This window comes from Kribbella sp. NPDC026596 (assembly GCF_040638415.1).
GTDB lineage: Bacteria > Actinomycetota > Actinomycetes > Propionibacteriales > Kribbellaceae > Kribbella.
Map to the genome: position 1 here is coordinate 166191 of NZ_JBEZYF010000004.1, position 55233 is coordinate 221423.

Annotated in this window: 56 protein-coding genes and 1 tRNA gene (2 of these 57 running past the window's edge); 36 read left to right on the top strand and 21 right to left on the bottom strand. The window is 68.3% G+C overall.

Annotated elements, in window-relative coordinates; translation table 11 throughout:
- A protein-coding gene (locus AB0E63_RS04855) for a histidine phosphatase family protein (protein ID WP_360361452.1) crosses the window boundary here: on the top strand, window positions 1-228 show its 3' end. It extends 291 nt beyond the left edge of the window; the window shows 228 of its 519 coding nt (coding positions 292-519); its start codon lies beyond the left edge, outside the window; its stop codon occupies window positions 226-228.
- Here AB0E63_RS04855 and AB0E63_RS04860 read toward each other — a convergent pair.
- The gene (locus AB0E63_RS04860) at window positions 225-1139 is read right to left on the bottom strand and encodes an endo-beta-N-acetylglucosaminidase H (RefSeq protein WP_360361455.1); all 915 of its coding nucleotides are present in this window, start codon (window positions 1137-1139) and stop codon (window positions 225-227) included. The two genes, AB0E63_RS04855 and AB0E63_RS04860, sit on opposite strands and share 4 nt — an antisense overlap.
- Window positions 1140-1478: 339 nt before the next feature.
- On the opposite strand from AB0E63_RS04860, the gene AB0E63_RS04865 reads away from it, so the two are divergent.
- The 8 genes from AB0E63_RS04865 (at window position 1479) to AB0E63_RS04900 (ending at window position 6323) form a co-directional block, all read left to right on the top strand.
- Entirely contained in the window at window positions 1479-1667 is a 189-nt protein-coding gene (locus AB0E63_RS04865) for a hypothetical protein (protein WP_360361458.1), read from the top strand.
- Between the two features lies 1 nt (window position 1668).
- Window positions 1669-2820, top strand: coding sequence for an anhydro-N-acetylmuramic acid kinase (locus AB0E63_RS04870; RefSeq protein ID WP_360361461.1), 1152 nt, complete (start codon window positions 1669-1671; stop codon window positions 2818-2820).
- Between the two features lie 15 nt (window positions 2821-2835).
- Window positions 2836-3354 carry an AAA family ATPase gene (locus AB0E63_RS04875; protein ID WP_360361464.1) on the top strand — a complete coding sequence of 173 codons (519 nt, stop codon included), beginning with the start codon at window positions 2836-2838 and terminating at the stop codon, window positions 3352-3354.
- A gap of 33 nt (window positions 3355-3387) precedes the next feature.
- Window positions 3388-4431, top strand: coding sequence for a MerR family transcriptional regulator (locus AB0E63_RS04880; protein ID WP_360361467.1), 1044 nt, complete (start codon window positions 3388-3390; stop codon window positions 4429-4431).
- Window positions 4432-4532: 101 nt separating this feature from the next.
- Window positions 4533-4766, top strand: a complete 234-nt coding sequence (locus AB0E63_RS04885; protein WP_360361470.1) for a hypothetical protein — start codon at window positions 4533-4535, stop codon at window positions 4764-4766.
- Window positions 4766-5158, top strand: coding sequence for a type II toxin-antitoxin system VapC family toxin (locus AB0E63_RS04890; RefSeq protein ID WP_360361473.1), 393 nt, complete (start codon window positions 4766-4768; stop codon window positions 5156-5158). The genes AB0E63_RS04885 and AB0E63_RS04890 overlap by 1 nt, the downstream gene beginning before the upstream one ends.
- A gap of 92 nt (window positions 5159-5250) precedes the next feature.
- Window positions 5251-5850, top strand: coding sequence for a DJ-1/PfpI family protein (locus AB0E63_RS04895; RefSeq protein WP_360361476.1), 600 nt, complete (start codon window positions 5251-5253; stop codon window positions 5848-5850).
- A complete protein-coding gene (locus AB0E63_RS04900) occupies window positions 5847-6323 on the top strand; it encodes a MarR family transcriptional regulator (protein WP_360361477.1) in 477 nt (158 codons plus the stop codon). The genes AB0E63_RS04895 and AB0E63_RS04900 overlap by 4 nt, the downstream gene beginning before the upstream one ends.
- On the opposite strand, the gene AB0E63_RS04905 is transcribed toward AB0E63_RS04900, so the two are convergent.
- Window positions 6301-8811 (bottom strand): polysaccharide lyase family 8 super-sandwich domain-containing protein, encoded by a 2511-nt coding sequence (locus AB0E63_RS04905; RefSeq protein WP_360361480.1) that lies wholly within the window; start codon window positions 8809-8811, stop codon window positions 6301-6303. The two genes, AB0E63_RS04900 and AB0E63_RS04905, sit on opposite strands and share 23 nt — an antisense overlap.
- Window positions 8812-8924: 113 nt before the next feature.
- On the opposite strand from AB0E63_RS04905, the gene AB0E63_RS04910 reads away from it, so the two are divergent.
- Window positions 8925-9296 (top strand): hypothetical protein, encoded by a 372-nt coding sequence (locus AB0E63_RS04910; RefSeq protein ID WP_360361483.1) that lies wholly within the window; start codon window positions 8925-8927, stop codon window positions 9294-9296.
- On the opposite strand, the gene AB0E63_RS04915 is transcribed toward AB0E63_RS04910, so the two are convergent.
- Window positions 9273-11426, bottom strand: a complete 2154-nt coding sequence (locus AB0E63_RS04915) for a hypothetical protein (RefSeq protein WP_360361486.1) — start codon at window positions 11424-11426, stop codon at window positions 9273-9275. The two genes, AB0E63_RS04910 and AB0E63_RS04915, sit on opposite strands and share 24 nt — an antisense overlap.
- Window positions 11427-11576: 150 nt before the next feature.
- Between AB0E63_RS04915 and AB0E63_RS04920 the strand changes: the two genes are divergently transcribed.
- Window positions 11577-12176, top strand: coding sequence for a helix-turn-helix domain-containing protein (locus tag AB0E63_RS04920; protein ID WP_360361489.1), 600 nt, complete (start codon window positions 11577-11579; stop codon window positions 12174-12176).
- A gap of 75 nt (window positions 12177-12251) precedes the next feature.
- Here AB0E63_RS04920 and AB0E63_RS04925 read toward each other — a convergent pair.
- Window positions 12252-12325, bottom strand: a tRNA-Gly gene (locus tag AB0E63_RS04925).
- A 400-nt stretch (window positions 12326-12725) separates the two neighbouring features.
- Between AB0E63_RS04925 and AB0E63_RS04930 the strand changes: the two genes are divergently transcribed.
- Window positions 12726-13166 (top strand): MarR family transcriptional regulator, encoded by a 441-nt coding sequence (locus tag AB0E63_RS04930; protein WP_360361492.1) that lies wholly within the window; start codon window positions 12726-12728, stop codon window positions 13164-13166.
- A 293-nt stretch (window positions 13167-13459) separates the two neighbouring features.
- Window positions 13460-14035 (top strand): dCTP deaminase, encoded by a 576-nt coding sequence (gene dcd / locus AB0E63_RS04935; RefSeq protein ID WP_360361495.1) that lies wholly within the window; start codon window positions 13460-13462, stop codon window positions 14033-14035.
- Between the two features lie 55 nt (window positions 14036-14090).
- On the opposite strand, the gene AB0E63_RS04940 is transcribed toward dcd, so the two are convergent.
- The 5 genes from AB0E63_RS04940 to AB0E63_RS04960 form a co-directional block, all read right to left on the bottom strand.
- A complete protein-coding gene (locus tag AB0E63_RS04940; protein WP_360361497.1) occupies window positions 14091-15611 on the bottom strand; it encodes a hypothetical protein in 1521 nt (506 codons plus the stop codon).
- 131 nt (window positions 15612-15742) lie between these two features.
- Entirely contained in the window at window positions 15743-15898 is a 156-nt protein-coding gene (locus AB0E63_RS04945) for a hypothetical protein (RefSeq protein WP_360361500.1), read from the bottom strand.
- The gene (locus tag AB0E63_RS04950; RefSeq protein WP_360361503.1) at window positions 15895-16119 is read right to left on the bottom strand and encodes a hypothetical protein; all 225 of its coding nucleotides are present in this window, start codon (window positions 16117-16119) and stop codon (window positions 15895-15897) included. Before AB0E63_RS04950 ends, AB0E63_RS04945 begins: the two co-directional genes overlap by 4 nt.
- A gap of 116 nt (window positions 16120-16235) precedes the next feature.
- Entirely contained in the window at window positions 16236-17078 is an 843-nt protein-coding gene (locus AB0E63_RS04955) for a DUF4097 family beta strand repeat-containing protein (protein ID WP_360361505.1), read from the bottom strand.
- Window positions 17066-17845: a hypothetical protein gene (locus AB0E63_RS04960; protein WP_360361507.1), complete on the bottom strand. Its 780-nt coding sequence runs from the start codon at window positions 17843-17845 to the stop codon at window positions 17066-17068. The genes AB0E63_RS04955 and AB0E63_RS04960 overlap by 13 nt, the downstream gene beginning before the upstream one ends.
- A 111-nt stretch (window positions 17846-17956) precedes the next feature.
- Here AB0E63_RS04960 and AB0E63_RS04965 point away from each other — a divergent pair, with 111 nt between their 5' ends.
- Entirely contained in the window at window positions 17957-18751 is a 795-nt protein-coding gene (locus tag AB0E63_RS04965) for an SDR family oxidoreductase (RefSeq protein ID WP_360361510.1), read from the top strand.
- Here AB0E63_RS04965 and AB0E63_RS04970 read toward each other — a convergent pair.
- The 4 genes from AB0E63_RS04970 to AB0E63_RS04985 form a co-directional block, all read right to left on the bottom strand.
- Window positions 18748-19602 (bottom strand): NEW3 domain-containing protein, encoded by an 855-nt coding sequence (locus tag AB0E63_RS04970; RefSeq protein ID WP_360361513.1) that lies wholly within the window; start codon window positions 19600-19602, stop codon window positions 18748-18750. The genes AB0E63_RS04965 and AB0E63_RS04970 overlap by 4 nt on opposite strands.
- Before the next feature lie 10 nt (window positions 19603-19612).
- Window positions 19613-21178, bottom strand: coding sequence for an alkaline phosphatase D family protein (locus AB0E63_RS04975; protein WP_360361516.1), 1566 nt, complete (start codon window positions 21176-21178; stop codon window positions 19613-19615).
- A 97-nt stretch (window positions 21179-21275) separates the two neighbouring features.
- Window positions 21276-22064 (bottom strand): hypothetical protein, encoded by a 789-nt coding sequence (locus AB0E63_RS04980; RefSeq protein ID WP_360361519.1) that lies wholly within the window; start codon window positions 22062-22064, stop codon window positions 21276-21278.
- Window positions 22065-22151: 87 nt separating this feature from the next.
- On the bottom strand, window positions 22152-24317 hold the full coding sequence (locus tag AB0E63_RS04985; protein ID WP_360361522.1) for a (Fe-S)-binding protein: 2166 nt from the start codon (window positions 24315-24317) through the stop codon (window positions 22152-22154).
- A gap of 189 nt (window positions 24318-24506) precedes the next feature.
- Here AB0E63_RS04985 and AB0E63_RS04990 point away from each other — a divergent pair, with 189 nt between their 5' ends.
- Window positions 24507-25046 (top strand): hypothetical protein, encoded by a 540-nt coding sequence (locus AB0E63_RS04990; RefSeq protein WP_360361524.1) that lies wholly within the window; start codon window positions 24507-24509, stop codon window positions 25044-25046.
- Window positions 25047-25049: 3 nt separating this feature from the next.
- Here the strand turns inward: AB0E63_RS04990 and AB0E63_RS04995 are convergent, their stop codons facing one another.
- Entirely contained in the window at window positions 25050-26501 is a 1452-nt protein-coding gene (locus AB0E63_RS04995; protein ID WP_360361527.1) for a GAF domain-containing protein, read from the bottom strand.
- An 85-nt stretch (window positions 26502-26586) separates the two neighbouring features.
- On the opposite strand from AB0E63_RS04995, the gene adh reads away from it, so the two are divergent.
- From adh to AB0E63_RS05010, 3 genes are all read left to right on the top strand, one after another.
- On the top strand, window positions 26587-28110 hold the full coding sequence (gene adh, locus AB0E63_RS05000; RefSeq protein WP_360361530.1) for an aldehyde dehydrogenase: 1524 nt from the start codon (window positions 26587-26589) through the stop codon (window positions 28108-28110).
- A gap of 5 nt (window positions 28111-28115) precedes the next feature.
- Window positions 28116-28493, top strand: coding sequence for a DUF779 domain-containing protein (locus AB0E63_RS05005; protein ID WP_360361656.1), 378 nt, complete (start codon window positions 28116-28118; stop codon window positions 28491-28493).
- A gap of 149 nt (window positions 28494-28642) precedes the next feature.
- Entirely contained in the window at window positions 28643-29212 is a 570-nt protein-coding gene (locus AB0E63_RS05010; RefSeq protein ID WP_360361533.1) for an NYN domain-containing protein, read from the top strand.
- 8 nt (window positions 29213-29220) lie between these two features.
- Here the strand turns inward: AB0E63_RS05010 and AB0E63_RS05015 are convergent, their stop codons facing one another.
- The gene (locus tag AB0E63_RS05015; protein ID WP_360361535.1) at window positions 29221-29754 is read right to left on the bottom strand and encodes a hypothetical protein; all 534 of its coding nucleotides are present in this window, start codon (window positions 29752-29754) and stop codon (window positions 29221-29223) included.
- Window positions 29755-30323: 569 nt separating this feature from the next.
- Here AB0E63_RS05015 and AB0E63_RS05020 point away from each other — a divergent pair.
- Both AB0E63_RS05020 and AB0E63_RS05025 read left to right on the top strand, forming a co-directional pair.
- Window positions 30324-31520 carry a hypothetical protein gene (locus tag AB0E63_RS05020; protein WP_360361538.1) on the top strand — a complete coding sequence of 399 codons (1197 nt, stop codon included), beginning with the start codon at window positions 30324-30326 and terminating at the stop codon, window positions 31518-31520.
- Window positions 31521-31771: 251 nt separating this feature from the next.
- On the top strand, window positions 31772-34702 hold the full coding sequence (locus AB0E63_RS05025) for a M36 family metallopeptidase (RefSeq protein WP_360361541.1): 2931 nt from the start codon (window positions 31772-31774) through the stop codon (window positions 34700-34702).
- A gap of 162 nt (window positions 34703-34864) precedes the next feature.
- Here the strand turns inward: AB0E63_RS05025 and AB0E63_RS05030 are convergent, their stop codons facing one another.
- On the bottom strand, window positions 34865-35875 hold the full coding sequence (locus AB0E63_RS05030; protein ID WP_360361544.1) for a LacI family DNA-binding transcriptional regulator: 1011 nt from the start codon (window positions 35873-35875) through the stop codon (window positions 34865-34867).
- A gap of 116 nt (window positions 35876-35991) precedes the next feature.
- Between AB0E63_RS05030 and AB0E63_RS05035 the strand changes: the two genes are divergently transcribed.
- The 6 genes from AB0E63_RS05035 to AB0E63_RS05060 all read left to right on the top strand — a co-directional run bounded on the left by AB0E63_RS05035 (window position 35992) and on the right by AB0E63_RS05060 (window position 40520).
- On the top strand, window positions 35992-36897 hold the full coding sequence (locus AB0E63_RS05035) for an amidohydrolase family protein (protein WP_360361547.1): 906 nt from the start codon (window positions 35992-35994) through the stop codon (window positions 36895-36897).
- A complete protein-coding gene (locus AB0E63_RS05040) occupies window positions 36894-37457 on the top strand; it encodes a cysteine dioxygenase family protein (RefSeq protein ID WP_360361550.1) in 564 nt (187 codons plus the stop codon). The genes AB0E63_RS05035 and AB0E63_RS05040 overlap by 4 nt, the downstream gene beginning before the upstream one ends.
- Before the next feature lie 70 nt (window positions 37458-37527).
- Window positions 37528-38340: a methyltransferase domain-containing protein gene (locus tag AB0E63_RS05045; RefSeq protein ID WP_360361553.1), complete on the top strand. Its 813-nt coding sequence runs from the start codon at window positions 37528-37530 to the stop codon at window positions 38338-38340.
- A 47-nt stretch (window positions 38341-38387) separates the two neighbouring features.
- A complete protein-coding gene (locus AB0E63_RS05050; RefSeq protein ID WP_360361556.1) occupies window positions 38388-38876 on the top strand; it encodes a MarR family transcriptional regulator in 489 nt (162 codons plus the stop codon).
- Between the two features lie 56 nt (window positions 38877-38932).
- Window positions 38933-39619: an NAD(P)H-binding protein gene (locus AB0E63_RS05055; protein WP_360361559.1), complete on the top strand. Its 687-nt coding sequence runs from the start codon at window positions 38933-38935 to the stop codon at window positions 39617-39619.
- Between the two features lie 25 nt (window positions 39620-39644).
- A complete protein-coding gene (locus AB0E63_RS05060) occupies window positions 39645-40520 on the top strand; it encodes a bifunctional helix-turn-helix transcriptional regulator/GNAT family N-acetyltransferase (protein WP_360361562.1) in 876 nt (291 codons plus the stop codon).
- A gap of 1 nt (window position 40521) precedes the next feature.
- Here AB0E63_RS05060 and AB0E63_RS05065 read toward each other — a convergent pair whose 3' ends face one another.
- A complete protein-coding gene (locus tag AB0E63_RS05065; protein WP_360361564.1) occupies window positions 40522-41619 on the bottom strand; it encodes a TIGR03118 family protein in 1098 nt (365 codons plus the stop codon).
- Between the two features lie 135 nt (window positions 41620-41754).
- On the opposite strand from AB0E63_RS05065, the gene AB0E63_RS05070 reads away from it, so the two are divergent.
- Both AB0E63_RS05070 and AB0E63_RS05075 read left to right on the top strand, forming a co-directional pair.
- Window positions 41755-42150, top strand: coding sequence for a RidA family protein (locus tag AB0E63_RS05070; protein ID WP_360361567.1), 396 nt, complete (start codon window positions 41755-41757; stop codon window positions 42148-42150).
- Window positions 42151-42213: 63 nt separating this feature from the next.
- On the top strand, window positions 42214-43020 hold the full coding sequence (locus tag AB0E63_RS05075) for a PhzF family phenazine biosynthesis protein (protein ID WP_360361570.1): 807 nt from the start codon (window positions 42214-42216) through the stop codon (window positions 43018-43020).
- Here AB0E63_RS05075 and AB0E63_RS05080 read toward each other — a convergent pair.
- Window positions 43017-43640 carry a hypothetical protein gene (locus AB0E63_RS05080; RefSeq protein WP_360361572.1) on the bottom strand — a complete coding sequence of 208 codons (624 nt, stop codon included), beginning with the start codon at window positions 43638-43640 and terminating at the stop codon, window positions 43017-43019. The genes AB0E63_RS05075 and AB0E63_RS05080 overlap by 4 nt on opposite strands.
- Before the next feature lie 247 nt (window positions 43641-43887).
- Between AB0E63_RS05080 and kdpF the strand changes: the two genes are divergently transcribed.
- The 6 genes from kdpF to AB0E63_RS05110 all read left to right on the top strand — a co-directional run bounded on the left by kdpF (window position 43888) and on the right by AB0E63_RS05110 (window position 51623).
- Window positions 43888-43977, top strand: a complete 90-nt coding sequence (gene kdpF / locus AB0E63_RS05085; protein ID WP_131363646.1) for a K(+)-transporting ATPase subunit F — start codon at window positions 43888-43890, stop codon at window positions 43975-43977.
- A complete protein-coding gene (kdpA, locus tag AB0E63_RS05090; RefSeq protein WP_360361575.1) occupies window positions 43977-45638 on the top strand; it encodes a potassium-transporting ATPase subunit KdpA in 1662 nt (553 codons plus the stop codon). The genes kdpF and kdpA overlap by 1 nt, the downstream gene beginning before the upstream one ends.
- A 62-nt stretch (window positions 45639-45700) precedes the next feature.
- A complete protein-coding gene (gene kdpB / locus AB0E63_RS05095; RefSeq protein ID WP_360361658.1) occupies window positions 45701-47713 on the top strand; it encodes a potassium-transporting ATPase subunit KdpB in 2013 nt (670 codons plus the stop codon).
- 14 nt (window positions 47714-47727) lie between these two features.
- Window positions 47728-48357, top strand: a complete 630-nt coding sequence (gene kdpC, locus AB0E63_RS05100; RefSeq protein WP_360361578.1) for a K(+)-transporting ATPase subunit C — start codon at window positions 47728-47730, stop codon at window positions 48355-48357.
- Between the two features lie 12 nt (window positions 48358-48369).
- Window positions 48370-50949: a DUF4118 domain-containing protein gene (locus AB0E63_RS05105; protein WP_360361580.1), complete on the top strand. Its 2580-nt coding sequence runs from the start codon at window positions 48370-48372 to the stop codon at window positions 50947-50949.
- Window positions 50946-51623: a response regulator gene (locus AB0E63_RS05110; RefSeq protein WP_360361583.1), complete on the top strand. Its 678-nt coding sequence runs from the start codon at window positions 50946-50948 to the stop codon at window positions 51621-51623. Before AB0E63_RS05105 ends, AB0E63_RS05110 begins: the two co-directional genes overlap by 4 nt.
- A gap of 13 nt (window positions 51624-51636) precedes the next feature.
- Here the strand turns inward: AB0E63_RS05110 and AB0E63_RS05115 are convergent, their stop codons facing one another.
- Both AB0E63_RS05115 and AB0E63_RS05120 read right to left on the bottom strand, forming a co-directional pair.
- Entirely contained in the window at window positions 51637-52884 is a 1248-nt protein-coding gene (locus AB0E63_RS05115) for an APC family permease (protein ID WP_360361661.1), read from the bottom strand.
- Entirely contained in the window at window positions 52842-53147 is a 306-nt protein-coding gene (locus tag AB0E63_RS05120) for a hypothetical protein (RefSeq protein ID WP_360361586.1), read from the bottom strand. The genes AB0E63_RS05115 and AB0E63_RS05120 overlap by 43 nt, the downstream gene beginning before the upstream one ends.
- A 141-nt stretch (window positions 53148-53288) precedes the next feature.
- Here AB0E63_RS05120 and AB0E63_RS05125 point away from each other — a divergent pair, with 141 nt between their 5' ends.
- The gene (locus tag AB0E63_RS05125; RefSeq protein WP_360361589.1) at window positions 53289-54131 is read left to right on the top strand and encodes a hypothetical protein; all 843 of its coding nucleotides are present in this window, start codon (window positions 53289-53291) and stop codon (window positions 54129-54131) included.
- Window positions 54132-54180: 49 nt separating this feature from the next.
- On the opposite strand, the gene rpmG is transcribed toward AB0E63_RS05125, so the two are convergent.
- Window positions 54181-54348, bottom strand: coding sequence for a 50S ribosomal protein L33 (rpmG, locus tag AB0E63_RS05130; protein ID WP_360361592.1), 168 nt, complete (start codon window positions 54346-54348; stop codon window positions 54181-54183).
- A gap of 124 nt (window positions 54349-54472) precedes the next feature.
- Here rpmG and AB0E63_RS05135 point away from each other — a divergent pair, with 124 nt between their 5' ends.
- A protein-coding gene (locus AB0E63_RS05135; protein ID WP_360361595.1) for a GTP-binding protein crosses the window boundary here: on the top strand, window positions 54473-55233 show its 5' portion. The gene runs 337 nt beyond the window's last position; 761 of the gene's 1098 nt are visible here — the first part of the coding sequence; the start codon lies at window positions 54473-54475; its stop codon lies beyond the right edge, outside the window.

The following is a 55233-nucleotide window of genomic DNA, read 5'->3' on the forward strand; positions in this document are numbered from 1 at the left end:
CGGGTGCGTAAGCCGTTCCCCGGCGGACAGTCCTACTGGGACGTCCTCGAGTTGACGCGGTCGTTCCTCGAGGACATCCAGCGCTGGTACGCCGGTCAGGTGGTGCTCGTGGTCGCCCACTCGGCGAACCGGTGGTCCTTCGAGCACCTCCTGGGCAGCCGGGCGCCCCTCGAGGAACTGATCACCGCCCCGTTCAACTGGCAGCCGGGATGGGAGTACAGGTTCTAGGGCTTGTAGGCGGTCGCGCTGCCGTAGAGCTTCTGGGTGAACGCGGACATGTAGGTGTGGGTGTCGGCCTCGGTGAGGTTGTACGTGAGGAAGACGCCGTACCCCTCGTCGACCGTGCGCTGGGCAAGACTGGCCGCGGTCGACGAGCTCGTCGCGGTGTACGACACGGCGGCCGGAGACAGGCGCGACTTCGGCGTCGGTCCGCTCGGGACGCCCCAGGTTCCGTAGTACGGGTTCCAGGCGTAGTTGAAGGTGTTGGCGATGCTCTGGCCGTTGTAGGTCAGCCGGTCGGCGGCCGGGCCGATGTCGTAGAGGGTGATCAGCTTGGTCGGCAGCTTCTGGCGGAGTGCCTGGACCAGATAGACGAAGGAGAAGTCGTTCGGCTGGCCGGTGCCGTTGTTGCCGTACTCGGCGTATTCGTCGTCGAAGTCGATACCGTCCAGGCCGTACTGGTTGACGGTGTCGGCGAGCTGCTGGGCGAACGCGTCGGCCGCGGCCTGGGACGGGAAGTTGGCGAAACCGGCGCCCTGGTGGTTGCCGAGGATCGACAGCAGGACCTTGATGCCCTTCTGCTGCAGCGGGCGGACCTGGGTGGCGATGTTGTCGAGCACGTTCTGGACGTTCTCGTTGCAGGACAGGTAGGCGTTCGTGCCGTCGTAGTTGATGTTCGCCGCGAAGATGACCGCGACGTCGATCACCTGCGCGCCGCCTTTGGCCAGCGTGTACTTGCCGGCGCTCAGCATGCTGTGGTCGTTGACCTCGATGTAGGCGACGGTGACCGGGCCGGTCTTCGCCGCCCGGCAGCGTTTGGCCTGGGCCTCGGTGGGCAGCGCGACACCGGTGGTGGCCGCGGCGGTCCCCGCGGCGAGAGCTGACAACAGGGTCCTTCTCCGCATGAGCTGTGGACTCATTCGATCGACTCCTCGTCAAAGGTGGGCGGTGCGCTATAGCGGTTAAGTTCCTGTCGCCGCCCGGCCGGGAGTCCAAGCGGCGACAGGAGATAAACCGGTATAGCGACACCGATCATCGATCGGCCGGAAACCCGGTGTCAAGGGCTCGGCGCGGAGAGCTACCGAGCCGCCGGCGGGAAGGCGGGGTCGCGCTGGTAGTCAGTAATAGACGATGATCGTTCCGGTGGTGGGGGAAAGTTACGGGAGAGGACCCGAGGTGAGTACTCCAACCGTAAGCAGCTCGCTGGTCGGCGGCCGGCTACACGTTCCTCGTTGTGATGCCGTCGTACCTGCAGGCCCGTGATGGTGACCGGCGCGGCGCTGGTCGTCGGGTTGATGGCAGGCCCAGGTCCAGCCATGCTGGCGGAGATGTTCCCGACCCGGGCGCGCGACATCCAGGCCTGGTACGTGATGGTGACGTGTGCGGTGAGTGTGGTCGCGCTGCTCACGTTGCGCGGAGACGATCATCGACGGGAGTTGCGAGACTGACATGCGAGTCATCGGCCTGATGTCCGGCACGTCGTACGACGCGATCGACGCCGCCGCGGCGGATCTGCAACTGGACGGGGATCAACTCGTCCTGACGCCGCTGGGCATGTTGAGCCAGCCGTACTCGGATGAGCTGCGGGCCGCAGTCGCGAGTTCGTTGCCACCGGCAAGTACGACGATGGAGCAGGTGTGCCGGCTGGACACGGGGATCGGGCAGGCGTTCACGGAAGTGGCTCGGCAGGCGGTCGAGCAGCTGTGCGGTGGGTCCGCCGATCTGATCGCGTCGCACGGACAGACGGTGTTCCACTGGGTCGACCAGGGCTCGGTACGCGGGACGTTGCAGCTGGGGCAGCCGGCCTGGATCGCGGAGGCGACCGGGGTTTCTGTGGTTTCGGATCTGCGGGCGCGGGACGTCGCGGCCGGTGGGCAGGGCGCGCCACTGGTCAGCATCATCGACGTGCTCTGGTTGCGCGGGCTTCCCGGCGTACCGGTTGCGCTCAATCTCGGTGGGATCGCGAACATCACAGTGGTGCACGACGAACCTGTTGCCTTCGACACCGGTCCGGCGAACGCGCTGATCGATGCGGTGGTCTCGGACCTGACCGGGCGCCCGTTCGACGCGGACGGTGTGATGGCTGCGCGCGGGCGGGTGCACGATGGGTTGCTCGAGCGGTTGCTGGCGGATCCGTACTACGGCCGGCCGGCGCCGAAGTCGACCGGGAAAGAACTGTTCAATCTCCCGTACCTGGCCCGCGTCCTGGAGGGCCTGCCGGCGATCCCGGCCGACGATCTGGTCGCGACGGTGACGACGCTGACCGCCCGGACTGTCGCTGACGCGGTCCGGGGGTACGGCGGGACCGAGGTGATCGCGTCCGGCGGCGGGATCCGCAACCCGGTGCTGATGCACCTGCTCGGCTCGGAAGTCGGGGTGCCGGTGCGGACCACGGACGAGCTGGGGCTCCCGTCGGCGGCGAAGGAGGCGTACGCGTTCGCCGTACTGGGGTTCCTGACCGTGCACGGGCTGGGTGGGACGGTGCCGAGCTGCACCGGCGCGCGGCACGCGAGCGTGCTCGGCTCGGTCACTCCGGGGCTCGGTGGGCTGCCGGTGGTGCAGCGCGACGCACGACCTCCGGTGCGACTCCTGGTGGGGTGACCGCACACTAGTGGTGTGACGAGGTTGTTCGTGGTGACCGGGGCGCCCGGTTCGGGGAAGTCGACGGTCGTGCCCGAGTTGGTGCGGCTGAGTCCGGGGAACCTGGTTGTGATGGACATGGACGAGTTACTGGACGATCGCGGCCGGTTACTCGGGATCGACATCGCGAGTCCGACCGCGGTTCCGATGTGGCCGGCGTACAACGCGCTGTGGTTGCGGATCACCGAGCTGATCCGGCGGTCCGGGATCCCCGTGCTGCTGTTGTCGCCGTTGATGCCGTCAGAGCTGCCCGAGGGACGGTGGCTGCATCTGGACTGCCCGGACGCGGTCCGGCGGAAACGGCTGGCCGGGCGCGGGTGGCCGCCGGCGCAGATCGAGGAGGCCCTGGCGGACGCGGCCGAGCTCCGCAAGCACGTGCCGCGGTCGGTGCGGGGCGATGTCTCACCGGAGCGGTCCGCGAAGAGCATCCTCGACTGGATTCGCGGCGAACGCTTCGGCAAGACGCTGAACCTGTGGGGACGGATCCGCGGTTGACCTTCAGGCTGGTCGAAGGAGCAAGGTCGCGGCATGTTGACGATCAGTGAGTTCGCCCGGTTGGTGGGGCTGGCGCCCAGCGCGCTGCGGTTCTACGACGACTGCGGCCTGTTGCCGCCCACTTCCGTGGACGGCTCCAACGGCTACCGCTACTACAGCCCGGCCCAGCAATCCCGAGCCCGCCTGCTCCGCGATCTGCGCGAGATCGACCTCCCGCTGGCCGAGGTCCGCGTCGCGCTCGACGCCGATCCCGCCGTACTCGCGGATGTCGTTCGAGCCCACCTCCGTACGGTCGAGTCCAAGACCGCCGCGGCCCGCGCGGCGGCCGATCATCTCCTGACTCAGCTCCTCGCCGAGCGGACGTCGGTGGTGCTTGGCGGTGCCGAGTACGCGAGTGCGGTGCGGCAGGTTGCGCCTGCTGCGTCTGCGTCCGATGAGTTCCCCGCCCTCGATTGCGTGCTGATCGAGCTGGCGTCGGATGAGGTGACGTTTGTGGCCACCGATCGGTATCGGTTGGCGGTGCGGTCGGTGCCGGCGGTGGAGTTCAGTGGGCCGGCTGCGCAGGTGCTGGTGCGTGCCGACGAGCTGGCTGGGGTGAGCAGGTGGGCGGCCGCCGGTGAGGTCGTGCGCCTCGAGGTCGACGCGGACGGTGCCCGGCTGGTGCGAGGCGACGACGCCCGCGAGATCACGGTCGTGGATGCGGAGTATCCGGCGTACCAGGGGATCCTCGACGGCTTGCCGCCGGCAGGCTGCCGGGTGGTCGTGGATCGCGCCGGCTTGCTGGCCGCGCTGGCAGGCCGGGAGGTCGTTGCCTTCGACATCAACTCGGACGGCTTACGCATCGACGACGAGGTGAGCCTCGACGTCATCGGGTCAGGCACAGCCCGCATCGGCTTCACCGCCGCCCTACTCGCCGCCGCCCTGGAAACCAGCGTCGGCCCCGACGTCCTCCTCGAAATCGGCCCCACCGACCGCCCAGTAGTAGTCCGCTCAGCCGACCAAGGCACCTTCACCACTCTCGTAATGCCCGTCCGCCTCGACCCAGTTGATGCTGTCGAGCCTCGTACCGGGACATGACGATCACCTAACCACGTATCCCAACTACACAGTCGCCGCAACAAATCCGCGATCACGTCACCAGCCTGGTGATGTAAGACGTTGTGTCTTACAGTGGTCGCATGGCAGACACCATCACCATTCGCACCGACTCGGAGACCGAGCATGCGCTGGACGTGCTGACGCATGACGGCAGTTCGCGTTCGGCGGCTGTCAGGCAGGCCGTGCTGGAAGCAGCGCTGCGCAAGGAGCGGGGCGCCGCGATGCGTCGCGCGGTTCTGCGGATGCCGCTCGGTGAACCGGACGGCGTCGACGTCGCCGCCGAGATCTGCCGGGATCGCGAGGGTGAGCGCTGATGATCTACCTCGATTCGGCCGCCATCGTGAAGTTGGTGCATGCCGAATCCGAGTCGCAGGCGCTGCGTGACTGGCTCGACGAACGGGCCGACGTGGGGTGGACGAGTTCCGTCCTGGCCGAAATCGAGTCGTCCCGGGCGCTGGCCCGCTACGCGCCGGACGCCGTTGTACGCCTTCATCCGGTGCTCGACCTCATCGAGTTGGTCGAACTCGATGCCGGCATCCGGATCCTCGCCCAGACTGTGAAGCCTGTGACCGTTCGCAGTCTGGATGCAATCCACCTCGCGACGGCGCTTCGGATCCACCCGCGGCTCGCGTCGTTCGTTACCTACGACAAGCGTCTCGCCGACGCTGCTCGGGCTGCCGGGCTGAGCGTCGACGTACCTGCCTGAGGTCAGGCCGGACTCGATTTCGAAGGTTGGGTAGGTGGGTTGGGGGCGAGTGATTGTTGACAACATGTTGTCGAGATGACAAGGTGTTGTCTATGAAGACAGCTTATGTGGCGGTGTACGAGACGTTGGCGGACTGGGAGATCGGGCATCTGCTGGTCGAGTTGCGGACCGGGCGGTTCACTGGGGTGCCGTGGCAGGTGGTGACGGTGGGGGAGTCGGCGGAGCCGGTGGTGACCATGGGCGGTATGCGGATCGTGCCGGACATGGTGCTGGCGGATGTGGACCCCGATGACGGAGATCTGCTCGTACTCGCGGGATCGGCGTTCTGGGATGACGGGCAAGGGGACGCGTTCGCGAAGCTGGCGAAGACCTTCCTCGACGACGGGATCCCGGTGGCGGCGATCTGTGGTGCGACGGCCGGGCTGGCGCGGGCCGGGCTGCTCGATGAGCGCAAGCACACCAGTGCGGTGAAGGAGTACCTGCAGGCCACTGGCTACCAGGGCAGCGACAACTACGTGGACGAGCGGGCCGTCGTCGGCGGCGACCTGATCACCGCAGGACCGGATTCGCCGGTGCAGTTCGCGCGGGCGACGCTGCAGCGGCTCGGACTCGCGGACGAGCAGAAGCTGGATGCGTACGAAGGCGTGTTCCACCGCGCCGACCCGGCCGCCTACCCGATCCTGGTGGGATGACGGTTCCACCTCGCGAGGACTGGCCGCAGCCGGCCGGGCAGACGGAAGGTGGTGCGCTGTTGACCGACGTCATCATCGCCACCTTCCGCCTGAACGCGCGGCTGATGGAGGCCGCCCAGGACCTGGCCGCGCACGGCGGACTGACCGCCGCGTGGTGGCAGGTCCTCGGCGGCGTCCTGGACGAGCCGCGCTCGGTCGCCGACGTCGGCCGGATCATGGGAGTCAGCCGGCAGGCCGTCCAGCGCATCGCCGACCTGCTGGTCGAGCGCGGCCTGGCCGAGTACCGCCCGAACCCGGCCCACCGCCGCGCCAAACTCCTCGCCTGCACCGAGGCCGGCTACTGGGCGATCCGGCAGATCTCCGTCGCCCAGCACCCCTGGTCAGCCGGCCTCAGCAAGTCCGTCGACCTCGACGACCTCCGTACGACGCTCGCCACCATGCAGACCCTGATCACCAAGCTCGAAGAAGCTTGACGGTGAGACTGCGTCCGTAGGTGTGGCGCGTGGTGAACGTCAGCCGAGTGCCGGTGATGGTGCGCGTGACCTGCACACCGGGCACGGGGGCTTCAGAACGCAGGTACTGCCCCCAGAGGTTGACGGTGATGGTGTCGCGGGCGGTGGTGGGGTCGGAGACGGCAACTATGACGGCGTCCGCTGCACGTTGGAGTAGGACGGACGCGGGGCCGTCGATGCGCAGGCCGGGGAGGGTGTGGTGACCCGCGGTGAAGCTGTTGGCGGCGGTGACGCGGAGGCCGAGATGCTGGATCGCCTGGAGTCGTGAGGTGTTCGACAGAACCGCGATCCGGCCGTGCTGGTACGAGCGCAGTCCGGATTCCGTTGCGTTAGGCACCAATGCGTAGGCCAAGGATCGGGTCGCCCCGGCCGGTTGCGCGACGGTCAGGCCGAAGACCTGCTTGGTCACCGCCGTGTCCGGGTTCGAGGTCCGCACTACCCGTCGGCTCCGCGTCACCTGCTGCAGTTCCACCGACACCTGCGTCGGCTGCAGGAAGTAGTACCCGAGCGACACCCCGCCGCTCGCATACCGCAACCAGCGCGGGTCGACCTGACCGACTCCGGTCCACGATCGGCCATCCCGCCGTACGCCGGTGATCGCGACAGCGTCCCCAACACCCGCGATGCGTGTGTCGATCGTCGTGGTGACCGCGCGACTCGAGTCGCCGACTCCAGCCGCGAGTACGACGATCTCGTCGTCGAGCAGGAACCACGACTTGGTCGCCGACGCGTTGCGGTAGACCACGAAGTCGTCCGGCAGGATGTCCCGCGACGCGTAGGCGAAGTCGTCCGACTGCACCCAACCGACCGCTCCAAGAGCATTCAGCGTCGCGCCGCCGGAGTGGACGTTGGTCCCGGTCGGGAAGTACACGTACGTGTTCTGCGACTCCGATGACGACGTGAAGTTCAACGGGTGCGAGGGGTTGTCGTAGTACGGCGTCCCGTACAGCTCCGGGATCGTCTTGCGGGTCTCCACCGGCGCGGTGACTCCGCCGAGCGCGTACGGCGAGACCGTCGTGAAGTAGTCGACGCCGAATGCCTGGGTCTGGTCCTGGCCGGTCAGGTAGAGGTAGTGCGCGCCGTCGCCCTGGAACCACGGCAGCAGGTTCTCGCCACTCATGTACTCGTACTTGCTGATCCGCTCCGAGTTCCGCGCCAGCGCGAAGGCGAAGCCCGGTCGCCGATGCACGGTGCGGTCCATCGCGTTGAACGCCGTACTGCTCGCGGCCGGGTTGAGGTCGGCCGGGACGGTCGCCGGGTCGGTCTTGATATCGGCGAACCGCGCGACGCTGACCGGCGACACGAACGACGTCGGGTTGATCGTCGGCCGGGCGGTGAACTTCACGAACGACTTCAGCCGGGCCGCGTCCGCACCGGTCGCGTAGTCGGCCAGGTCGACGATCGCCTCCACGATCACCGCGACATCGTCGTACCCGGTCGCCGTCCGGGACACCGCGCGGCCCTTGACGATCTCCATCATCCAGCCCTCGAAGATCAGCGGTGCGAACCCGTGCTCGACCCAGCCCTGCACCACGCCGACCAGGTCGTCGCTCTGCGCATACTCGGTGCCGGCGAGCACCTTGATGGTCTGCACAACCCGGCTGAGCAGGCCCTTTCCGTACGAGCCGGTGTAGGCGACCGACGCGTGCTGGATGAACGAGCCGTCCGCGTAGTACCCGTCGGTGACGCCGTGCTGCAGGTTGTACGGGTCGACGGTCGCGAACACGGTGAACTGATCCTGCAGCGCCTTCCGGATCCGCGCGTCGTCGCCCATCAGCGCGCCCTGCAGAATCCGGTTGGCGGTGATGTCGACGAGGTTCGCGCCGGTGTGGAAGCGCGAGTCGAGGTCGACGTCGCCGTCCTTGCCGTTGCGCAGGTAGGCGTCCATCGACGGGACGTACCGGGCGATCAGGTCGGCAGGCGCGTCGAGCAGTGCGAGCGTCTTCGACACGTACGTCGAGATGCCGATCTCCCACGTGAACCAGTTGCCGTAGTACCCCTTCGACTGGTCGCCGTAGTAGTTCTCGTGCAACCAGACCAGCTTCTCCGCGACACGGGCACGGACCTGCTCGTTGCCCTGCAGGTCCGAGGCCGGGCCGGGGCGTTTGGTCGCGAGCGCGATCTCGTAGAGATGCTGGTACGACGCGCTGAGATTCGGATCGCTGGTCCCGAGGGGGAGCCCGGCGAAGAGCTCACCGGCGCCGGCGCGGTCGAGGGCCGCGAGCCAGGTCCGTGCGGTGCTGTCGAGGGCCGCGAGCTTGGCGGCGACTTCGGGGCGCGCGTTCGATTCCGCCGTACCGGCGTAGATGGCGATCGCGTTGGCGAGCAACTGGCTCGGATCGGCCATGGCCTTCAGGGTGGCAGCTCGAGCGGCCGGCGCGGGGTTGACCGCGGTCAGCAGGGCGGTGGCGGGTACGAACGACAGCAGGCGGCGGCGGGTGATGTCCACAGATACTCCCGGGCGGATGGGAAAAACCTCACCCCGAGAGTCAACCAGCCGAAACTATCCTTCAGCAACCGCTTGCCACAGATTCGCCGGTCGGGCTGTGACATCGTTCCGCCGTGACCGAGCAGACGTCACCGGACAGCCGCCTCGCCTCGGCCCTCCGGTTCACCACCGAGCTGATCGCCTGGATCGCGACCCCGTGGGCGCTGGCTCCGCACTCGATCCTGCTTGCTGTTGCGGCGGACGTCGTACTGATCGGGTTGCCGACGGTCTTCCAGACTCCGGGAGACAAGCCGCGCGTGGTTGTCGCCGTGCCCGGCGTCGTCACGATCCTGCTCGTGCTTCTGCAGTTGGTGGCTGCAGTTGTTGCCGCGTGGGTTGCCTGGCCGGTGGTTGTCGCGGTTGTGGTCGGTCTGCTGGCTGTTGCGTGTGTGGTGACCGAGCAACCGCGGTGGCGGTGGTTGTTACGAGCCGCCCGCGCCGACTAGTTGGCCGTCCATGGAGAGGATGCGGATGGGGGTGGCCGTCTTGGTGGGGATGACCAGGGCTACCTGGTGGAGGTAGTCCTGGTGGAGGGTTTGGGTGTACTTGACCATGCTGCTGAAGGCGGTTGCCTCGCCGCTGGTCCAGTAGGCGTTCGAACCCGGCTCGACGCGCTGCAGGTACTGCTCGGTCAGGGAGAGGAAGACGAGTGCCTCGCCGGTCGACGTGATGAAGGCGAGCGGCTCGCCGGACGGCGCGAAGGTGTCCTCGACGCTCGCGATGTATGACTCGGCGGCGTCGGTGCCCTTGGTCTTGGCCCGCAACTCGACCAGCTTCGTCATCCCGGGGGAGGGTGCGAACAGCTTCGCCTGCGGAGCCTTCGGGCCGCCGGTCAGGTACGCCGCGAGGCTCGTGCTGACCGCGGCCGGCAGGCTGGACAGCTTGTCCAGGTCGGCCTCGGTCGGGGTACGCAGGCCTTCCAGGGACGGCAGCTTCATCGCCGTCGACGGGTAGACCGAGTTCGTCAGCAGCCACGGCGTACCCGCGCTCTGTCGTTGCCAGACGCCGAGCTGACGGGTGTCGGGCGCGCCCGAGACACCGGAGTCGACCACGAACCGCATCGGGTACGACGCGAACTCGGGTGCACCGATCGTCGGCTCGGTGAACGAGAACGGCTTGTCCTTGTCCTTCCCGGCGGTGTCGAGCTTGCGGCCGATCAGGTACCCAGCCCGGGTCTGCGCCAGGGTCGGGTTCCCCTCGATGGTCTCGGCGACCTTGGCGTCGCGGGACTCGTTGGCCTTGTTGTTCAGCTCGTTGTAGCGCTGGACGACGGCCTGGGCGTCGGCGAGCGTGACGGCCGGGCGGGTCTCGACCGCGGCCTCGCTGTTCTTGGCCGGTAGCAGGCCGCAACTCGTTGTGGTGAGCAACATTGCGCCACTGGCGAGCAGGGCGGCCGTCCTCCGCACCGCCTCGTCACTCTTCTGGAACTCCGGCGACTCCGCCAGCGAAACCGTCTCCGGCTCCTCCACCGGCGCGTCCACGGCCGGCACCACGGGCTGCTCGTCGTACTCGCGGTCATCGTGCGAGCGATCGTCGTACGCGCGGTTGTCGTAAGCCCGACCGATTTGCTCGGAGGTGCCCGCGCCGACCGCGGCGAGGAACACCGGGGATTTCGCCTTGGCGACAGCGGCCGCCGACATGAACATCGGCGCGGACGGGACGGACACCGGCGCCGGTCGCACCGGAGCGAACGGGCTGACGCGCTGCGGTGCGAACGGAGACACGCGCTCACGCGTCGGAACAACTGGCGCGGCCGCCCCGGACAGCCCGGCCGATGCTGCGACCCGAGACGATCCGACCGACGCCGCGACCTGCGTCGGCTCGGGCGCGGCGGGCAGTGCGGTGGGGGCCGCAAGCGATGTGGCGGCGGCGAGCGGTGCGGTGGCGGCGAGCGGTGTGGTGGCGACGGCGAGCGGTGTGGCGGCGGGCTGGTGGATGCGGGGTGAGACCGGGACGGTGAGCGGGGCAACCGCGGCGGAGTGGCGGCGGAACGTGAGGCTGAGACCCAGGGCGAGGATCAGGATGCCGGCACCCAGGCCCACCAGGGAGATGCCGAACGCGCGATGGATCTCGACGCCGAAGCGGACCTGCGCGCCGACCGCGGGACTCCCGTCCGCGTTCATCACGACGACGTCGTACCGCCCGTCCTGGATCGGCCAGGCGACCGACGCCTGACCCGTACCGGATTTCGCGACCCACCAGTCGAGCCCGCTGGGCTGCGTCAACTGCGTGGCCCGGCCGCGCATCTCCTGGGTGCCGAACGTGGCCGGCGGGTCGAAGTGGATCAGTCGCGTGTGCGCGGACCCGGACAGGTAGTCGCGGACGTCGAGATCCTGCCCGACGCCGACGAACAGCGACTTGTCGCCGGTCGCGGTCACGTGCAGGGTCGGGCCGTGCCGGTCCAGCAGGTCGGGCGCGGTGACGACGGCCAGGCCTTGACTGGTCAGCTCCCGGCTCGACGTGGAGATCGTGTTGTCCGGGCCGACCAGCCAGAAGGCCGCCAAGGCGCCGGCGACGGTGACCACCAGGCCGGCCGCGGTCAGCAGCAGGCCCAGAGCGGTGCGGGCGAAACGCATTTGAGGCTCCCGTTGTACGACGAACCCGGTCCGCGGCGGGTGGACCAGGCAACGGGCCCTCCCGTCGGGACCCTCAGTGGCCCGACGATCACCCGTTGCCACTGAATAACTGAGCGCACAAGGATCTGTTACTGTTTCATCACTAAGCGAATGGCCGTTCACAAACTCGAAGGCGGCGGAATGGGCCGGCCGCGGCTGGTGAGTGACGACGCGATTCTGGACGCGACCCGCCAGGTGCTGGCCGAGCTCGGACCGGTGAAACTGACCCTCGCGGCGGTCGGTGCCCGGTCCGGTCTCGCTCCGCCGACGCTGATGCAGCGCTTCGGTTCCAAACGAGGTCTGCTGCTCGCCGCGGCCGCTCGATCGCCGCTGATGGTGCTCCGCGCCGCCGAGGAAGCAGAGGCCCGGAACGAGTCACCGCTCGCCGCCCTGCGGACCTTCGCGCTCACGGCCGTCGCCGACCTCAACTTCCGCGAGGAACTCGCCGACCCCGAGTTCCGGCAGCACGCCCTGGCGCACTCCGCCGCCGTCGTAGGCAGCTGCGCCCGCCTCTACCAATCCGCTGTTCAGGCCGGTGAGCTCCGCGCCGACACCGACGTACCCGCTCTTGCCCGCCACACCCTCGTCTGTCTCACCGGCGCCCGCCAGGTCTGGTCCGTGAACGGCTGGGGCACCCTTCGCGAGTTCCTCACCGACCAGCTGGACCAGACCATCACGCCGAACCGACGTTTGCCTGAGTCAACCGTTTGATGCAGACGTTCAGATAGGGGACCAAGGCAACAAAAAACCCAGGTCGAGGACCTGGGTTCGGCATGTTCTGACAAATGGAGCGGGTGACGGGAATCGAACCCGCACTGTCAGCTTGGGAAGCTGATGTTCTGCCATTGAACTACACCCGCGCAGCCGGCGGAACCGGCAGGCGCTGACGAGCATAGCCGATCGGCGGGGGCGAGGGCACGACGGGTGCGGCGCGGCGTGGGGGAACGGTGCCAGGGGCGTGCGGGACCGGTGTCGGACGGTCCGGTCCGATGCCTCGGTGGTCGGATGGAAGGTTGTTGCGAGGTCAGGGGATCGTCGCGGCGGAAGATGCCGAACGCATCGAAAGGGGCCTGCCGACGGTTTGCGATCGGGGTTCTTGGGCAGTTTTCCACAAAGGGCGCGCTCAGGACTGGGCAGGGTGGTCATCTTCTGGCAGATTAGAACGCGTTGCCGGGGGCAACATTCGACGCAACGTGAGGATGCGGTCCTCGCACGGACCGGACAAAATGGTTGCGGGGCAACTGGATGAAGGGGTGAACGGTGGCAACAGACACAAGTGACGCGCTGGAGAACCTGGAGAAGGAGCTCGTCACGTTGGCACGACGGCTGCGCGGTCTGCAGCGGACGCTGTCCGACGAGGCGCATCCGGATCTGGAGCCGGCGCAGTACGCGTTGCTGAACCACGTCGAGGAACTGGCGCCGGTGCGGATGGCCGACCTGGTGGCAGCACTCGAGGTGGACAAGGGTCCGGTCAGCCGGGCCTGCGCGCGACTGGAGGAAGAGGGTCTGCTGAAGCGGGCGGCCGACAAGTCGGACGCGCGGGCGACTCTGCTGACGCTGACCGCGGCCGGCAAGCGGAAGCTGGCGGCGGCCCGCAAGAAGCGGCACAAGGTGATCGAGGACCTGCTCAAGGACTGGTCGCCGGCGCAGGTGAAGACCTTCGCCACCCAGGTGTCGAAGTTCAACAAGCTAGCCGGCTGAATTAGTTGCCTCAGGCCCGGTTTCGGTGCACCGCAACAGTGCCGGAACCGCACCCGTGACGGTCTGGTGGTAGGTCCCGCCGGAGAGCTGAGGGCTCCGGATGATCCACCACCGGCCGACGGAACCAACGACGGGCCAACGGCAGGTCCGGCCAGGCGCCGGGAGATCTCCGCGCGACCGTGCCTTCTCCCCTCCAGCACCAGGGGAGAAGGCTGCACTCGGAGGGTTATCCCCTCGCGTGTGGATGGGGGCGCTGGCTGTGCGGGTGGGCCGCGCGCTGCTAACGTGCGACCGTGCTGCTCTCCGACCGTGACATCCTGGCCGCGCTTGACGCGAAGCGGGTCCAGCTCGATCCGTTCGACGCTGCGATGGTGCAGCCGTCGAGCGTCGACGTACGGCTGGACCGGTTCTTTCGGGTGTTCGAGAACCACAAGTACCCGCACATCGACCCGGCCGAGGAACAGCCGGACCTGACCCGGCTGGTCGAGCCGGAGGGGGACGAGCCGTTCATCCTGCACCCGGGTGAGTTCGTGCTGGGATCGACGTACGAGCTGGTGACGCTGCCCGACGACGTGGCGGCGCGGCTGGAGGGCAAGTCCTCGCTGGGCCGGCTCGGACTGCTGACGCACTCGACCGCGGGGTTCATCGACCCCGGGTTCTCCGGGCACGTGACGCTGGAGCTGTCCAACGTGGCGACGCTGCCGATCAAGCTCTGGCCCGGGATGAAGATCGGCCAGCTCTGCTTCTTCGGGCTGTCGTCACCGGCCGAGCACCCGTACGGCTCGGCGAAATACGGCTCGCGGTACCAGGGCCAGCGCGGTCCGACGCCGTCGCGCTCGTACAAGAACTTCCACCGCACCGACGTCTGAGTACGACGAAGGCCCCCAAGGTGACCTTGGGGGCCTTCGTCGTGCCGTCGGTGGATCAGGCGGTCGGCTTCAGGACGATCAGGATCTTGTCGTTCTCGAGGTCGTCACCGAGCGCCTGCTGCAGGTAGGCGCCGCCGTACTTCGTCACGGCGGTGGGGGACGGGACGCCCAGCTTGGTGTCGTAGAGCGACAGGTCCGAGCCGAACGAGCTGCCCGGGTCCTTGATGCCGTTGTCCGGCGTCGGGCTGCTGTCGTCCGGCGTCGGGGTGCTGGTCGGCGTCGTGCCGTCCGACGGGGTGGTGCCGTCCGACGGAGTGCCGCTCGGCGTCGGGCCGCTGGTCGGGATGTCCTCGCCGTTCGTCGCGTTCAGCAGGACCGGCTGGGCGTCGGTCTTCGCGTAGACGACGCCGTGGAAGGCCGCGGTGACGGCGGGCACGACCCGGCTGGCCGACGCGTTGGTGTAGCCCCAGCTCTTCTTGCCGGTGTTGTCGTCGATGCCGAGGATCTCGTGCTTCTCGCCGTTGTCGCCGGTGGTGCAGACAACCGCGCTGGCCTGGTCGCCGAGGCAGGTGAAGGTCAGGGCGTCGTCCGTGCCGATCTGCGGCTTGGTCTGGGCGACGGAACCGGTCGCGATGTCCACCGAGTACAGCACGTTGTTGTAGACCGACTGCAGCGAGTTCTTGTTCGGGACGTACGACGAGCTGGACAGGTAGGCACGCTTGGTGCCGCTGCCGGACGGCCTCAGGTAGTTCTGCTTGGTTGGGATCTGCTTGCTGATCTTGCCGCTGGCGCCGTCGAAGACCACGATCGTGCCGTCGTGCGCACCTTCGGCGTTGTTGCCCTTGGCGCCGACGACGGTGCCGTTCAGCAGACCGGCCGGGGTGACGAACGGGACGGTGGTCGCCTTCTGCGTCTTCGGGTCGGCATAGACGGTGAAGCTCTCGCCGGCCTTGGTGGCGGCCCCGTCGGAGCCGGCCGAGACCCCGACCGCGATCTGACCGGTGGCGGCGTCGTACGCCTGACTCACCACGTCGGCGCCAACTCCGCCGGGGCCGAGCAACGACGACAGATCCGCTGTCACCTCGGCGACCTTCTTGCCGTCCGCGGCGTCGAGCCATTGGAACAGCACCTGCCCCTTGGCCTTCTGGGTGCCGTTGCCCTTGTCGTCCTGGACGTAGGCGATCGCGACGACGTCCTTGCCGTCCAGCTGGACCGCCATCGGCGAGGAGTGGTCGGAGGTCGTGGTCGTCTCGACTGTTGTGGACGGCACGGTCCACGGGGGGCTCTGGGCGGCGACGTTCCGGCCGACGAGGCCGGCCTTGGAGGAGACCAGTGCGGTCTGGCCGACCATCCCGGCCTCGGTCGAGTAGGTGTTGTCGGTCGTAGTCTCCGGGACACCGAACGCCGAGACGGTGGTAAGTCCCTTGGGTGGATCGAAGGAAGCGATGGGCGGCGCCGAGGGTGTGGCGGCGGAGGTGGTCTCGCGGTCCCCGGCCTTCGCGTCGGACTTCTTGTCGTCGCCGCCGCAGCCGGCCAGCAGGACGACGGCGGCGGTGACGGCGGCTGTTGCGACCATCGGACGCAGCATTGTTGGTTACTCTCCCCAGGTCTCGACCGAGAATGATCGCCTGAACGCTAGCAGTGTTCGCGGGTCCCGATCGCAGTTATCCACAGGCGTTGCACCAAGCTGCAGTCGGCACGCCGTCGTCAGCGGTGACCCGGGGTCCCCACCGTCACCAGTCCCAGGCGGTGCAGCAAGCTGTAGAGAGCGGCGCCCGCGCCGTTCACCGGCCCACCGGTCGTCGGTGCGGGCGGCCTCGGTCCGCCGGCGAGCGGCGGGGTGGTCAGTTGCAAGCCGTTCATCGGACGACGGACAGGCCGTTGCCGCGGTGGCGGGGCTGCGGCTCGGCCAGCCGGCGGGAGGCGGGCTCGAGGCGGTCGGCCAGCCGGCGCAGCGCGGTGGCCAGTCCGTGCCGCGGGCCGTTCGTGGCGGGCTTGCGGTCGTGGCGCTGGGCCCGGGCCTCGGCGGCCCGCAACTGCTCGGCGACTCGGTAGCGTGCGATTTCCTGGTGTTCGGTGATCATGTCCCTGCTCCCCTCACTGTGTCCCCGTGCTGTGTGTTCCTGGCTGTTTTCGGCAGTGCTTCGCCCAGGTCCCGCCGCCGTAGCGGTGGCCGGCGGGACCTTCTGGGTGTTTGGTGTCAGACCTTGACGACGGTGATGTCGCCGGAGACGGTGCGGGCCCGCAGCATCAGCGCGCGCTCGCCCTCGGCCGGCTTGTCGCCGGGCTCCAGCTCGCACCGGATCCGTCCGGTGACGGTCTTCAGGTCCAGGTACGCCGGGACGCCGTCGGGAACCCCGATCTCGACGTCACCGCGGGCCGTCTCGGCCTGGACGCTCGGCCCGTCGGCGATCTCGACCGTGACGTCGCCGGAGCCGGAGGTGGCGACCGAGTGGTCGCGGATCCGCTCGATGGTGATGTCACCCGAGCCGACCTTGACGGTGGTGGGACCGCCGGCATCGCCGACCTTGACGTCCCCGGAGCCCGTGCTCAGGCCCAGTTGGTCGGCGGCTTCACCGATCTCGATCGACCCGGAGCCCGTGCTGGCCCGGACCGCGCCGGCGGCGTGCTCGACCTTGACGTCACCGCTGCCGGTGCTGATCCCCAGGTCGGCTTCGACCCGGTCGAGGGTGACATCGCCGGAGCCGGTCGACAACCGCGCCGTACCCAGGGGCATCCGCGCGTCGATGTCACCGGAGCCGGTCTTGATCCGCGCGTCCAGCGTCGCCGAGGTGGCGATCCGGACCTGGATCTGCGGGCCACGGCCGCGGACGTTGCGGGGACCCTCGACGATCAGCTCACCGTTCTCGACGGTGAAGACGACGTCGTCCTCGGGGCCGCTGTCGACGTCCAGGGTGACCGCGGTCTCGGTGCCGTCGTTCGGCACGATCTCGACCTTGCCGGAGCCGATGTCGATCCGGACCCGGTCGATCTTGCCGGCGTCCTCGACGATCTGACTGCTGAAGCCGCTCACTGGACCCATCCCGTCATCCGTTGTCCCGGGCCGTGGCCACCACGGCGCTGGTGCTGTTCGCGGCGGCGGTCCTTGTCCTCGCGCCGCTGGTCGCGGTCGTCGCGGCGGCGGTCGCGGTCACCACGGTCACGGCCACGCCGGCCGCGCTCCGATCCGAAGACGCCCTCCTCACCGAAGGGGCCACCCGGGCCGAAGACACCGTCCGGGCCGAAGACTCCGTCGGGTCCGAGCGGGCCGTTCGGACCGAGCGGTCCGTCCGGGCCGAACATCCCACCTCGCGGCGGGCGCGGCGGCCGGGGCGGGCGGGGGCCACCGCGGCCGCTCAGCTCGGTCATCACGGTGCGCATCAGCCACGCGTTCGAGGAGATGCCCTCGGCCGCGGCGGCCTCGTCCACCTTGTTCTTCACCGACATCGGCAACCGCAGCGTGATCCGCGCGGTCGGCTCGTCGGCGTCCAGGATCACCTGCTCGGTGTCCCCGGTGTGGGGCTCGTCGTCGAGGTCGTCGTGCTCGTCCGGACCGGTCAGCTGGCTCGGGGCCGGCGTGACCACGAACTCGGGACGGCCACCGGCCATCCGGAGCTCGACCGAACCGGGGGACAGCTCGCGGCTGATCTCCCCGGCGGCGTCGGACAGGGCTGAGATGAGGGCCAGGCGGCCCGCGTCATCCAGCGTGGCCCCGAGGCGCTGGGCCACGGAACGAGTCTGGTCGTCGGCCAGGGCGGTGGCGTTCTCCACGCTCCGCCGGACCGATTCGAGATAGTGGTCAAGTTCCATGCCGACGATCATGACGTCATCGTGACGTCACTGTCAACCCCTTCTGATGTCATGCTGTCGTCATCGTGGCGGCACAGGCAGAATGTGAACCCTTCGACGACAGGAGAAACGGTGTCCAGAGGAGTACTCGTCACAGGCGCGTCCAGGGGTGTCGGCGCGGCCACCGCGCGGGCGTTCGCGCAGGCCGGCGACCGGGTCGTGCTGCACTGCCGGGGCGCGGTCGACCGGGCCGAAGAAGTCCGGGCCGGCCTGCCCGGAGCCGGTCACACGGTCGTGGCCGCAGACCTCGGTGACTCGGCCGCGATCCCTGCCCTGGTTGAGGAATCGGCCGCCACGCTCGGCCGGATCGACGTCCTCGTGAACAACGCGGCGCTGTACGTCGACGAGCCGGTAGGCGGATCCCGGCGGATCGGGCACTCGCCGGTCGAGACGCCGTACGACGAGTGGGTCGCGGCCTGGCGTCGTACCTTGGCGGTGAATCTGGAAGGGGCGGCGCACGTGACCTGGTGCGTGGCTCGCCAGATGCTCGACACCGACCCCGCAGCGGGCGTACGGCGGGGTGCAATCGTCAACGTGGGGTCGCGCGGCGCCTACCGCGGTGAACCGGACGTGCCCGCCTACGGCGCCGCCAAGGCCGGACTGCACTCGCTCGGTCAGTCGTTGGCGGTGTCACTGGCGCCACATGACATCACCGTGACGTCAATCGCGCCCGGATTCATCGCCACTGACATGACCGAGACCATCCTGGACGGCCCTGGCGGCGACGCGATCCGGGCCCAGAGCCCGTTCAACCGCGTCGCCACCGCCGAGGAGGTCGCCGAGGCGATCTACTGGCTCGCCTCCCCGCCGGCCGGCTGGTCCAGCGGCGCCGTCCTCGATTTCAACGGCGCCTCCTACCTTCATTAGCTTCCGTACACCTCGAGTTCGACGATGCGGGAGTAGGTGTTGCCGTTGCCGGCCAGGCAGAGGATGCGTACGGCGTCCGCCTGGACCGGATCGAACGCCGAGGTGACGTGGCCGAGGGTGTTGCCGCGGACCTGGGCAACGGTCTGCCAGTCAGCGGTGCCGGTGCGGACCTGGACGTCCCAGTCGCGCAGCCCATTGGTCGCGGCCGGGTACTTGACCGAGTCGAGCGTGTAGAGCTCGACGCGGTTGATGGTGGCCGGCTGGGACAGGGCGACGTCGTAGTTGTCCGGGAAGACCGCACGGGTGCCGTCGTTCCAGCCGGTCAGGGTGTCCCAATGCTCGGAGTCGTGGTCGCCGTCGACCGCGCCGCAGAGGGCGAAGTTGCCATGCGTCGACGAGGCGGCCGCCTGCTCGCCGAGAACGAGGTTGTCGCCCGGCCCCTTCGGCGGCAGTGGGTTCACCTGCACCGGCACGGTCAGCCGCGATCGGTCGACCTCGAGAGTGATCTTGTAGTTACCGGGCTGGGCGTCGCGGGGCACGCGCACCTCGACGGGCGCGCTCACCGGCTGGTCGGGGTCGACTGCCGGCAGCCAGGACGAGAACAGCTCCCGGGACAACTGGAGTGGTCCGGTCGGGGTCAGCGTCAGGTCGGCGTACCTGTCCTCGCCGCCGGTGTTGGTCATCGTGAGGTTCAGGGTGCCGGGCAGACAGGGCAGGCCGACCACGCTCAGTTGTTGCGGGTCGGTACCGACCTGTACGTCGGTTGTTGCTTTAGGCATCGAAGTCGCCCCGATCAGGGACGCGGCCACCGCGGCGCCGAAGCCGACGGCCGATTGCCAACGGATGATCATCGGATGCTCCTCACAGAACCTGGATGCCGGGCTGCCCGTCCTCGACGAGGAGCTTGGCGCGAGTGCTGACGGTGCCGTTCGGGACGCTGACCTTGTCGACCACGCGGTAGTCGGAGACCCAGCGCTGCGGGGTGATGCTGCAGCTGACGTAGCCGCGCTGGAAGTTGCCGAACTTGATGTGCGGGTTCTCCTTCAGCAGCGTCAGGCCGCCGGGATCGAGGTCCATCCCGTCGATCCCGGACGTGATCGACGTACCGACGAACTCACTGCCGACGGTCGGCGACGCCTGGTCGGTGAAGTCGAGCTTGAGGTCCGAGGCGACACTGCGGTGCAGGTCGCCGGCGATCGAGACCAGGTTGCGGACCTTGCGCTGGGCCGCACCACCGAGGACCCGGTCACGGGAGGCCTCGTAGCCGTCCCAGGTGTCCATCGGGACCAGCACGTCCGGGCCGTCTTTGGTGTCGAGCCGTGCGATCGCGGTCTGGTGGGCCATCACGTTCCAGCGCGACTGCGAGGCCGTCCAGCCGTCGAGCAACCACTTCTCCTGGGCGTCGCCGGTGATCGTGCGAGCCGGGTCCTTCGTCTCCGGGCCGGGCGCCTTGGTGCCGTCGCCGTACGCCTGGTCCGAGCGGTACTGACGCGTGTCGAGCACACTGAACTCGGCCAGCCGGCCGTACCGGAGCCGGCGGTAGAGCTGCATGTCCGGGCCTTTCGGCAACTGCGCGAGCCGCAGCGGCATGTGTTCCCAGTACGCGCGGAAGGCGTTGGCGCGCCGTACCAGGAACTGCGCGGGCGGGGCGCTCGGATGCGCTTCATCGGCCCAGTTGTCGACGACCTCGTGGTCGTCCAGCGTGACGATCCACGGCGCGACCGCATGGGCCCGCTGAAGGTCCGGATCCAGCTTGTACGCCGCATAACGCGTGCGGTACTCGTCGAGCGTCACCGTCTGCTGGGTGATGTACGGCTCCTTCGAGTCCGGGCGGATGCCGCGGTCGATACCGAACTCGTAAATGTAGTCGCCGAGGAAGAACACGACGTCGTGGTCCCGCTTGGCCATGTCGGCGTACGCCGTGTACCAGCCCTCCCACGACGCCTGGCAGGAGGCGAAAGCCAGCGACAGCTCGGAGAGGTTCGCGTCGGCCGTCGGTGCAGTCCGGGTCCGGCCGACCGGGCTGAGCCGCCCGTTCACGCGAAAGCGGTACCAGTAGTGCCGCCACGGACGCAGTCCCCGTACGTCGACATGCACCGAATGACTCGACTCCGGCCGGGCCTGGGCCGTGCCGGAGCGGACGACCCGGCGGAACTGCTCGTCCTCGGCGACCTGCCACTGGACGTCGACCGGATGCCGCTCCATCCCGCCGAACGGCGTCAGCGGATCCGGGGCGAGCCGGGTCCAGATCACCACGGCATCGGGCAACGGATCACCCGAGGCGACGCCCAGGGTGAACGGATCCCGATGATCGGGCCGGCCGGTCGCCCCGGCCGTCGCACTCCCGATCTCGGGCAGCTTGCCGGTCAGCGCCAGCGCGGCCGCCGTCCCGGATACGGTCAGAAAGGTTCGTCGACTGCTGCGCATCGGCACTGGCCCACCCGATCATCCGTAGGTGATCACTTCCGTAACGGGAGATTACGAGAAGTTCACACGAACGGGTGGGAATTGACCGGTTCCGGTCTCAGCGAGAGACGATCTTGCTCGCCGGCGGCGCGGTGATGCTGACGGGCTTGTTGTAGTCGGTCAGGTTCATCACCATCGAGACGCCACTCAGGTCGAACGACATCCGGCCGATCCGGTGGGACTTGTCCATCCACATCGAGTAGGTCAGCGTTTTCGGCACGCCGGCCGGGACCTTCTTGCCCTGCGCGGCCAGTGCCTTGGCGGTATTGACGGTGACGGCGTACCGGTCCAGCGTCTGGCCGCCGATGGTCTCGGTGCGGACGAACTTGACGGTGGCCACGCTCGAGTCGAACGACTTGAAGATCTTCGTCGGGTCGCTGCCGCTCAGCAGTTCGCCGAACTCACCCGCGTCGCCGGCCGCGATTTTCACGTACTTGCCGGCCGGAGTCATCCCCGGGATCGACATGTAGGCAGCCTTCTTGACCACGACGATCTTCGCGGTCTTGCCCTGGAAGGCCGCGCCGGTCATCTCCATCGACATTGCGACCGGATCGGCGGTCTGGATGCCCTTCATGGTCAGCACGGTCTGGCCGTTGGCCGTCATCGTGCCGAGGATGCGCCAAGACTTCTGCTTGGTCAGCGCGGCGTTCATCGCCGGCACGAAGGTGACGCGGTTGAGGTGGGCGACCGGCGCCGGCTTCACGGGTGCGGCGGTGGTGGCCACCGGCGTGCTCGCCGACGGCGACGGCTTGTAGCCGGTGGCCTCGGGCTTGTCGTTGCCGCAGGCGGCCAGGCCGAGGGCGATCGGTACGGCAGCGACGGTGGCCATCGCGGCACGGAACTTCATGATGCGGATTCCTCCCCAGATGAAACAGACGATGGATCATATGGTCTGGTCCACCTGGAGAGGAAGGGATTTACAGCTGGTTGCAGCTCAGCTTTCCCCACGTTTTACAGAGGCGAGCAGCAGCTGGGCGACGTCCTGGATCTCGACGGTCTCCCGCGCCGAACCGTCCGCCTGCTTGGCGGTCAGGCCGTCAGACAGCATCACCCGGCAGAACGGGCAGCCGGTGGCGATCTGGTCCGCGCCGGTCTCGACCGCCTCGGTGGTCCGGTTCAGGTTGATCCGGCTGCCGATCTTCTCCTCCATCCACATCCGCGCACCACCCGCGCCACAGCAGAACGACTTCGTCTTGTTCCGCGGCATCTCGGCGTACTCCGCGCCCGGGATGACGTCGAGCAGCTCGCGCGGGGCGTCGTACACCTGGTTGTGGCGACCGAGGTAGCACGGGTCGTGGTAGGTGATCTTCTGGCCGTTGAGGGTGCTGTCGGCCGGGGCGACCGGGGTCAGCTTGCCCTCGCGGACCAGGCGGTTCAGCAGCTGGGTGTGGTGGATGACGTCGAGCTCGACGCCGAGCTGGGAGTACTCGTTCTTCAGCGTGTTGAAGCAGTGCGCACAGGTGGAGACGACCTTCTTCGCGCCGGTCTCCTTGAAGACCTCCGCGTTCTGCATCGCCAGCTGCTGGAAGACGAACTCGTTGCCGGACCGCCGCGCCGGGTCGCCCGTACAGGTCTCGCCGTCACCCAGTACGGCGAAGCTGACACCGGCGATGTTGAGCAGTTCGGCGACGGCCTGCGTGGTCTTCTTCGCGCGGTCCTCGAAGGCGCCGGCGCAACCGACCCAGAACAGGTACTCGACCTCGGCAAGCGTCTCCACGTCCGTACCCACCTGCTTGACCTCGAACGGCAGGTCCTTGGCCCAGTCCATCCGGCCGGACGGGTTCATGTTCCACGGGTTGCCCTTGTTCTCCAGGCCTTTGAACAGCCCGTTGAGCTCGGACGGGAACGACGACTCGATCAGGACCTGGTAGCGGCGCATGTCCATGATCGCGTCGACGTGCTCGATGTCGACCGGGCACTGCTGCACGCACGCACCGCACGACGTGCACGCCCACAGCGCCTCCTCGTCGATCACCGCGACATCCGCGGGACCGACCAACGGCTTGTCCTGCTCGGCGAGCACCAGCTCGGGCAGCGACTTCCGCTCCTCGTCCGAAGATGCCAGCAGGTACGGCGCTTTGGCGTACGCGTGCTCGCGCAGGTTCATCATCACCAGCTTGGGTGACAGCGGCTTCTCGGTGTTCCACGCCGGGCACTGGGACTGGCAGCGGCCGCACTCGGTGCAGGTGGTGAAGTCGAGCAGGCCCTTCCAGGTGAAATCCTCGACCTTGCCGACCCCGAGGGCCGCGTCCTCGTCCAGTTCCTCGATGTTCTCGAAGTCGATCGGCTCGCCCTTGACCATGATCGGTTGCAGCGCGCCTAATGCCAGACCGCCGCCATTACTAGTAGCAGGCTTGCGCTTGAACCAGATGTTCGGCCAGGCGGTGAAGCGGTGCCAGGCGACGCCCATCGTCGCGTTCAGCGAGATCGTGATCATCCACGCGAACGAGATCAGGATCTTGATCATCGCGACCAGGTAGACGGCGTTCTCCAGGGCGGGCTCGGACAGTCCGCCGAATAGCGCCTCCCCGACGAAGAATGTGGTCGGGAAGTGGAACTTGTCGCCGGCGCCGAGCTCGTACTCGAGTCCGCGCAGCAGCAGGATGCAGATCAGTACGCCGAGGATCGTGTACTCGACGTAGTACGCCTGCCAGGCGGTGGAGCCGAAGAACCGGCTGTAGCGGCCCTTCTCGCCCCGCGGCAAGTTGCGCAGCCGGATCACGATTAGCCCGATGATCGAGATCAGGCCGGTCCAGGTGAGGAACTCGCTGACCCACTCGAACACGAACCAGTGGCCGATCACCGGCAGCACCCAGTGCGGGTCGAACAACTGGCCGAACGCCGTCACCAGGCTGAGGAACAGCCCGATGAACCCGAACGCGACGAACCAGTGCAGTACGCCGATGTGGCTCCACTGCAGCATCCGGGTGTGGCCGAGGGTCTCCTTGGCCAATGTGGCGGTGCGCTGCCCCGGGTTGTCGGTGCGGCCGGCCGGCTGGCCCAGCTTGATGACGGACACCATGTGCCCGATCGTCTTGCCGAACAGCGCGACACCGACGGCGGTGACCGCGAGCGAGACGACGATGGCGAGGATCTGCATACCAGCGATGTTATTGGTCGGTTACCCATGAGTCATGTCGATGCGGCCCTCGTCACGCCCGAGATGTTGTCGTGAGCAAACCGATACAGAGTGTTACGGGAGGTCTGTTGCCGCCGCGCTGGACGAATCCGTAAGTTTCCAACCACTGCAACCGCAGTCTAGGTCAATCGGTTTCGGCGGGAGAGTGGAATGCGTCTTCGTCAGGGAATCGCTGCTGGAGTGGTGCTCGCGGCAAGCGTGGTGGTACCGGCCGGGGCGGCGAACGCGGCGCCGGTCGCGCCGGCGGCGGCCAAGAAGCGCGACACCAAAGCGGTGTACTGGTACACCCGCGGTGGTCACGAGGTGTACGTCGGGACCAATCTGTACAGCGACTGGATGGAAGGCCCGGGCCGGATCACCTACCAGAAGACCGCGACCTCGGAGTCGAACTCGTCCTGGTCCGGTGACCTCGGGGTGAGCATCCCGCTGGTGATTGCGGAGATCCAGAACAAGTACTCCAAGACAGTGGGCAAGTCCCATTCGGTCACCGACAGCTGGTCCTACACGGCCGAGGTCCCGGCAGGCAAGGTACGGCGGCTGCATCAGCTCAAGCAGTCCTGGCGGGTGCAGGTGGTGCGGTGGAAGTACACGACCAGCGACTGCAAGAAGACCAAGGAAGTCAGCAGCCGGACCGCCACCTTCCCGACCAAGAACCGCGACTACCTGTGGATCCTCGTCGGTCGCGAGTGATCTCTAGTCGAGTAGCCGGTCCAGCCGGGCGGCGACCGCGGGACGCCGCGGATCGTCGGCCGGCAGGCCGGCGTCGAGGGACTCGAAGATCTCCAGATCCTCGGCGCCGGTCGGCGTCTGAGCGAAGCGCCACAGGACATCGTGGTCGTCGGCGTCGAGAGCGGCGCGGCGCAAGGTCGCGTCGAGCTCGTCCCGTTCGGCCCGCAGCGCCGGAGCGTCCGACCGGGCCAGCAACGGTCCGTTGTAGACGTCGAGGGCGGCACCGAGATCGCCGCTGCGAAGAGCGGTCTGTACGTCGGTGATGTCGCCGGTGACGTCGGCGATGATCCGGTAGGGCTTGGTGTCGAGTACACCGCCGCCGAGCAGGTTCCGCAGTCGGTGCATCTCCGCGCGGACCGTGGTCGGGTTCCCCTCGTCGCCGTACAACTGCAGCATCAGTTGCTCGGCAGTGAGGCCGGAGGGGTGGAGCAGCAGCAGGGCGAGTACTTCGGCCCGCCGCAACGTCAGCGCGATCTCCCGGCCGGCGACGACCGCGATCGGCTGGCCGGCGCCGAGCAGCTTCAGCCGGACCGACGGCCGGCTGCGGCGGACCGGCGTACCCGGCATGCGGAGCAGGTAGCCCTCGTCGAGTTGCTCGATCAGAGCCTCACGGCCGTCGCCGAGGTCGATCCGGTCCGCGCCGTCCGGGACGACGAGGCGATCGGGCAACCATTCGAGCGGTTGTACGGCGAGCACCCGGCCGGTCGGGGTCAGCAACGCACCGGGTGCGTCGCCGAGCGCCATCAGGTGCCGCATGTTGCGGGCGCGCAGCATCTCGTCGGCCGCGGCCATCCGGACCCGCAGTTGCCCCTCGGCGAGCTGGGCCGCGGCGGTCACCAGCGCGACCATCGCGGGATGAACCGTGCGGAGCGGACCCGAGACGTCGACCGCGCCGATCAACTTGCCGGTGTCGGGATCGTGCACCGGCGCGGCGGCACAGGTCCATTCGTGGATGCGCCGGACCAGGTGCTCGGCCGAGTGGATCTGGACGGGGCCTCCGACGGCGAGCGACGTACCCATGCCGTTCGTACCGATCTGCTCCTCGGACCACACCGCGCCCTCGGACAGTGCGATCCGGTCGGCCTGGCGTTTGACCTCGGACGAGCCCTCGCGCCAGAGGATCGTCCCCTGCGCGTCGGTGATGATCATGATGTGCGACGCCTCGTCGGCGATCGTGGTCAGCGTCTGGCGCAACACCGGGAGGACCGCGCGCAGCGGGTGATTCTCGCGGATCGCCTCGACCGTATCCGGGTCGACGATCATCGGGGGCGCGTTGAGCTCCGGATCCACCGCGGCCGCGAGCGACCGTTCCCAGGACGCGGCGACCAGTGGGCGCGGCGCACCCGGCACCCGGCCGCCGCCGAGCACCTCGTCGTACAACTCGCTCAACCGGCGGGCCTGCTCCGATGCGTCCATGCCGCCTCACTTCACGCTGCAACGTCGGTGCAACGTCCATCCTCCTACGTTCGGTCAACACGTCGGGTTTCCCGAAGGAGGACCAATGACGATCTTCGCAGCTCCCGGGCAGCAAGACAGCCCGGTCACGTACAAGTCGCGCTACGAGCACTTCATCGGCGGTGAATGGGTTCCGCCGGCCAAGGGCGGGTACTTCGAGAACCCGTCGCCGGTCACCGGTGAGAACTTCACCGAGATCGCCCGCGGTACGGCGGACGACGTCGAGCGCGCCCTCGACGCCGCCCACGGTGCCGCGCCGGCCTGGGGACGCACGTCACCGGCCGCGCGGGCCGACATCCTGAACAAGATCGCCGACCGGATCGAGGCGAACCTCGAACTGCTCGCGGTCGCCGAGTCCTGGGACAACGGCAAGGCGGTCCGCGAGACGCTGGCCGCGGACATGCCGCTGGCGATCGACCACTTCCGCTACTTCGCCGGCGCGCTGCGGGCTCAGGAGGGCTCGGTGTCGGTGATCGACGACGACACCATCGCGTACCACTTCCACGAGCCGCTCGGTGTGGTCGCGCAGATCATCCCGTGGAACTTCCCGATCCTGATGGCGACCTGGAAGCTGGCGCCCGCGCTGGCCGCCGGCAACGCGGTCGTCCTGAAGCCGGCCGAGCAGACCCCGGCCTCGATCCACGTGCTGCTCGAGCTGATCGCCGACCTGCTGCCCCCGGGCGTTCTCAACGTGGTCAACGGCTTCGGCGTCGAGGCCGGCAAACCGCTTGCCTCAAGCAACAGAATTGCCAAGGTCGCGTTCACTGGTGAGACCACGACCGGCCGGCTGATCATGCAGTACGCCTCGGACAACATCATCCCGGTCACGCTGGAGCTCGGCGGCAAGAGCCCGAACGTGTTCTTCGCCGACGTCGCGGCCAGCCGGGACGACTTCTACGACAAGGCGCTCGAGGGCTTCACGCTGTTCGCGCTGAACCAGGGCGAGGTCTGCACCTGCCCGTCCCGGGCGCTGATCCAGTCGTCGATCTACGACCAGTTCCTCGGCGACGCGACCGCGCGGACGCGGGCGATCAAGCTGGGCAACCCGCTCGACACCGACACGATGATGGGCGCGCAGGCCAGCAACGACCAGTACGAGAAGATCCTGGCCTACATCGAGATCGGTCAGGCCGAGGGCGCTCGCGTTCTCACCGGCGGCGGTCGCGCCGAACTCGACGGGGACCTGGCCGGCGGGTACTACATCCAGCCGACCATCTTCGAGGGCGACAACAAGATGCGGATCTTCCAGGAGGAGATCTTCGGTCCGGTCGTCTCGGTGACCAAGTTCGACGACTACGCCGACGCGATGAAGATCGCCAACGACACCCTCTACGGGCTGGGTGCCGGGGTCTGGTCGCGTGACATCAACACGGCGTACCGGGCCGGGCGGGAGATCCAGGCCGGCCGGGTCTGGACGAACTGCTACCACGCCTACCCCGCGCACGCGGCGTTCGGCGGCTACAAGAACTCCGGCATCGGGCGCGAGAATCACAAGATGATGCTCGACCACTACCAGCAGACCAAGAACCTGCTCGTCAGCTACAGCCCGTCGAAGCTCGGCTTCTTCTGACCATGGTGGTCGAGAAGGTATCGCTGACAGACGCGGCGGCGGACCTGCTTCGCCGTCTCACCGACCTGCACGGTCCGTTGATGTTCCACCAGTCCGGTGGCTGCTGCGACGGCAGTTCGCCGATGTGTTACCCGGACGGGGAATTCAGAACAGGGTCGGCGGACGTGCATCTCGGTGATCTGGTCGTCGACGGTCTGGAAAGACCGATCGCGTTCTGGATGTCGGCGAACCAATACGGGTACTGGAAACACACACAGCTCACTGTCGACGTGGTGAAAGGCCGCGGCAGCGGTTTCTCGGTGGAGGCCCCCGAAGGCGTCCGCTTCCTGATCCGCTCCCGCCTCTTCACCGACCAGGAGTCCGAAGCCCTAGGACTCCTCTGAGCGAGTGCCGACCGTCCGGTGGCGTTGCCGGACGGCCGGCACTCTTCAGGTCTGGCCGGCGTCCTGCCCGCCTGGACGACAAAAACGGCCTCCCGAAGGAGGCCGTTGGACCAAAGCCGCGAGGCCTTGGCGTGGTAACCACATCCTAGTTGAAAGAACGGTCCGGGCGGCGGCTGCTCTGGCTCGACCTGGTCAAGCTGTCCCAGCTGCTACGCCCGCGGAGCTCACTCGTCCGCGTCCACTACTTCACGGCGCCGGTCCTCGACGATCCGGCTGCCGCATCCCGCCAGGGGCGCTATCAGGCCGCGCTACTTGCGCGGAATCCCGGGTTGATCGACATCACTCAAGGCCGGTATCAGAAGAAGGAACGGACCTGCCGGGCTTGTGGTGCGTCCTGGATCCACTACGAGGAGAAGGAGACGGATGTGAGCATCGCAACCGCATTGGTTGCTGACGCCGCGAGCCGGGGCACGGATTCCGCCTTGATCATCAGCGCGGACAGCGATCTCTCGCCGGCGGTTCGGACAGCGCGGACGCTGAACACTGCCATGTTCATGGCAGCAGCGTTTCCGCCGATGCGGTATTCGGCCGAGCTCAGCAAGCTGATGCCCGCGTCGTTCAAGATCGGTATGTCCAAGCTCACTGGTGCACAGCTGCCGCGCACGGTGCTCGATTCGGCCAGTGGCCGGTCCTACCGCCGGCCCGCGAAGTGGAACTGACTGGCCGGTCAACGAGCTGTTGACAGGTAGTGGCTGAGTTCGAGGGACGTTCGTACGCCCTGCTCCAGAACGGCGGCGTAGATCTCTATGCTGCCGATCTCCCGGCACTCGTCCTTCAGGCGCAGGATGGTCAGTTGCTGGTCCTCGGGGGCGTCGCGGAGGCGCAGGGCTTGGGGGACTTGGGGGCGGTCGGTGATGTGTAGCCAGAAGGTTAGGTCGATTTTCCAGGTTTCTGTGTGCAGGACGGCGTAGAAGCGTTCGTCGGTGATCGCGGGGGTTGGGCGGCGGTCGCCTCGCTCGTCTTGGAAGTCGATGCTGCGGAGGTTGACGCGGCGGGCGAGGATCGTCAGGCCCTCGAGGACGGTTGCGGCGGTCGCGTCCGGGGCGTCGAACATGACGTCGAGGTCGCGCGTCACCATCAGGCCGGACAGGGCGCTGCCGATGATCTGCGGGTGCCAGGGGAAGGCGGTCCGCAGGTCGAGGCGGTCCGCGAGTTGGCGGGCTTCCGCCTGGAGGGCCTGGGCGCGTTCCAGGAGGGTCATGAGTTGACGGTAGGCGTCAGGTCGTGGCGATCACCAAGGGTTTTCCGGGGCTGACCGTGGTGTCGACCTTCCGGCGACAGGACCTGTCGGTCGTACTCGCCGGTGAACAGCAGTTCGCCGTACTGCCGTTCTCGAAGAGTGTGCGGTACTCCTTCGCTCTCCCACTTGGTGCGGATGTGATTGAGCAGTCGCTGGACATTCGGCCACCTACCGCGAAGCCACTCGAGCCAGCGCCCTGCCGTACCTCTCTATACGTCTTCAGGACAGTCCCGAGCACCCGTCCAGTGCGGGCTCCTCCGGGCTCGCCGAAACCGTGTCAAGGGTCAGGAGGCCGAAACTCAGGGGGAAACCTTCAGTGCCGGGCGCGGGCCGGCCCGCCCCGTCAGCCCGGGGAAAATCCGCCCCGGCAGGGTCGGCTGTCACGGGTCCACCCATGACATTTGTCAGGGTGCCGATCGCTGGCTCCCGGCGGTGCCCCGGACGGACGATTCTGGCACCCAACCACGCCGGTCTCCGCCCCCCCGACGAACGGTCCAGGGGCGGAGGCCTGCCCAGCTCGAGGAGTTCTGTTGAGGCAACGGATTCTCGTGTCCGCCCTGGGCGTCGGTGCACTAGCCGTCGCGGGACTGACCGCACAAGGGGCCGTCGCGGCCCCCACCCCCTACACCGCCGGGAAGCATGCCGCCAAGGTCTGCTCGGCCACGAAGGCCGCGCACACCGCAACCTGCAACGCGATCAAACTGGTGAACGACAAGGGTGCCGCTCCGGCCTCCACCACGCCGCCGTCGACCGGGCTCACCCCAGCGGGCCTGCGCGACGCGTACAAGCTGAACGGTTTGAGCGCCGGCGGCCGCACGGTCGCGATCGTCGATGCGTACGGCTACCCGAACCTCGAGCGCGACCTCGGCGTCTACCGCTCCCAGTTCGGCTTGTCCGCGTGTACGACGGCCAACGGCTGCCTGCGGATCATCAACCAGACCGGCGGTACGTCGCTGCCGAGGTTCAACGCGGGCTGGGCCGGTGAGCAGGCCCTCGACGTCGACGCGGTCTCGGCGGCGGCGCCGGACGCGAAGATCGTCGTCGTGCAGGCCAACTCGGCCAGCTTCGCCGACCTCGGCACCGCCGTGGTGACCGCGTCCAAGCAGGCCGGCGTGGTCGCGATCTCGAACAGCTACGGCGGCGGTGACGCGTCCGACGCGACCTACGGCACGTACTACAACCACCCGGGCATCGCCGTCACCGCGTCCACCGGTGACGACGGCTACCAGGGCGGCAGCTACCCGGCGTCCTCGTCGTACACGACGGCCGTCGGCGGTACGTCGCTTGTTGCCGCCAGCAACTCACGGGGCTGGAGCGAGTCCGTGTGGAGCGGTGCCGGCTCGGGCTGTTCGACGTACAACACCGCGCTGAGTGCGGCGTCGTCGTTCAGCACCGGTTGCTCGAAGCGGGCGATGGCCGACGTCTCCGCGGCCGCCGACCCGGGCAAGGGCGGGATGGCGATCTACTACCCGACCAGCAAGACGGCGTCGACCTGGGCGCAGTTCGGTGGCACCAGTGAGGCCGCCCCGATCATCGCCGCGGTCTACGCGCTGTCCGGCAACACGAGCGGCTACGCGAACGCGCTTCCCTACGCGCACCCGGGTTCGCTGTTCGACGTGACCAGCGGGAGCAACGGCTCCTGCCCGACGACCCAGTGGTGCAACGCCCGCACCGGCTGGGACGGCCCGACCGGCCTCGGCACCCCGAACGGCGCCGGCGCCTTCTGAGCGAACGGGCGGACCCCTACCGCGATTGGGGTCCGCCCGTTCATCGACGCGACACCCAATGCGATTGCCTGGTGGCTGGGTGCAACCATTCTCTGGTTGCTCCTAGTACTCTTCCGGGCACGAAGGACAACCCTCGTCTCCACGCCATTCCGGTGATTTTCCTTCCCAGGAACCTCTGGCAGGCCTAAGGTCAGCCCCCGGGACGGGTCGTGGAGGGCGACCCGCGAACACGAACTCCATGGAGATTTGCAGTGACAACATCACGCAGAGGGCGGGGGCTCCTAGCAGTCACCACCGCTGTCTCCGCCGCCACCGTGCTGGCCGTCACGGCCGCCGGTGGCGCCACGGCGGCACAGACCGCCGGCCCAGGTGACGCCAAGGGCAAGCCGGTTCAGTCCGAGAACTTCGCGGGCAAGGACCGCAAGGGCAACTACGACGCCCGGACGCCGAACGCCAAGACCACCTACGCCCGCGCCGCCAAGGTGGCCGGCAAGGAAACCGCCGCCTCGGAGAAGTTCCGGAACTCGCTCGGCACCCAGGGTGTCGTCGAGCTCGACCCGAACACCGGCACCCCGGCCCAGGTGACCAAGCTGAACGGCTTCCTGACCGGCAAGAGCGCGAAGAAGGCGCAGGACATCGCGCTGGCGTACGTGAAGGCGCACCCCGAGGTCTTCAAGCTCTCCGACGCCGACCTGGCCACGCTGAAGCTGCGCAAGGACTACGTCGACGACCTCGGCACCCACCACGTGTTCTGGAGCCAGGTTGTCGACGGTGTCGAGGTCTTCGGCAACGGCCTGAAGGCCAACGTCACCAAGAGCGGCCAGCTGATCTCGATCATGGGTTCGCCGGTCGCGGGTCTGACCTCGCAGGCCCAGGCGAAGTCGGCCGAGGCAGCGCCGAAGGTGACGGCCGCGGGGGCCCGCACCGCCGCCGCCGAGGACATCGGCGGTACGGCGAAGTCCGCGACCGCCAAGTCCGCCGGTGTCACCACCACCTGGAGCAACGGCGACACCGCCAAGCAGGTGTGGTTCCACACCGCCGACGGGCTGCGCAAGGGCTGGCTGACCTACGTCAACGCCGGCGGCATGAAGATCTACAACCACGTCATCGACGCCCAGACCGGCAGTCTGCTCTACCGCAAGGACCTGGTCAGCGAGGGCAACGGCGATGCACTGGTGCAGGACAACTACCCGGGTGCGGCCAAGGGCGGCACGCAGCGGGTCGAGAACCTGATCTACAACAAGTGGCTGCCGAAGAACGCCAAGACCCTGCTGGACGGTACGTCGGTGGCCGCCTGGGCGGACGTGAACGACGACAACCAGCCGAACACCGGTGAGACGGTCAAGGTGCCCGGCACCAAGACCGGCGCCGAGTACAAGCTGGTGCCGTTCCAGAACAACTCCTCCGCGCTCTGCTCGGCGACGTTCGTCTGCACCTGGGACCCGGCCAAGCCGGACTCCTGGAAGACGAACATGAACCAGGACGTCACCAACGCGTTCTACCTGGCCAGCAACTTCCACGACTGGCTGGCCAAGCCGCCGATCAGCTTCACCCCGGCGGCTGGTTCCTTCGACGCCGCGGGCGGCGACCCGGTGCTCCTGAACGCGCTGGACGGCGCGGCCACGGGTGCCGACGGCGGCCCGGACGCCAACCACATCGACAACGCCAACATGTCGACCCCGCCGGACGGCACCCCGCCGACCATGCAGATGTACCTGTGGCACTTCCCGGGTACGACGGACGCGCAGGACCCGTTCGTCCCGGCCAGCGGCGCCAACGACGCGAGCGTCCTGTACCACGAGTACACCCACGGCCTGTCCAACCGCCTGGTCGTCGACGCGACCGGCAACTCGACGCTGAACAGCATCCAGGCCGGCTCGATGGGCGAGGCGTGGAGCGACTTCTACGCGATGGACTACCTGGTGTCGCACGGCCTGGAGAAGGACACCACCGCTCCGGGTGAGGTCCTCGAGGGCAAGTACGTCGCCGCCGGCCAGCTGTTCCGCACCCAGGCGATCGACTGCCGGGTGAAGGCGGTCAGCCCGAACTGCATCCAGCCCGACGGCTCGAAGGGCGGCTACACGTACGGCGACTTCCCGACCATCGGCGGCACGCCTGAGGTGCACTCCTCCGGTGAGGTCTGGGCGCAGACCCTGTGGGACCTGCGTGAGCGCTTCGGTCGCAGCTACGCGATGAGCATCATCACTCGCGCGATGGAGCTGGCACCGGCCGACCCGACCATGCTCGACATGCGCAACGCGGTTGTGCAGGCCGACCTGGTCGCCAGCGGCGGCAAGAACGCCGACATCATCTGGACCGTCTTCGCCAACCGCGGCATGGGCTGGTACGCCGGTGTCGTCGACGGCGGCGACGCGTTCCCGGCCGAGGACTTCCACAAGCCGCCGACGGGTGCGACCACGACCCTGACCGGCACCGTGAAGGACAAGGACACCGGGGCTCCGGTCGTCGGCGCCCTGGTCTACATCGGCGGTCACTCCTCCGGCTACGCGGGTGACTACGCCTCCTCGACCGACGCGAACGGCAACTACAGCATCACCGGCGTTGCCCCCGGCACCTACCCGAAGGTCGTCATGTCGGCCCCGGGCTACGAGCTGCTGGTCCAGTCGGCCACGGTCAAGGCCGGCGCCAAGTCGAACTTCCTGCCGCGGCGTAACTGGGCAGCCAGCTCCGGCGGCGGCTCGGTGGTCGACTTCAACGGTCCGGACTTCACCCCGCAGTGTGGCCCGGCGTACGCGATCGACAACGCGCAGGGCACCGGCTGGGGCAGCACCACCGGTGACGACAACGGCACGCCGACCAACACGATGATCCCCAAGCACGTCGACATCAAGCTGCCGGCGAAGGTGACCATCAGCGCCTTCAACGTCGACCCGTCGAACACCTGTAACGACCCGGGCAGCTCGTCGACCGGGCAATACCGGATCGAGACCTCTGTCGACGGCACCACCTGGGCGACCGCTCAGGAAGGCACCTTCACCGCTGCCAACCGGGGCAAGTACAACCTGCTCGCCCCGAGCGGCAACGCCACCGGAGTTCAGTACGTGCGGTTCTGGATGCTCAGCCCGCAGGTCCCGGACTTCGCGACCAACTGCCCCGCCGGTGCGTTCGGCGGTTGCCAGTTCACCGACATGACCGAACTCCAGGTCTTCGGTACCAAGTAGCAAACCCTCCCGCGAAGGCCGGTCGAGCATCCGCTCGGCCGGCCTTCCGGCGTCTCAGTCGCTTGGGATGGTTTCTCACATCGTGGGCAACGGAAAGTAAGTATAGTGAAATAGTCTAGTTTCGCGGGTGTGGATGTTGCTGCTCGGTTGGCGCCGTCCCGCTCAGTCGGTGGGCGGGGCGGCGACCGAGCCGCGCTCGATCAGGGTCGGGGTGATGGTGGTCCGGCGGACCCGGCGGTTCGTGTCGACGGCCGAGGTGACGCGGGCGACGACGTCGGCGACCAGCTCGTCGAGCGGCCAGTGGAAGGTCGACAGCGGCGGCGTGAGCAGCTGGGACAGCGGCTGGTCGTCGTACCCGAGCAGCGAGATGTCCTCCGGGACTCTCAGGCCGAGCTCGCGGCCGGCGGCGTACACCCCGAAGGCCATCGAGTCGGCGAGCGCGAGGATGCCGGTCGGGCGTGGCGTGCTGGTGAGCAGCGTACGGGCGACGTCGGTCGCGCCGGCCAGGTCGTGCGGGCACTGCAGGATGCGGATCTTCAGCTTGAGGTCGACGCCGACGCGCTGGGCGATCTCCTCGGCCGGCCGCTCCACCTCGAACCGGCGGGCCGGGCTGAGTACGGCGATCTGCCGGTGGCCGGCGTCCGCAAGCCGGCGCAAGGCCGTGCTGACACCACTCTCGTTGTCGAGCACGACCTCGGACTTCGCCTTCGCACCCGGCAGTGCGTCGCCGATCGCGATCACCCGCGCCTGCCGGGTGATCTCGGCCCAGCCCTTCGCGGCCGGGTTGATCGGGATCACCACGATCGCGTCGGCGCGGTGGTCGACCAGGTGCTGGGCGAGCTCGAGCTGGCGATCGGCGTCGCCGGCCGAGTCGATGATCCACGCGTTCCGGTCCGGCGCGAGCAGCTCCCGGCCGAGCGCGGCCGCGAGGCGCTGCTGCCAGAGGTCCTCGAGGGACGCGCACAGCACGCCGATCGATCCGCTCCGCCCCGAGGCGAGAGCGCGGGCGACCGGGTCGGCCTGGTAGCCGAGGCGCTCGGCAGCGTCCTGGACGCGCTGCCTGGTCTCCGGAGTCCCGTGCAGACCGCGCAGCGCGTAGGACACAGCAGCCATCGAGAGCCCGGTCTCGGCGGCGATGTCCTTGAGGGTCGGCCTCCGGTTGCTTCCGGACATGCCCACGACCATAGGCCACCCCTCGGACAAAAACTTGACAACGGGATCTTTGAAGCGCTTCACTCTTATCATCCTGAAGCGCTTCAATCTGATCAAACCACCGGGAGGAGGGGCCGATGATCGACGTCCACCAGCACCTGTGGCCGGCCGAGTTCGTCGACCGGCTCCGGGCTCGCTCCGAGCCGCCGTACCTGGACGGATGGACGCTGCACACCGCGACCGAAGCGCCGTACGACGTGGATCCGGCGGCGCACGCGGTCGACAAGCGAGTCGCTCTGGAGCAGGACACCGGTACGACGCTCGCCGTGGCGTCGCTGTCGAGTCCGCTCGGTATCGAGCACCTCGGGGATGCCGCGCTGCTCGACGCCTGGCACGCCGGGGCCGCGGAGTTCCCGGCGCCGTTCAAGGCCTGGGCCGCCGTCAACCTGCTCGAACCGGATCTCGACGGCCTGGATTCCCTGCTGCACAAGGGCTTTCTGGGCGTGCAGCTGCCCGCTCACGTGCTCGGCACACCCACCGAATGGGCCGAGCAGAGTGAGTTGCTGGCCGTCGCCGAACGGCTGAACAAGCCGATCCTCGTTCACCCAGGGGTGGCCGGGGCGGTCGGTGAGGCGCCGGGATGGTGGGCGCCGGTGGTCGACTACACGAGCCAGCTGCAGGCCGCTTGGTGGTCGTGGCATGCGTTCGGTGGGCGACGTTCGTACCCGAAGTTGCGGCTGTGCTTCGCGGCTGCGGCAGGGTTGGCGCCGGTGCACCACGAACGGCTGGCCGCGCGCGGCGGCCGGCTCGGCACCATCGACCCCAACCTGTACGTCGATACCTCGAGCTACGGCCCGCAGGGGATCGACGCGGTGGCCCGCGTTCTCGGCATCGACCAGGTCGTGCACGGCACCGACCGGCCGTACGCCGGAGTCGCCGAGCTCCGCCAAGGCGACGCCGCGACCGCGGTGATCCGCCACGACAATCCGCACCGGCTGCTGTTCGGCGCCGGTACACCTACTCCTGAGAGGGGAGTGCAGTGACTGCTCAGCCCATCACCGACGTACCCGTCGTGCCGGCGCGCCAGGCCAGCCGGCTCGTGGAGCTCAACGACTGTTTGTCGCTGGACAACCTTCCGGGCCGGGACCTGGACCCCGCGGAGCTGTCCGAGCTGGCCGCGTCGATCGCCGCGCAGCCGCAGCTGTGGGAGGACAAGGTCGCCTACAGCGACGAGGAGCGGGTCTTCGCCTCGCTGCACCGCGACGCCAACGTCGACGTCTGGCTGATCTGCTGGACGCCGGTCAACGACACCGGCTGGCACGACCACGACGTCTCCTCCGGCGCGGTCGCGGTGGCCAAGGGCAAGCTGGTCGAGCACAACCTGGCCATCGGCACCGAGTCGATCGAGACCGAGGTCGAGTCCGGCGACGTCTACGGCTTCGGCCCCGACCACATCCACCGCCTCACCGGCCTCGACAAGGGCAGCATCACCGTCCACGCCTACAGCCCGCCGCTGTGGCGCATGGGCCAGTACTCCGTCAAGGACGGCGTGCTCCGCCGGGTCTCGGTCTCGTACGCCGACGAGCTCCGCCCGCTCGACTGAGAGATCTGCCCCGGGTTGCCCCGGGATCTGGCCTGCCGGGGGTGGCGGTTCGTGTCCAGGATTGCTGGTCATGACGACGCATGTGGAGCTCGAGAAGCACTACACCGAGCGGTATGACGAAGCGAGCCGGCTGGGCTCGACGATCAAGGGACGACTGGAGCTGGCACGGGTTCAGGACCTGCTCAGCCGGTATCTGCCGCCGCCGCCCGCGGCGGTGGCGGATATCGGCGGTGGGCCCGGCGTGCACGCGAGCTGGCTGCGGCACCGTGGGTACGACGTTCAGCTGATCGACCCGGTCGAGCGGCACATCGCGCAGGCGACCGAGATCGGGATCAGCGCCGTCCAGGGTGATGCGCGAGAGCTGCCCTGGGATGACGAGGAGTTCGACGCGGCCTTCGTGGCCGGTCCGATGTACCACCTGCGAGAGGCGGCCGATCGACGGCTGGCGCTGCTCGAGGCGATCCGGGTGACCAAGCTCGGCGGCTTCGTCGCGGTGGTCGCGATCAACCGGGCGGCCAACCTGATCGGCTCGACCCTGGCCAACACGCTCATCGAGCGGGAGCGCGTGGTGAGCGAGATCCTTCGCGACGGGTTCAGTCCGGACAACGATCGGATGGCGCAGACGACGTACCACACGGTCGCTCAACTGCGGTCCGAGCTGATGAACGCCGGCCTGCGCGGGGTGACGATTCACGGGCTGACCGGTCCGGGCGGCTGGCTGACGGTGATGATCGACGCGCACTACCGGGGGCGGCTGTTGCCGGACAGTCTGCTGGAGCCGGATCCGCTGCGGACCGCACTGGAGTGCGCGCGGCTTGCGGACAGGTATCCGGACATGGTGCAGGTCAGCTCGCTGCTGTTCGGTGTCGGGCAGCGTGCCTGACGGCTAAGGTCTTGTGTGGATGTCGTATCACCTGAGGAGCGGATCTTATGAGTTCGGGAGCTTCTGGTGGCGGGCTGAGCCGGCGGCGGCTGGCGACCGAGATCAAGGACTCGCTGCGGGAGTTGAGTAATCAGCTCGCGCTGCTCAATCGGCAGGTCGGCGCGCGCCTCGAGCTCAAGGACGTCGATCTGGATTGTCTTGAGCTGATCGGGCGGTACGGACCGATGAGCCCGAGTGCGGTGGCTCGGCGGGCGGGACTGCATCCGGCGACGCTGACCGGCGTACTCGATCGGTTGCAGCGCGGCGGCTGGATCGTGCGTGAACGGGATCCGGAGGGCGCCGACCGCCGGGCTGTGACGGTCCGCGCCCTCCGTGATCGCAATGCCGAGGTGTACCAGCTCTACTCCGGGATGAACGGCACCTTGGACGGCATCCTCACCGACTATTCCGTCGCCGAGCTCGAGATCCTCGTCGACTTCCTCCAACGCACCACCACCGCCGGCAACTCCGCCACCGCGGCCCTCGCCGAGGCCTAGCACCCAACAAGGACGCGGACGTTGATCGGCTTGGTCTCATATCGTATGGTTTTCATATGATACGAAATCGAGTCACTATCTTCGCTGCCACCGGCGGCATCGGCCGGCACCTGTTCGAGCAGGCGCTGGCCGCGGGGCACGAGGTCACCGCGGTCGTCCGGACGCCGGCGAACCTGCCGAGCCATGACGGGAACGTGCACACCGTCGCTGCCGATCTGGCCGACCCGGATCGGGATGTCCTTGCGGCGGCGGTGGACGGGGCTGACGCCGTACTCTCCGGCCTTGGCCCGCGGAACCCGAAGACCGACGCGGGCGTCACCTCACGCGGTACGCGCGCCATCGTCGAAGCGATGCAGTCCGTCGGGACCCGCCGCCTGATCGTGGTCAGCGCTGCCCCGATCGGCACGGTGCCTTCGCCGGGTCGCCCGCATCCGCCGAAGCACGATCCGGGTGACGGGTTCTTCATGCGGCATCTCGGCGTACGGTTCGCGCAGTCGATGTTCCGCGCGCACTACGAGGACCTAGCGCTGATGGAGGACGTGGTCCGCGACAGCGGCCTGGACTGGACGATCTCCCGCCCGCCGAAGCTGACCGACAAACCCCTCACCGGCGTCTATCGCACGGCGTACGGCCAGAACATCCGCGGCGGCTTCAGCGTCTCCCGCGCCGATGTCGCCCACCACATGCTGAGCATGATCGACCAGCCCGAAACCATCAAACAGGTCGTCGGTATCGCGAACTGAGCGATTCTCTGACTAAAGTCAGAGAATGGGTGTCGCCGAGGTCAGGAGATTCCACCGGGTCGTCACGCAGCGGGTCGGGGCGCTGAACGACGCGTACCTCTCGCGTGATCGGCCGCTCGGGCAGGCGCGGGTGCTGTGGGAGATCGGTCCGGACGGCTGTGACGTCAGGTCGCTGCGGGCTCGGCTCGAGCTCGACTCCGGGTATCTCAGCCGGTTGCTGCGGTCGCTGGAAGGAGCCGGACTGGTCCGGGTCGAGGCCGGCGATGGTGATGGCCGGGTGCGGATCGCGCGGCTGACCGCCAGGGGAATCGCCGAGCGTGACCTGCTCGACGAACGATCCGACTCACTCGCGGCTTCGATCCTGGAGCCCCTGAGTGAGCGGCAGCAGGCTCGCTTGGTCGCGGCGATGGATGAGGTGTCGCGGTTGCTGGTCGCGTCGATGGTGCGGGTCGAGGTGGTGGATCCGCGGCGGGCCGATGCGCAGTACTGCGTGGAGTCGTACTTCACCGAGCTCGGGAGGAGGTTCGACGCCGGATTCGATCCCGCCAAGAGCATCTCGGCGGATCAGGACGAGCTCACGTTGCCGGCCGGGTTGTTGCTGGTGGCAACGTTGCACACGGAACCGGTCGGCTGTGGTGGGTTGAAGCTGCACGGTGACGAACCGGCCGAGATCAAACGGATGTGGGTGTCGCCCGAGGCGCGAGGCCTCGGGCTGGGGCGGCGGTTACTGGTCGAGCTCGAGCGGAAGGCGATCGCCTACGGTGCCCCCGTAGTGCGGCTGGAGACCAACCGCAATCTCACCGAGGCGATCGCCCTTTACCGCGCGGCGGGCTATCGGGAGGTGCCGCCGTTCAACACCGAGCCCTACGCCCACCACTGGTTCGAGAAGTCCCTGCGATAGGTCAGGGCTTGCGCAGTACGCCGAGCAAGCCGTGGGTCTCGTCGTCCGGTCCGGCCGAGAACAGCAGCGCGTCGGTGCCGCCCGTGGTCGCCGTACCTTGCAGGAGTGCCCACAGGCCGTCGATCACCAGGGTCTTGCCGTGTGTGTTCCGGACCAGGCCGTCGGACTTGTACCCGCCGTGCGACTTCGGCACGAAGGTGGTGATCCGGCCGTCGCCGAAGTTGCCGACCAGGAGGGTCCCGGCGGGCTCACCCCAGGCGGCAGGAGCCAGCGCCAGACCCCATGGAGCGTTCAGCGTGCCCCGCGAGGCGACCCGGGTGACGAGTCTTCCGTCCACGGTGTACTCGTCGACGAAGCCGAGTCCGCGGCCGGCCTTTTCCTCACCGGTCTTCGGGTCGACCTTGGCGTAGGCGACGAAGATCCGGCCGTTGAGGGTCTGCACGTTGAACGGCGAGTACCCCTTCGGCAGGTGGAAGTCCCGGAATGCCCACCGTGGCTTGTTCACCAGGGTGAACGTGGTGTCGAACACGTCGATCCGGCCCTGCGCGAAGTTGGCCGCGAACAGCCGGTCAGCGGTCGGGGAGATCGCCAGACCGGTATAGACGGCGCCTGGCGTGGTCGCCTTGATCTGGGCGGCACCGATCGCCGGGGTGACCGGCGGACCCCAGGCGGCGATCTGGCCGGTCAGGGTCGCGAAGATGAACCGGGCCGGCGCGCTCACCGTCCCGTTGGTGAGGACGAACCCGGTGCCGGCGTTGTTGACTTGCCCGGTCGGCAACGGCACGGTCACCCGGACCGTGGGCACCTTGGTCGCGGTGGTCGAGCCTGGCGCGGACGAGTACAGCGTGGAGGTCGACGTACCGTTGTTGGACGACCACACCGGGGTGGCCGCGCCGAGGGAGAGACCCCACGGGTTGACCAGGTCGGCGTCCTGCAGAGCGGCCTTGCCGGCCTGGTCCGAGACCAGGTTGACCTGCTGTACGGCGAGTGGCGTGTGGTGGGACTGGTGTGCGCTGGCGGTTGCCGGGGCGATCAGCGCAAGACTGCTGACAAGTGCGGCCGCAGTAGCGAGTGGACGGCCCTTCGAGCGAAGCGACATGTCACTTTCCTGTCGGTCGGGATGCGGAACACCATCGATACGGCCAGGTGGGCTAGGCGGTTCAACCGCGGCAAGGTAGACATGAGCGAGTACCTCGGGGCGGGGAAGCACTTGGGTGAGTAGGAGGGGGAATACATGTCAGGACTTGCGATCGAGCCGCTGAACCCGGCGATCCTGCCGGCGGCGGCCGGGAACTACACGCACGGCGTCCAGGTCGACGGAGCCCGGCGGATGGTGTTCGTCAGTGGCCAGGTGCCGTGGGGCAACGAGCACGGCCGGGTGCCGGAGACCTTCGAGGCACAGTGCCGGATGGTCTGGCGGAACGTGCTCTCGGTGCTGTCCGAGGCCGGGATGGGGATCCGGAACCTGGTGAAGGTGACGACGTACCTGTCGGACCGGCAGTACCGCGCGCTGAACTCGAAGATCCGCGAGGAGGTCCTCGGCGCGCACGCACCGGCTCTCACGGTCATCATCTGCGACATCTACGCCGAGGACTGGCTCCTCGAGATCGACGCCGTGGCCATGGCCTGAGCGGTCCACTCGGTCCGGAAGTGGCTATGGAAAGCGTGCGTACGCCGCTCTAGCGTCGAGCGTATGAGGATTCGGGTTGTCGACGCCTTTGCTGATCGTCCGTTCGCCGGGAACCCGGCCGGAGTGTGTCTGCTCCCGGTCGGCGCCTGGCCGGACGAGTCCTGGATGCAGGCGGTCGCGGCCGAGCTGAAGCACGCCGAGACCGCCTTCGCGCGGCCGTCGGAACGGGCCGACGCGGACTGGGACCTGCGCTGGTTCACGCCGGTGAAGGAAGTGGTTCTGTGCGGGCACGCGACGCTCGCGACCGCACACGCGCTGGCGGCGGACGGGAAGGTGGCCGGCAAGGTCGCGTTCGCAACCCTGAGCGGCATCCTGATCGCGGAGGTGGCGGGGGACTGGATCACGCTCGACTTCCCGGTCAACCGGCCGATCGAGACGCCGGTCCCGGACGGCCTGGCCGCGGCGCTGGGTGTTGAGCCGGAGGCCGTCTACATCACCGGTGAGTTGCGCGACCTGATGGTCGTGGTGCCGGACGAGCCGACGGTCCTCGGCGTCACCCCGGACCTGCGGGCGATCGCCGAGATCACCGACCGGGAGAAGATCCGTGGTGTCACGGTGACCGCTGCGAGTGCGCAGTACGACTTCGTCTCGAGGTTCTTCGCGCCTGGGAGCGGAATCCCGGAGGATCCGGTGACCGGGAGTGCGCACACCGCGCTGGCGCCGTACTGGGCCGGGCGCCTCGGGCGGGACGAGCTGGTCGGCTACCAGGCGTCCCCCCGAGGCGGTGTCGTCCGGGTCGTGTCAGCCGGAGACCGGGTCTACATGAGAGGACAAGCGCTCACCGTGCTCGACGGTGAACTGCTCGTCTAGGCCCAGGTCTCGGCGTGCGTGGCCACACCGTTCGGGGCGATCAGCTCGGTGACCACGTCCTCGGCGTCCGCGTCCAGGGGCTCGAACGGGTGCTCCGGTACGACGTACGCGCGGGCGCCGGCCACCATCTCGATCCCGGGGAGCTCGAACCACGCTTCCCCGACCTCCCGGCTGATCTCGTAGATGGCCTGCTCGGCGGAGTCCACCGGCTCGGCCTCGACGCTCTCGTCGAGCTCCGCCGGGTGCCGTTCCTGCGCGGCCCGGCCGGCCTCGAGCAGCGCGTCCAGGTCGACCACGCGCAGGTCGAACCGCGACACCACGCTGATCACCTGGTCCTGCTCGATGTCTTCCTCGTCCTCGTCGTCGACCGCGTCGTCCAGCAGCAGAGGCGACGTACCGGTGTGCTCGAAGACGGCGTCGTTCCAGTCCTCGACGAGCTCCTCGAGGGCGGCGTTCTGCTCGTAGAGCGCGGACTGCTCCTCCTCGCCGGTCATCGCGAGCAGGGCGTCGGTGTGGGCCTGGAGACGCTCGGCGAGCTTGCGGCTCGCCTCGACGAGCGCGTCCCGGGTCTCCGCGGAGAAGAACTGCTCTGCGGGGGCGGTGGTGTCCAGTTCAGTCACGTGCTTGTTCTTCCCTTGTCCGTTGGTGGGAATGCCAGGCGTAAGTATGTGAGAAGCGTGTGAGAGCTCTGTCAGCGGGTGTGAGAGGGCTGTCAGAACACTCCTGAGCGGGCAGCTAGCGGTGTGCAGTGAACTCATGAGCACTTTTGCCACGAGGTGGAGCCGTCATGGCTGACGTCATCTATCTCGCCGTCACTGTCGTCGTGTTCGCCGCCATCTGGTACGCGCTGCGTGGAGTGGAGAAGTTGTGAGCGCCGAGAACATCGCCGGCCTGGTGGTCGCCGTGGCCCTGGTCCTCTATCTGGTCGCCGCCCTGATCTTCCCCGAGAGGTTCTGATGTCCGACACTGCGGCCGGCCTGTTACAGGTCGGCTTCCTACTCCTGTGCCTGGCCGCCGTCTACCGGCCGCTGGGCGGGTACATGGCCCGGGTCTACACGTCCGACAAGGACCTGCGGATCGAGCGCGGCGCCTACCGCCTGTTCGGCGTGGACGCGCAGGCCGATCAGACCTGGGGCGTCTACGCCCGGTCGCTGATCGCCTTCTCCGCACTCAGCCTGATCCTGCTGTACGTCCTGCAGCGCCTGCAGCACTGGCTGCCGCTCTCGCTGGGGCTGCCGAACGTCGAGTCGGGCCTGGCCTTCAACACCGCCGCGTCCTTCGTCGCGAACACCAACTGGCAGTCGTACTCGCCCGAGGTGACGATGGGCCACCTGGTCCAGTTCGCCGGCCTCGCGGTGCAGAACTTCCTGTCCGCGGCCGTCGGCATGACGGTGGCCGTCGCGCTGATCCGCGGCTTCGCCCGGGCCAAGACCGACCGGCTCGGCAACTTCTGGGTCGACCTGACCCGGACCACGCTGCGCATCCTGCTGCCGATCGCCGTCCTCGGCACCCTGGCGCTGGTCGCGATGGGCGTCGTCCAGAACTTCTCCGGCGGGCACGAGGTCGCCACAGTGGTCGGCCAGACGCAGACCATCCCCGGCGGCCCGGTGGCCAGCCAGGAGGTCATCAAGGAGCTGGGCACCAACGGCGGTGGCTTCTACAACGCCAACTCCGGTCACCCGTTCGAGAACCCGAACGGCCTGTCGAACCTGTTCGAGATCTTCCTGCTGCTGGTGATCCCGGTCTGCATCACCCGGACCTTCGGCCTGATGATCAAGGACAAGCGGCAGGGCTACGCGATCCTCGGCGTGATGGGCACGCTGTGGGCGGCGTTCACCTTCTCGGCCACCTTCTTCGAGAACCAGGGCGCCGGCACGGCCACCCGAGCCGCGGGTGCCGCGATGGAAGGCAAGGAGACGCGCTTCGGCGAATGGGCGTCCGCGCTCTTCGCCACCTCGACCACGGGTACGTCGACCGGTGCGGTCAACTCGGCGCACGACTCGTTCACCCCACTCGGCGGTGGTACGGCGCTGTTCCACATGATGCTCGGCGAGGTCACGCCCGGCGGCGTCGGCACTGGTCTGTACGGCATGTTGATCCTCGCCATCCTGACCGTGTTCGTCGCGGGCCTGATGGTCGGCCGGACACCGGAGTACCTGAAGAAGAAGATCACCGCGCGCGAGATGAAGCTCGTCTCGCTGTACATCCTGACGACGCCGACTGTCGTCCTGGCCGGTGCCTCTCTCGCGATGGGGCTGGCCGTGGCGCGGGCTTCGATCTTCAACACCGACAGTCCACACGGGTTCTCCGAAGTGCTGTACGCCTTCACCTCGGCCGGTAACAACAACGGCAGTGCGTTCGGCGGTATCAGCGCGAACATCCCGTTCTACAACACCGCTCTCGGGCTGGTGATGCTGCTCGGCCGGTTCGTGCCGATCGTGTTCGCGCTGGCCCTGGCCGGTTCGCTCGCGCAGCAGCAGCCGGTCCCGGTGACCCAGGGCACGCTGCCCACCCACAAGGCCCTGTTCGTGACGATGCTCGTCGGTGTCGTCCTGATCGTGACCGGCCTGACCTACTTCCCCGCTCTTACTCTCGGACCCCTCGCGGAGGGACTGTGACCACGCTCGTGAAGCCGCCTGTACCAAGGGCGGCGGCCGCCCCGAAGAGAGCAGCTTCGGGACTGTTCGATCCGAAGATGCTGCTCACTGCCCTACCGGATGCCCTGCGCAAGCTCGACCCGCGCGTGATGGTGAAGAACCCGGTCATGTTCGTGGTCGAGGTGGGCGCGGTCGCATCGACGATCTTCGCCTTCACCGACTCCAGCGTGTTCGTCTGGTGGATCGTGGTCTGGCTCTGGCTGACGGTGATCTTCGCGAACCTGGCCGAAGCGGTCGCGGAAGGCCGGGGCAAGGCCCAGGCCGAGACCCTGCGCCGGGCCAAGACCGAGACCACCGCACGCCGGCTGGTCGGCGACCGCGAGGAAGGCATCCCCGCGACGCAGCTCCAGCTCGGTGACCTGGTGGTCGTCGAGGCCGGCCAGATCATCCCCGGCGATGGTGACGTCGTCGAGGGTGTGGCCAGTGTCGACGAGTCGGCCATCACCGGTGAGTCGGCCCCCGTCATCCGGGAGTCCGGTGGCGACCGCAGCGCGGTCACCGGTGGCACCAAGGTGCTGTCGGACCGGATCGTCGTGAAGATCACCACCAAACCCGGTGAGAGCTTCATCGACCGGATGATCGCCCTGGTCGAGGGCGCGTCGCGGCAGAAGACGCCGAACGAGATCGCGCTGAACATCCTGCTCGCCAGCCTGACGATCGTCTTCCTGGTCGCCACGATCACGCTGCCGACGTTCGCGGCGTACGCGAAGACGAACCTGAGCATCGTGGTCCTGGTGGCCCTGCTGGTCTGTCTGATCCCGACCACGATCGGCGCGCTGCTGTCCGCGATCGGTATCGCCGGCATGGACCGGCTGGTGCAGCGCAACGTACTGGCGATGTCCGGGCGGGCCGTCGAGGCCGCGGGTGACGTGAACACGCTGCTGCTGGACAAGACCGGCACCATCACGCTGGGCAACCGGCAGGCGTCGGAGTTCATCCCGGTGCAGGGTGTGACGGACACCGAGCTGGCCGACGCGGCGCAACTGTCCAGCCTGGCCGACGAGACGCCGGAGGGCCGGTCGATCGTCGTACTCGCGAAGACCGGCTACGGACTGCGGGAGCGGCACACCGGAGAGTTGCCGCACGCAACCTTCGTGGAGTTCACCGCGCAGACCCGGATGAGTGGCGTGGACGTCGACGGCCGGCAGGTCCGCAAGGGCGCGGCCGGAGCAGTGAACGCGTGGATCCACCAGCACGGTGGAGTCGGCGACCCGCAGCTCGGCGAGATCGTCGACGGCATCTCGGCCTCCGGCGGTACGCCGCTGGTCGTCGCCGAGAGCGTCGACGGCAAGGCTCGCCCGCTCGGCGTGATCCACCTGAAGGACGTGGTCAAGGAAGGCATGCGGGAGCGGTTCGACCAGATGCGCGCGATGGGCATCCGGACCGTGATGATCACCGGTGACAACCAGCTGACCGCGAAGGCGATCGCCGAGGAGGCCGGGGTCGACGACTTCCTGGCCGAGGCGACGCCCGAGGACAAGATGGCGCTGATCAAGAAGGAGCAGGAGGGTGGTCGCCTGGTCGCGATGACCGGTGACGGCACCAACGACGCGCCCGCGCTGGCCCAGGCCGATGTCGGTGTGGCGATGAACAGCGGGACGTCGGCCGCCAAGGAGGCCGGCAACATGGTCGACCTCGACTCCAACCCGACCAAGCTGATCGAGATCGTCGAGATCGGCAAGCAGTTGCTGATCACCCGTGGTTCGCTGACCACGTTCTCGATCGCCAACGACGTCGCGAAGTACTTCGCCATCCTGCCGGCGTTGTTCGCGGCGGCGTACCCGGGACTGGACAAGCTGAACATCATGGGGCTGCACTCGCCGGAGTCGGCGATCGTGTCCGCCATCGTGTTCAACGCGCTCGTCATCGTGGCGCTGGTGCCGCTGGCGCTGCGGGGTGTCCGGTACAAGCCGTCGTCGGCCTCGGCGATGCTGCGCCGCAACCTACTCATCTACGGCGTCGGCGGCCTGATCACCCCGTTCGTCGGAATCAAACTCCTGGACCTGGTGATCTCCCTGATCCCCGGTCTTCGGTGAAAGGTTAGTTGTTCATGGCAAGCAATCTGCCCGGCTCGGTCCGGCAGTTCGGAGTGGCGCTTCGGGCGCTGCTCGTCTTCACGGCGGTCCTCGGGATCGTCTACCCGCTGGTGATGACCGGGGTCGCGCAGACGCTGTTCCACAGCAACGCGAACGGCTCGATGGTCAAGGTCGACGGCAAGGTCGTGGGCTCGGACCTGATCGGCCAGGCGTACACGATGGACAGCGGCAAGAAGGACTCCGACGGCAACGCGATCATGGTCGCGGACCCGAAGTGGTTCCAGACCCGGCCGTCCGCGGTCGACTACGACGGGATGGGGAGCGCGGCCTCGCAGTACGGGCCGAACAACCCGGACCTGGTCAAGCTGATCGACGAACGGCGGCAGGCCGTCGCGGAGCTGGAGGGTGTCGACCCGTCCCAGGTCCCGCCGGACGCGGTCACGGCGAGTGGCAGCGGTCTCGACCCCTCCATCAGCCCGGCGTACGCCGCTCTGCAGGTCAACCGGGTCGCCCGTGAGCGGGGTCTTCCGGTGGAGAAGGTGCAGCAACTGGTGAAGGAGAACACGAAGGGTCGCACCCTGGGCTTCCTCGGCGAACCCGCCGTCAACGTGGTCACGCTCAACAACGACCTAGCTGCCCTCTGAGAGCATGGACGTATGAGCAAGAGCGGCCGCGGGCATCTGCGGATCTACCTCGGTGCCGCGCCTGGTGTAGGGAAGACCTACAAGATGCTGGGCGAGGGTCAGCGCCGGCTGACCCGCGGCACCGACGTGGTGGTCGGGTTCATCGAGACCCACGGCCGGGAACACACCGCCGAGATGCTCGAAGGGCTGGAGACGATCCCGCGACGGATCATCGACTACCGCGGTGCCAGCTTCACCGAGATGGATATCGACGCCGTGCTGGCCCGGCGGCCGGAGGTGGCGCTGGTCGACGAACTGGCGCACACCAACGTGCCGGGCAGCCGGAGCGAGAAGCGCTGGCAGGACATCGAGGAGCTGCTGGCCGCCGGGATCGACGTGATCTCGGCGGTCAACATCCAGCACCTCGAGTCGATCAACGACGTCGTCGAGAAGATCACCGGCGTACCGCAGCAGGAGACGGTCCCGGACCGGGTGGTCCGGGCCGCCGACCAGATCGAGCTGGTGGACATGACGCCGGAGGCGCTGCGCCGCCGGATGGCCCACGGCAACGTCTACACGGCGGACAAGATCGACGCTGCCCTGGGCAACTACTTCCGGGTCGGCAACCTGTCCGCCCTGCGCGAACTCGCGCTGCTCTGGCTCGCCGACCGGGTCGACGCCGGCCTGCAGCAGTACCGCGCGCAACATGACATCGATTCGACCTGGGAGGCCCGGGAGCGCGTCGTCGTCGCGCTCACCGGCGGTCCCGAGGGTGAGACGCTGATCCGGCGTGCCGCCCGCATCGCCGCCAGGTCCGCCGGTGGGGACCTACTCGCCGTCCACGTCGCCCGCTCCGACGGCCTGACCGGCGCCGACCCGAAACGGCTCGCCGAGCAGCGCAATCTGGTCGAGAGCCTCGGTGGCACCTATCACCAGGTGGTCGGTGACGACATCCCGGCCGCGCTGCTGACGTTCGCCCGCGCCGAGAACGCGACCCAGCTGGTGCTCGGGGGCTCCCGCCGGTCCCGGTTGTCGTCGCTACTCACGGGTCCGGGGATCGGTTCCAGCACGATCCGCGATTCCGGTGACATCGACGTTCACATCGTCACCCACTCGCTGATGGGCCGCGGCCGGCTGCCGCGGTTGCGGGGCAGCCTGTCCCGGCGCCGCAAGGTCCAGGGCTTCATCCTGGCCATCGTTCTGCCGCCGGTGCTCGCCCTGGTGCTCGGCCTGGGCGGGGACAACCTCAACCTGACCAGCAACGTGCTGGCCTTCCTGCTGGCCGTGGTCGTCGTGGCCCTCGTCGGTGGGTTGTGGCCGGCCATGGTCACGGCGATCGGTGGCACCGTCGTACTGAACTACTTCTTCACGCCACCGAAGCGGACCTTCACGATCGCCGAGCTGAACAACGCGCTCGCCCTCGCGATCTTCATCCTGGTGGCCGCGATGGTCAGCTCGGTCGTCGACCGGGCGGCCCGCCGGACCAGACAGGCGGCCCGCGCGGCCGCCGAGTCGGAGACGTTGGCGACATTGGCCGGTTCCGTGTTGCGGGGCGAGACCGCTCTGCCCGCCCTGCTCGAACGGGTTCGCGAGGCCTTCGGGATGACCGGAGCCTGCCTGATGGAGCGGGTGGACGACGACGAGCTGACCGAGGTCTGGCGGCCGTTGGCGTCGGCCGGGACGATGACCTGCGGCCGGCCCGAGGAAGGCGATGCCGAGATCCCGGCCCGCGACAACCTGGTCCTGGTTCTCCAGGGCCATCAGCTGGCCGCGGACGAGCGCCGGCTGGTCGGTGCGTTCGCCGCCCACGCGGCTGCTTTGGTCGACAAGGCGCGGCTGAGCGAGGCCGCCGCCGAGGCGAAGCCGCTGGCCGAGGCCGACAAGCTGCGTACGGCGTTGCTCCGGGCGGTCGGCCACGATCTCCGCTCGCCACTCGCCTCGGCGAAGGCGTCCGTGACCAGCCTGCGCAGCGACGATGTGGAGTGGACCGAGTCCGAGCGCGCCGAGCTGCTGGAGACGGCGGACGAGTCGCTCGACCGGTTGTCGCGACTCGTGGACAACCTGCTCGACCTCAGCCGGCTGCAGGCCGGCGTACTGCCTGTCTTCACGCGGCCGATGGCGATGGACGAGATCATTCCCGGCGTCCTGGCCGAGCTGGGCGACGACGGCGACAAGGTCACGGTGGATATCCCGCACACGCTGCCGCTGGTCGAGGCCGACCCCGCGCTGCTGGAGCGCGTCATGGCGAACCTGCTGGCCAACGCGGTCCGTTACTCGCCGCCCGGACGGCCGCCGCTGATCACCGGGAGCGCGCTCGGCGACACCGTCGAGATCCGGGTGATCGACCGTGGACCGGGGATCCCGCGGCAGGACCGGGACCGCGTCTTCGCGCCGTTCCAGCGGCTCGGCGACACCGACAACACGGTCGGCGTCGGCCTCGGGTTGGCGCTGGCCCGCGGTCTGACCGAGGCGATGCACGGCACGTTGCAGCCCGAGGACACCCCGGGCGGTGGGCTGACCATGGTGGTGGCGATCCCGACCGCAACCCTGCGTCAGGCCGACGTGCCGGTGCCAGGGGCTCGGGAACGCTCCGAACCGGAGGTCCACGAATGACCAGGGTCTTGGTTGTCGACGACGAGCCACAGATCGTGCGGGCGCTGCAGATCAACCTGAAGGCCCGCGGCTACGAGGTTCATCTGGCCGGCAGCGGTACGGCGGCGTTGAAGGTGGCGGCGCAGCACCCGCCGGAGCTGGTCATCCTCGACCTGGGCTTGCCGGACCTCGACGGGGTCGACGTGATCCGTGGGCTGCGGGGCTGGACCGAGGCGCCGATCCTGGTGCTCTCCGGGCGGACCGATCAGACCGACAAGGTCGAGGCGCTGGACGCCGGCGCGGACGACTACGTGACCAAGCCGTTCGGGATCGACGAGCTGCTGGCCCGGATGCGCGCCGTACTGCGTCGCAGCAACATCGCGCAGGACCAGCCGGTGGTGACGGTGGGCAGTGCCACCGTCGACCTGGCCGCGAAGCGGGTCACCCTGGAGACGGGCGAGGACATCCGCCTCACCCCGACCGAGTGGCACCTGCTCGAGGTCCTGGTCCGGCATCCCGGCAAGCTGATGTCCCAGCGCCAGCTGCTCACCGAGGTCTGGGGCCCTGGCTACGAGACCGCCAGCGGCAACCTCCGTTTCTACATGGGCCAACTCCGCCGCAAGCTCGAGACCGACCCCGCCCGCCCCAAACACCTCCTGACTGAACCAGGAATGGGCTACCGCTTCGAGCCTTAAGTCCGGCTGATGGCTAGTCGCGCACGTCGTCCGGGTCGCTCGCGTTGACCGCATGGACGGCGACCACGTCGTGCCCGAGCCCGGACGCCACCGCGATCGCGTCCCGGGTCAGCTTGCTGACACCATTCACCGGTACGACGACGCGCGACCGCCGAGGATCCGGACGGTCGGGAACCCGGCCGAGCTCGAGCCGCTCGCCGATCCGCCGGTAGTTCCGCTGCACGGCCTGCATCAGTACGACGAGCGCCGGCAAGGCGATCGCGATCAGCCAGGCGCCGTCGGTGAACTTCGTCGCGGTGAGTACGACCGCGGCCACTCCGGTCAGAATCGCACCGAGGCCGTTCAGCGCCAGCTTGAACCGCCAGCCGGCCGGCCGCGCGTGCCACCAGTGCCGGACCATCCCGGTCTGCGAGAGCGTGAAGCCGACGAACACCCCGATCGCGAACAGCGGCACCAGTGTGTTCATGTCGCCGCGCGCCGCGATCAGCAGCACCGCCGACACGAGCGTGAGGAACCAGATCCCGTAGCGGTACACCTGCCGCTGACCACGCAGCCTGAAGATGTGCGGCACGAAGTGGTCCTTGGCGAGCAACTGCGCCAGCACCGGGAGCCCGCCGTGCGACGTGTTGGCCGCGAGCGCCAGCAGGATCACGGTCGAGAACTGCACGACGTAGTACCCGAAGCCGTGGCCGAGTGAGGCGTCGGCGAGCTGGGACAGCACGGTCACGCCCTCGACCGGCTTGATCGCGAACTTCTTGATCAGGACAGCCAGCCCGATCAGCATCGTCGCCAGCAGGACCCCCAGCACCAGCTCGGCCTGTTGGGCCCGGACCACGCGCGGCTTGCGGAAGCTCGGTACGGCGTTCGCGATCGCCTCGACGCCCGTGAGTGCGGCGCAGCCGTTGGCGAACGCCTTCAGCAGCAGGAGAACACCGATGGCGTGAATCTGACCGGCCTGCTCCGCGCTCGTGGTGGTGACCGCGGGTTCGCCGCGGAGCAGACCGGCCAGAATCACTGTCAGGATGGCCGCCACGAACACGGCCGTCGGCACGATGAACATCCGCGCGGAGTGCGCCACGCCCTTGAGGTTCACCGCGGTCACCAGGGCGAGGACCGCGAGGGCGAACCACACCCGGTAGCCGTAGAGCCCGGGTACGGCGGAGGTCAGCGCGGCGACCCCGGCGGCGACGGACACGGCCACGTTCAGCACGTAGTCGATCACCAGCGACGCGCCGGCGACGAGGCTCGCGCGACGACCCAGGTACCGCTTCGAGACGCCGTACGAGCCGCCGCCCTCCGGGAAGGCGCGATCACCTGCCGGTAGGACAGTACGAGCACGAGCAGCAGACCCGCGATCGCCAGCGTCACCGGCAGCGTCAGCCCGATTGCGCTCGCACCGCCGAGGGCGAGGACCAGAACGATCGCCTCTGGCCCGTACGCCACCGACGCCATCGCGTCCAGCGAGAGCGCCGCCAGACCACCGATCACACCAAGCCGATGCCGCTCGTCCGAGGAGACACTCACGCCTCCACCCTCAGGCTCCGGACCGGAATCGACCCCCGCTCCTCACAGCATCCTCATGCCACCGGCGCGAACCTCAACGCGGGCCTCACGAGTGTCTGTTTCGTTCAAGACCTCGGCCCGGATCTGCGCCAAGGTAGAGGCATGGACATCTTCACCGCAGGTCGTGATTTCGTACGCCGGGAGGCCCGGCTGGTCGAGAGCCGGTTGTTCGCCACGGTCTTCGAGGACGCCGACCCGCACGGCGTGGTCGACGCGCTGCGCGGATACCAGAACGCCGATGGTGGTTTCGGGCACGGTCTGGAGCCGGACAAGCGCTGCCCGGACAGCCTCGCGCTGGACGTGGAGGTCGCGTTCGACACCTTGCTCGCGGCGGGAGCCCGCGACGACGTGATGATCCGCCGGGCCGTGGACTGGCTGGGCCTGACCGCGAACTCCGACGGTGCGGTGTCGCTGTGTGCACCGGTCGTCGAGCAGTACCCGCGCGCCGAGCACATCAGCGAGTGGACCTACCAGCCCGGTCTCAACCCGACCGCGGGACTGGTCGGTCGCCTGTACAAGCTCGGCGTCGCGCATCCGTGGCGCGACAGGGCCGGAGCCTGGTGTGCGGCCGAGTTGGCCAAGGGCTTGCCCGAGGACGCCCACGGCCTGCATGAGGCGCTCGAGTTCCTCGAACACACCGACGACGCGGACATCGACCGGGTCCGGGACTGGCTCCCGAAGCTCCAGTGGTTCCGGGCCGACGCCGAGGACCCGACGTACGGCGTCACTCCGCTGCACCTCGCGTCGACACCGGACAGCTTCTGGTGCCCGCTCTTCACCGACGCCCAGCTGGAAGCCCACCTGGATCGCCTCGTCGCAGACCAGCAACCCGATGGCGGCTGGGCCATCACCTGGGAACCCCCGGGCCCCGCCTCCACCATGGAGTACCGAGGCATCGTCACCGTCGGTGCCCTCCGCACGCTGAAGGCCTACAACCGCATCTGAAGACAGCGAAGGCCCTCCCCGGGTGCCGGGGAGGGCCTTGTTCTGTGCTTTACCGCTCTTCGCGGAAGTCGACGTGCTGCCGCAGCGCGGGGTCGTACTTGCGGATCACCAGCCGGTCGGGATTGTTCCGGCGGTTCTTCCGCGTTACATAGGTGAAGCCGGTGCCCACCGTGCTGCGGAGCTTGACGATCGGGCGGAGGTCGTTGCGCTTGGCCATACTGTCCTTTCCCGGATCACCTGGCGGGTGACCCTCGCAGGTGAGAACGCCGGCGGGGTGGCCGCTATTCCGGCTCGGAGGGTACGTTGTACTGGTTATCGTTTTCAATAAGGCGGAGGTGCGGATGCTGCCGGTGACCTTGCTGACAGGTGTCGACGAGGAGTTCCGTGGCGCGGTCGCGGCCAATCTGCTGGCCGCCGGGCCGGCCGGGGTCCTGGTCGAGTACGACGTCAGTGGCCTGACCGACGGCTCCGTCGTACGGGTCGCCCGGACCGCCCGTGGCGTGATCGACCGCGACGTGATCCGGATGAGCCACCCGTGCGTCTCCTGCGCGATGCGTGGCTCGCTGGTGCAGCTGTTGCTCAGCATCGGGGCGGTCGAGCAGTACGACGTCGCGATCGTGAACCTGCCGTCCGCCGGAGATACCAAGGCGCTCGCCGAGGAGATCGCCCGGGACGGAGGCGGGGAGCTCCGGGTGGACGCGGTCATCACGACGGTCGACACGGGCAGTGTGATCGACGACCTGACCGGCGACCAGCTGGTCCGGGAGCGCGGCATCCCGACCGCGGCCGAGGACGGCCGGGCCATCGCCGAGGTGGTTGCCAGCCAGCTCGAGTACGCGAACGCCGCGGTCCTGAGCAGCGACGACGAGACCGCCCGGGCGCTGGTGCGGGCGATCAACCCGCAGTTGATCACCAGGACCACGCCGGCCGGGCTGCTCGGCGTACGGCTGCATGATGCCGCCGCCGCGGCCGAGCCCGGATCGATCGTGGCTCCGCTGCACGATGACGGCCCGGTGCGGACGCTCGTCTGGCAGTCGGACCGCCCGTTCCACCCAGAGCGGTTGTACGACGCGTTGGAGGACCTGGTCGCCGGGACAGCGCG

Excerpts from the sequence above, each read along its gene's own strand:
- AB0E63_RS04860 (WP_360361455.1), bottom strand. The coding sequence starts at position 1,139 with ATGAGTCCACAGCTCATGCGGAGAAGGACCCTGTTGTCAGCTCTCGCC.
- AB0E63_RS04870 (WP_360361461.1), top strand. The coding sequence starts at position 1,669 with ATGCGAGTCATCGGCCTGATGTCCGGCACGTCGTACGACGCGATCGAC.
- AB0E63_RS04880 (WP_360361467.1), top strand. The coding sequence starts at position 3,388 with ATGTTGACGATCAGTGAGTTCGCCCGGTTGGTGGGGCTGGCGCCCAGC.
- AB0E63_RS04885 (WP_360361470.1), top strand. The coding sequence starts at position 4,533 with ATGGCAGACACCATCACCATTCGCACCGACTCGGAGACCGAGCATGCG.
- AB0E63_RS04890 (WP_360361473.1), top strand. The coding sequence starts at position 4,766 with ATGATCTACCTCGATTCGGCCGCCATCGTGAAGTTGGTGCATGCCGAA.
- AB0E63_RS04895 (WP_360361476.1), top strand. The coding sequence starts at position 5,251 with ATGAAGACAGCTTATGTGGCGGTGTACGAGACGTTGGCGGACTGGGAG.
- AB0E63_RS04900 (WP_360361477.1), top strand. The coding sequence starts at position 5,847 with ATGACGGTTCCACCTCGCGAGGACTGGCCGCAGCCGGCCGGGCAGACG.
- AB0E63_RS04915 (WP_360361486.1), bottom strand. The coding sequence starts at position 11,426 with ATGCGTTTCGCCCGCACCGCTCTGGGCCTGCTGCTGACCGCGGCCGGC.
- AB0E63_RS04920 (WP_360361489.1), top strand. The coding sequence starts at position 11,577 with ATGGCCGTTCACAAACTCGAAGGCGGCGGAATGGGCCGGCCGCGGCTG.
- AB0E63_RS04940 (WP_360361497.1), bottom strand. The coding sequence starts at position 15,611 with ATGGTCGCAACAGCCGCCGTCACCGCCGCCGTCGTCCTGCTGGCCGGC.
- AB0E63_RS04945 (WP_360361500.1), bottom strand. The coding sequence starts at position 15,898 with ATGAACGGCTTGCAACTGACCACCCCGCCGCTCGCCGGCGGACCGAGG.
- AB0E63_RS04950 (WP_360361503.1), bottom strand. The coding sequence starts at position 16,119 with ATGATCACCGAACACCAGGAAATCGCACGCTACCGAGTCGCCGAGCAG.
- AB0E63_RS04955 (WP_360361505.1), bottom strand. The coding sequence starts at position 17,078 with ATGGGTCCAGTGAGCGGCTTCAGCAGTCAGATCGTCGAGGACGCCGGC.
- AB0E63_RS04960 (WP_360361507.1), bottom strand. The coding sequence starts at position 17,845 with ATGGAACTTGACCACTATCTCGAATCGGTCCGGCGGAGCGTGGAGAAC.
- AB0E63_RS04970 (WP_360361513.1), bottom strand. The coding sequence starts at position 19,602 with ATGATCATCCGTTGGCAATCGGCCGTCGGCTTCGGCGCCGCGGTGGCC.
- AB0E63_RS04975 (WP_360361516.1), bottom strand. The coding sequence starts at position 21,178 with ATGCGCAGCAGTCGACGAACCTTTCTGACCGTATCCGGGACGGCGGCC.
- AB0E63_RS04980 (WP_360361519.1), bottom strand. The coding sequence starts at position 22,064 with ATGAAGTTCCGTGCCGCGATGGCCACCGTCGCTGCCGTACCGATCGCC.
- AB0E63_RS04985 (WP_360361522.1), bottom strand. The coding sequence starts at position 24,317 with ATGCAGATCCTCGCCATCGTCGTCTCGCTCGCGGTCACCGCCGTCGGT.
- AB0E63_RS04990 (WP_360361524.1), top strand. The coding sequence starts at position 24,507 with ATGCGTCTTCGTCAGGGAATCGCTGCTGGAGTGGTGCTCGCGGCAAGC.
- AB0E63_RS04995 (WP_360361527.1), bottom strand. The coding sequence starts at position 26,501 with ATGGACGCATCGGAGCAGGCCCGCCGGTTGAGCGAGTTGTACGACGAG.
- adh (WP_360361530.1), top strand. The coding sequence starts at position 26,587 with ATGACGATCTTCGCAGCTCCCGGGCAGCAAGACAGCCCGGTCACGTAC.
- AB0E63_RS05015 (WP_360361535.1), bottom strand. The coding sequence starts at position 29,754 with ATGACCCTCCTGGAACGCGCCCAGGCCCTCCAGGCGGAAGCCCGCCAA.
- AB0E63_RS05030 (WP_360361544.1), bottom strand. The coding sequence starts at position 35,875 with ATGTCCGGAAGCAACCGGAGGCCGACCCTCAAGGACATCGCCGCCGAG.
- AB0E63_RS05035 (WP_360361547.1), top strand. The coding sequence starts at position 35,992 with ATGATCGACGTCCACCAGCACCTGTGGCCGGCCGAGTTCGTCGACCGG.
- AB0E63_RS05045 (WP_360361553.1), top strand. The coding sequence starts at position 37,528 with ATGACGACGCATGTGGAGCTCGAGAAGCACTACACCGAGCGGTATGAC.
- AB0E63_RS05050 (WP_360361556.1), top strand. The coding sequence starts at position 38,388 with ATGAGTTCGGGAGCTTCTGGTGGCGGGCTGAGCCGGCGGCGGCTGGCG.
- AB0E63_RS05055 (WP_360361559.1), top strand. The coding sequence starts at position 38,933 with ATGATACGAAATCGAGTCACTATCTTCGCTGCCACCGGCGGCATCGGC.
- AB0E63_RS05060 (WP_360361562.1), top strand. The coding sequence starts at position 39,645 with ATGGGTGTCGCCGAGGTCAGGAGATTCCACCGGGTCGTCACGCAGCGG.
- AB0E63_RS05065 (WP_360361564.1), bottom strand. The coding sequence starts at position 41,619 with ATGTCGCTTCGCTCGAAGGGCCGTCCACTCGCTACTGCGGCCGCACTT.
- AB0E63_RS05070 (WP_360361567.1), top strand. The coding sequence starts at position 41,755 with ATGTCAGGACTTGCGATCGAGCCGCTGAACCCGGCGATCCTGCCGGCG.
- AB0E63_RS05075 (WP_360361570.1), top strand. The coding sequence starts at position 42,214 with ATGAGGATTCGGGTTGTCGACGCCTTTGCTGATCGTCCGTTCGCCGGG.
- kdpA (WP_360361575.1), top strand. The coding sequence starts at position 43,977 with ATGTCCGACACTGCGGCCGGCCTGTTACAGGTCGGCTTCCTACTCCTG.
- kdpC (WP_360361578.1), top strand. The coding sequence starts at position 47,728 with ATGGCAAGCAATCTGCCCGGCTCGGTCCGGCAGTTCGGAGTGGCGCTT.
- AB0E63_RS05105 (WP_360361580.1), top strand. The coding sequence starts at position 48,370 with ATGAGCAAGAGCGGCCGCGGGCATCTGCGGATCTACCTCGGTGCCGCG.
- AB0E63_RS05110 (WP_360361583.1), top strand. The coding sequence starts at position 50,946 with ATGACCAGGGTCTTGGTTGTCGACGACGAGCCACAGATCGTGCGGGCG.
- AB0E63_RS05125 (WP_360361589.1), top strand. The coding sequence starts at position 53,289 with ATGGACATCTTCACCGCAGGTCGTGATTTCGTACGCCGGGAGGCCCGG.
- rpmG (WP_360361592.1), bottom strand. The coding sequence starts at position 54,348 with ATGGCCAAGCGCAACGACCTCCGCCCGATCGTCAAGCTCCGCAGCACG.